General features: G+C 35.5%; 57 protein-coding genes, 2 tRNA genes, 1 rRNA gene and 1 other RNA gene (1 of these 61 only partly in view). 23 read left to right on the plus strand and 38 right to left on the minus strand.

The window, feature by feature from the left end; all coding sequences use genetic code 11:
- The 3 genes from NYG92_RS03125 to NYG92_RS03135 form a co-directional block, all read left to right on the plus strand.
- Positions 1 to 87: ribosomal RNA gene (locus NYG92_RS03125) — 16S ribosomal RNA — on the plus strand; the annotation flags it as partial.
- 113 nt (positions 88 to 200) lie between these two features.
- A tRNA-Ala gene (locus tag NYG92_RS03130) sits at positions 201 to 276 on the plus strand.
- 10 nt (positions 277 to 286) lie between these two features.
- Positions 287 to 363: transfer RNA gene (locus NYG92_RS03135), tRNA-Ile, on the plus strand.
- Between the two features lie 203 nt (positions 364 to 566).
- Here NYG92_RS03135 and NYG92_RS03140 read toward each other — a convergent pair.
- From NYG92_RS03140 to NYG92_RS03160, 5 genes are read right to left on the minus strand one after another with little or no spacing between them, the layout of a single operon-like run.
- The gene (locus tag NYG92_RS03140; RefSeq protein WP_270977110.1) at positions 567 to 1,004 is read right to left on the minus strand and encodes a YqaA family protein; all 438 of its coding nucleotides are present in this window, start codon (positions 1,002 to 1,004) and stop codon (positions 567 to 569) included.
- Positions 997 to 1,521, minus strand: coding sequence for a PIN domain-containing protein (locus tag NYG92_RS03145; RefSeq protein WP_289233512.1), 525 nt, complete (start codon positions 1,519 to 1,521; stop codon positions 997 to 999). The genes NYG92_RS03140 and NYG92_RS03145 overlap by 8 nt, the downstream gene beginning before the upstream one ends.
- Complete coding sequence (gene uvrA / locus NYG92_RS03150) at positions 1,518 to 4,322, minus strand: excinuclease ABC subunit UvrA (RefSeq protein WP_270977108.1); 2,805 nt, start codon at positions 4,320 to 4,322, stop codon at positions 1,518 to 1,520. The genes NYG92_RS03145 and uvrA overlap by 4 nt, the downstream gene beginning before the upstream one ends.
- Positions 4,322 to 4,891: an elongation factor P gene (gene efp, locus NYG92_RS03155; protein ID WP_270977107.1), complete on the minus strand. Its 570-nt coding sequence runs from the start codon at positions 4,889 to 4,891 to the stop codon at positions 4,322 to 4,324. Before efp ends, uvrA begins: the two co-directional genes overlap by 1 nt.
- Before the next feature lie 54 nt (positions 4,892 to 4,945).
- The gene (locus NYG92_RS03160) at positions 4,946 to 5,920 is read right to left on the minus strand and encodes a polysaccharide pyruvyl transferase family protein (RefSeq protein ID WP_289233513.1); all 975 of its coding nucleotides are present in this window, start codon (positions 5,918 to 5,920) and stop codon (positions 4,946 to 4,948) included.
- Positions 5,921 to 6,139: 219 nt separating this feature from the next.
- Here NYG92_RS03160 and rnpB point away from each other — a divergent pair.
- Positions 6,140 to 6,458: RNase P RNA component class A (gene rnpB, locus NYG92_RS03165), an RNA gene on the plus strand.
- On the opposite strand, the gene NYG92_RS03170 is transcribed toward rnpB, so the two are convergent.
- From NYG92_RS03170 to hemC, 6 genes are all read right to left on the minus strand, one after another.
- Positions 6,446 to 6,709, minus strand: a complete 264-nt coding sequence (locus NYG92_RS03170; RefSeq protein ID WP_323818908.1) for a hypothetical protein — start codon at positions 6,707 to 6,709, stop codon at positions 6,446 to 6,448. The genes rnpB and NYG92_RS03170 overlap by 13 nt on opposite strands.
- Positions 6,702 to 7,082: a flagellar export chaperone FliS gene (fliS, locus tag NYG92_RS03175; protein ID WP_289233583.1), complete on the minus strand. Its 381-nt coding sequence runs from the start codon at positions 7,080 to 7,082 to the stop codon at positions 6,702 to 6,704. The genes NYG92_RS03170 and fliS overlap by 8 nt, the downstream gene beginning before the upstream one ends.
- Before the next feature lie 9 nt (positions 7,083 to 7,091).
- A complete protein-coding gene (gene fliD, locus NYG92_RS03180) occupies positions 7,092 to 9,029 on the minus strand; it encodes a flagellar filament capping protein FliD (protein WP_289233514.1) in 1,938 nt (645 codons plus the stop codon).
- Between the two features lies 1 nt (position 9,030).
- A complete protein-coding gene (gene flaG, locus NYG92_RS03185) occupies positions 9,031 to 9,390 on the minus strand; it encodes a flagella length regulator FlaG (RefSeq protein WP_004276925.1) in 360 nt (119 codons plus the stop codon).
- A 150-nt stretch (positions 9,391 to 9,540) separates the two neighbouring features.
- Positions 9,541 to 11,340 carry a menaquinone biosynthesis decarboxylase gene (locus NYG92_RS03190; RefSeq protein WP_289233515.1) on the minus strand — a complete coding sequence of 600 codons (1,800 nt, stop codon included), beginning with the start codon at positions 11,338 to 11,340 and terminating at the stop codon, positions 9,541 to 9,543.
- The gene (gene hemC, locus NYG92_RS03195; protein WP_289233516.1) at positions 11,337 to 12,263 is read right to left on the minus strand and encodes a hydroxymethylbilane synthase; all 927 of its coding nucleotides are present in this window, start codon (positions 12,261 to 12,263) and stop codon (positions 11,337 to 11,339) included. The genes NYG92_RS03190 and hemC overlap by 4 nt, the downstream gene beginning before the upstream one ends.
- A gap of 119 nt (positions 12,264 to 12,382) precedes the next feature.
- Between hemC and yedE the strand changes: the two genes are divergently transcribed.
- On the plus strand, positions 12,383 to 13,573 hold the full coding sequence (yedE, locus tag NYG92_RS03200) for a selenium metabolism membrane protein YedE/FdhT (protein ID WP_270965973.1): 1,191 nt from the start codon (positions 12,383 to 12,385) through the stop codon (positions 13,571 to 13,573).
- Complete coding sequence (yedF, locus tag NYG92_RS03205; RefSeq protein WP_199360801.1) at positions 13,573 to 13,800, plus strand: sulfurtransferase-like selenium metabolism protein YedF; 228 nt, start codon at positions 13,573 to 13,575, stop codon at positions 13,798 to 13,800. Before yedE ends, yedF begins: the two co-directional genes overlap by 1 nt.
- Here the strand turns inward: yedF and recR are convergent.
- From recR to ruvB, 18 genes are all read right to left on the minus strand, one after another.
- A complete protein-coding gene (gene recR, locus NYG92_RS03210; RefSeq protein ID WP_115635585.1) occupies positions 13,797 to 14,375 on the minus strand; it encodes a recombination mediator RecR in 579 nt (192 codons plus the stop codon). The two genes, yedF and recR, sit on opposite strands and share 4 nt — an antisense overlap.
- A complete protein-coding gene (locus NYG92_RS03215; RefSeq protein ID WP_289233517.1) occupies positions 14,365 to 15,609 on the minus strand; it encodes an ArsS family sensor histidine kinase in 1,245 nt (414 codons plus the stop codon). The genes recR and NYG92_RS03215 overlap by 11 nt, the downstream gene beginning before the upstream one ends.
- Positions 15,606 to 16,277, minus strand: a complete 672-nt coding sequence (locus NYG92_RS03220) for a response regulator transcription factor (RefSeq protein WP_004276932.1) — start codon at positions 16,275 to 16,277, stop codon at positions 15,606 to 15,608. The genes NYG92_RS03215 and NYG92_RS03220 overlap by 4 nt, the downstream gene beginning before the upstream one ends.
- A 135-nt stretch (positions 16,278 to 16,412) precedes the next feature.
- Positions 16,413 to 18,878 carry a DNA methyltransferase gene (locus NYG92_RS03225; protein ID WP_289233518.1) on the minus strand — a complete coding sequence of 822 codons (2,466 nt, stop codon included), beginning with the start codon at positions 18,876 to 18,878 and terminating at the stop codon, positions 16,413 to 16,415.
- On the minus strand, positions 18,875 to 19,258 hold the full coding sequence (locus NYG92_RS03230) for an FxsA family protein (RefSeq protein WP_270977117.1): 384 nt from the start codon (positions 19,256 to 19,258) through the stop codon (positions 18,875 to 18,877). The genes NYG92_RS03225 and NYG92_RS03230 overlap by 4 nt, the downstream gene beginning before the upstream one ends.
- Entirely contained in the window at positions 19,249 to 20,955 is a 1,707-nt protein-coding gene (locus NYG92_RS03235) for a proline--tRNA ligase (protein ID WP_270977089.1), read from the minus strand. Before NYG92_RS03235 ends, NYG92_RS03230 begins: the two co-directional genes overlap by 10 nt.
- Entirely contained in the window at positions 20,945 to 22,192 is a 1,248-nt protein-coding gene (gene hemA / locus NYG92_RS03240) for a glutamyl-tRNA reductase (protein WP_289233519.1), read from the minus strand. Before hemA ends, NYG92_RS03235 begins: the two co-directional genes overlap by 11 nt.
- Positions 22,192 to 23,085, minus strand: a complete 894-nt coding sequence (locus NYG92_RS03245) for a polyprenyl synthetase family protein (RefSeq protein WP_270977085.1) — start codon at positions 23,083 to 23,085, stop codon at positions 22,192 to 22,194. The genes hemA and NYG92_RS03245 overlap by 1 nt, the downstream gene beginning before the upstream one ends.
- Before the next feature lies 1 nt (position 23,086).
- Positions 23,087 to 23,593, minus strand: a complete 507-nt coding sequence (locus NYG92_RS03250; RefSeq protein WP_270977083.1) for an exporting protein — start codon at positions 23,591 to 23,593, stop codon at positions 23,087 to 23,089.
- The gene (locus NYG92_RS03255; RefSeq protein ID WP_004274923.1) at positions 23,594 to 23,857 is read right to left on the minus strand and encodes a DUF2018 family protein; all 264 of its coding nucleotides are present in this window, start codon (positions 23,855 to 23,857) and stop codon (positions 23,594 to 23,596) included. It abuts the gene before it with no gap.
- A gap of 61 nt (positions 23,858 to 23,918) precedes the next feature.
- Positions 23,919 to 25,352, minus strand: coding sequence for a Mur ligase family protein (locus NYG92_RS03260; RefSeq protein ID WP_270977082.1), 1,434 nt, complete (start codon positions 25,350 to 25,352; stop codon positions 23,919 to 23,921).
- Entirely contained in the window at positions 25,342 to 26,079 is a 738-nt protein-coding gene (gene estV, locus NYG92_RS03265; RefSeq protein ID WP_270977081.1) for an EstV family lipase, read from the minus strand. Before estV ends, NYG92_RS03260 begins: the two co-directional genes overlap by 11 nt.
- A gap of 1 nt (position 26,080) precedes the next feature.
- Positions 26,081 to 26,296 carry a type II toxin-antitoxin system Phd/YefM family antitoxin gene (locus NYG92_RS03270; RefSeq protein ID WP_270977114.1) on the minus strand — a complete coding sequence of 72 codons (216 nt, stop codon included), beginning with the start codon at positions 26,294 to 26,296 and terminating at the stop codon, positions 26,081 to 26,083.
- Entirely contained in the window at positions 26,293 to 27,333 is a 1,041-nt protein-coding gene (locus NYG92_RS03275) for a D-alanine--D-alanine ligase (RefSeq protein ID WP_289233520.1), read from the minus strand. Before NYG92_RS03275 ends, NYG92_RS03270 begins: the two co-directional genes overlap by 4 nt.
- Positions 27,334 to 27,343: 10 nt before the next feature.
- A complete protein-coding gene (gene ruvA, locus NYG92_RS03280; protein ID WP_082200371.1) occupies positions 27,344 to 27,895 on the minus strand; it encodes a Holliday junction branch migration protein RuvA in 552 nt (183 codons plus the stop codon).
- The gene (locus NYG92_RS03285) at positions 27,871 to 29,730 is read right to left on the minus strand and encodes a flagellar assembly protein A (RefSeq protein ID WP_289233521.1); all 1,860 of its coding nucleotides are present in this window, start codon (positions 29,728 to 29,730) and stop codon (positions 27,871 to 27,873) included. Before NYG92_RS03285 ends, ruvA begins: the two co-directional genes overlap by 25 nt.
- A 41-nt stretch (positions 29,731 to 29,771) precedes the next feature.
- Positions 29,772 to 30,815, minus strand: a complete 1,044-nt coding sequence (locus NYG92_RS03290; RefSeq protein WP_289233522.1) for an AI-2E family transporter — start codon at positions 30,813 to 30,815, stop codon at positions 29,772 to 29,774.
- A gap of 2 nt (positions 30,816 to 30,817) precedes the next feature.
- The gene (ruvB, locus tag NYG92_RS03295; protein ID WP_289233523.1) at positions 30,818 to 31,825 is read right to left on the minus strand and encodes a Holliday junction branch migration DNA helicase RuvB; all 1,008 of its coding nucleotides are present in this window, start codon (positions 31,823 to 31,825) and stop codon (positions 30,818 to 30,820) included.
- A gap of 132 nt (positions 31,826 to 31,957) precedes the next feature.
- On the opposite strand from ruvB, the gene NYG92_RS03300 reads away from it, so the two are divergent.
- From NYG92_RS03300 to NYG92_RS03360, 13 genes are read left to right on the plus strand one after another with little or no spacing between them, the layout of a single operon-like run.
- On the plus strand, positions 31,958 to 33,253 hold the full coding sequence (locus NYG92_RS03300) for a sigma-54-dependent transcriptional regulator (protein ID WP_289233584.1): 1,296 nt from the start codon (positions 31,958 to 31,960) through the stop codon (positions 33,251 to 33,253).
- Between the two features lie 5 nt (positions 33,254 to 33,258).
- Positions 33,259 to 34,287: an aspartate-semialdehyde dehydrogenase gene (locus NYG92_RS03305; protein WP_027304081.1), complete on the plus strand. Its 1,029-nt coding sequence runs from the start codon at positions 33,259 to 33,261 to the stop codon at positions 34,285 to 34,287.
- Positions 34,287 to 34,793 carry a YqhA family protein gene (locus NYG92_RS03310; RefSeq protein WP_139021944.1) on the plus strand — a complete coding sequence of 169 codons (507 nt, stop codon included), beginning with the start codon at positions 34,287 to 34,289 and terminating at the stop codon, positions 34,791 to 34,793. Before NYG92_RS03305 ends, NYG92_RS03310 begins: the two co-directional genes overlap by 1 nt.
- A gap of 53 nt (positions 34,794 to 34,846) precedes the next feature.
- Entirely contained in the window at positions 34,847 to 35,044 is a 198-nt protein-coding gene (locus NYG92_RS03315; RefSeq protein WP_214141573.1) for a mini-MOMP protein, read from the plus strand.
- Between the two features lie 11 nt (positions 35,045 to 35,055).
- Positions 35,056 to 35,475, plus strand: coding sequence for a c-type cytochrome (locus NYG92_RS03320; RefSeq protein ID WP_270977072.1), 420 nt, complete (start codon positions 35,056 to 35,058; stop codon positions 35,473 to 35,475).
- Between the two features lie 22 nt (positions 35,476 to 35,497).
- Complete coding sequence (locus NYG92_RS03325; protein ID WP_289233524.1) at positions 35,498 to 36,613, plus strand: ABC transporter substrate-binding protein; 1,116 nt, start codon at positions 35,498 to 35,500, stop codon at positions 36,611 to 36,613.
- A 10-nt stretch (positions 36,614 to 36,623) separates the two neighbouring features.
- Complete coding sequence (locus NYG92_RS03330; RefSeq protein ID WP_289233525.1) at positions 36,624 to 37,733, plus strand: ABC transporter substrate-binding protein; 1,110 nt, start codon at positions 36,624 to 36,626, stop codon at positions 37,731 to 37,733.
- Positions 37,734 to 37,749: 16 nt separating this feature from the next.
- Positions 37,750 to 38,646, plus strand: coding sequence for a branched-chain amino acid ABC transporter permease (locus NYG92_RS03335; protein ID WP_270977066.1), 897 nt, complete (start codon positions 37,750 to 37,752; stop codon positions 38,644 to 38,646).
- A complete protein-coding gene (locus NYG92_RS03340; RefSeq protein WP_270977064.1) occupies positions 38,646 to 39,698 on the plus strand; it encodes a branched-chain amino acid ABC transporter permease in 1,053 nt (350 codons plus the stop codon). Before NYG92_RS03335 ends, NYG92_RS03340 begins: the two co-directional genes overlap by 1 nt.
- A complete protein-coding gene (locus tag NYG92_RS03345) occupies positions 39,695 to 40,465 on the plus strand; it encodes an ABC transporter ATP-binding protein (RefSeq protein WP_027304089.1) in 771 nt (256 codons plus the stop codon). The genes NYG92_RS03340 and NYG92_RS03345 overlap by 4 nt, the downstream gene beginning before the upstream one ends.
- Entirely contained in the window at positions 40,452 to 41,147 is a 696-nt protein-coding gene (locus tag NYG92_RS03350; protein WP_004274904.1) for an ABC transporter ATP-binding protein, read from the plus strand. The genes NYG92_RS03345 and NYG92_RS03350 overlap by 14 nt, the downstream gene beginning before the upstream one ends.
- Positions 41,148 to 44,378, plus strand: coding sequence for a cytochrome c biogenesis protein (locus tag NYG92_RS03355; RefSeq protein ID WP_289233526.1), 3,231 nt, complete (start codon positions 41,148 to 41,150; stop codon positions 44,376 to 44,378).
- Entirely contained in the window at positions 44,378 to 44,824 is a 447-nt protein-coding gene (locus NYG92_RS03360) for a hypothetical protein (RefSeq protein WP_115632602.1), read from the plus strand. Before NYG92_RS03355 ends, NYG92_RS03360 begins: the two co-directional genes overlap by 1 nt.
- Here NYG92_RS03360 and murG read toward each other — a convergent pair.
- Together murG and ftsW are read right to left on the minus strand one after the other, a co-directional pair.
- Positions 44,811 to 45,827, minus strand: a complete 1,017-nt coding sequence (murG, locus tag NYG92_RS03365) for an undecaprenyldiphospho-muramoylpentapeptide beta-N-acetylglucosaminyltransferase (RefSeq protein ID WP_257421580.1) — start codon at positions 45,825 to 45,827, stop codon at positions 44,811 to 44,813. The two genes, NYG92_RS03360 and murG, sit on opposite strands and share 14 nt — an antisense overlap.
- Positions 45,821 to 46,984 carry a putative lipid II flippase FtsW gene (ftsW, locus tag NYG92_RS03370; RefSeq protein ID WP_270977060.1) on the minus strand — a complete coding sequence of 388 codons (1,164 nt, stop codon included), beginning with the start codon at positions 46,982 to 46,984 and terminating at the stop codon, positions 45,821 to 45,823. Before ftsW ends, murG begins: the two co-directional genes overlap by 7 nt.
- Positions 46,985 to 47,074: 90 nt before the next feature.
- Between ftsW and NYG92_RS03375 the strand changes: the two genes are divergently transcribed.
- From NYG92_RS03375 to NYG92_RS03390, 4 genes are read left to right on the plus strand one after another with little or no spacing between them, the layout of a single operon-like run.
- The gene (locus NYG92_RS03375; RefSeq protein WP_289233527.1) at positions 47,075 to 48,520 is read left to right on the plus strand and encodes an acetyl-CoA carboxylase subunit A; all 1,446 of its coding nucleotides are present in this window, start codon (positions 47,075 to 47,077) and stop codon (positions 48,518 to 48,520) included.
- Complete coding sequence (locus tag NYG92_RS03380; RefSeq protein ID WP_027304095.1) at positions 48,520 to 48,747, plus strand: hypothetical protein; 228 nt, start codon at positions 48,520 to 48,522, stop codon at positions 48,745 to 48,747. The genes NYG92_RS03375 and NYG92_RS03380 overlap by 1 nt, the downstream gene beginning before the upstream one ends.
- A complete protein-coding gene (locus NYG92_RS03385) occupies positions 48,747 to 49,499 on the plus strand; it encodes an arginyltransferase (RefSeq protein WP_270965989.1) in 753 nt (250 codons plus the stop codon). Before NYG92_RS03380 ends, NYG92_RS03385 begins: the two co-directional genes overlap by 1 nt.
- A complete protein-coding gene (locus NYG92_RS03390) occupies positions 49,468 to 50,271 on the plus strand; it encodes an adenylosuccinate lyase (RefSeq protein WP_214145119.1) in 804 nt (267 codons plus the stop codon). Before NYG92_RS03385 ends, NYG92_RS03390 begins: the two co-directional genes overlap by 32 nt.
- A gap of 23 nt (positions 50,272 to 50,294) precedes the next feature.
- On the opposite strand, the gene ftsZ is transcribed toward NYG92_RS03390, so the two are convergent.
- The 7 genes from ftsZ to NYG92_RS03425 form a co-directional block, all read right to left on the minus strand.
- Positions 50,295 to 51,404 carry a cell division protein FtsZ gene (ftsZ, locus tag NYG92_RS03395; protein ID WP_289233528.1) on the minus strand — a complete coding sequence of 370 codons (1,110 nt, stop codon included), beginning with the start codon at positions 51,402 to 51,404 and terminating at the stop codon, positions 50,295 to 50,297.
- 165 nt (positions 51,405 to 51,569) lie between these two features.
- Positions 51,570 to 52,289: a 3-deoxy-manno-octulosonate cytidylyltransferase gene (gene kdsB / locus NYG92_RS03400; RefSeq protein WP_289233529.1), complete on the minus strand. Its 720-nt coding sequence runs from the start codon at positions 52,287 to 52,289 to the stop codon at positions 51,570 to 51,572.
- The gene (gene thrC, locus NYG92_RS03405) at positions 52,286 to 53,680 is read right to left on the minus strand and encodes a threonine synthase (RefSeq protein ID WP_289233530.1); all 1,395 of its coding nucleotides are present in this window, start codon (positions 53,678 to 53,680) and stop codon (positions 52,286 to 52,288) included. The genes kdsB and thrC overlap by 4 nt, the downstream gene beginning before the upstream one ends.
- Positions 53,667 to 54,578, minus strand: coding sequence for a tetraacyldisaccharide 4'-kinase (locus NYG92_RS03410; RefSeq protein WP_270977055.1), 912 nt, complete (start codon positions 54,576 to 54,578; stop codon positions 53,667 to 53,669). The genes thrC and NYG92_RS03410 overlap by 14 nt, the downstream gene beginning before the upstream one ends.
- Positions 54,578 to 55,327 carry an NAD+ synthase gene (locus tag NYG92_RS03415; RefSeq protein ID WP_270977054.1) on the minus strand — a complete coding sequence of 250 codons (750 nt, stop codon included), beginning with the start codon at positions 55,325 to 55,327 and terminating at the stop codon, positions 54,578 to 54,580. The genes NYG92_RS03410 and NYG92_RS03415 overlap by 1 nt, the downstream gene beginning before the upstream one ends.
- A 1-nt stretch (position 55,328) precedes the next feature.
- Entirely contained in the window at positions 55,329 to 56,258 is a 930-nt protein-coding gene (locus NYG92_RS03420) for a ribose-phosphate pyrophosphokinase (protein WP_289233531.1), read from the minus strand.
- Between the two features lie 76 nt (positions 56,259 to 56,334).
- Positions 56,335 to 56,844 carry the 3' portion of an amino acid ABC transporter permease gene (locus tag NYG92_RS03425; RefSeq protein ID WP_004274889.1) on the minus strand. 150 nt of this gene lie beyond the right edge of the window, so only the last 510 of its 660 coding nucleotides appear in the window; its start codon lies off the right edge, out of view; its stop codon occupies positions 56,335 to 56,337.

The raw sequence follows: 56,844 nt of genomic DNA on the forward strand, positions 1-56,844 counted from the left end.
AAGCTATCCCCCACAGTGGAATCAGCGACTGGGGTGAAGTCGTAACAAGGTAACCGTAGGAGAACCTGCGGTTGGATTACCTCCTTTCTAGAGTACAACTTTATCCTTTCGTTAGGATAGAGTATAAAAGTCAAGTTTCTCACAAACTTGCCTTTCAATCGTCCTTGTTTGGATTTTAAAGATTGATGATAAAGCTAATTGGGGAATTAGCTCAGCTGGGAGAGCGCCTGCTTTGCACGCAGGAGGTCAGCGGTTCGATCCCGCTATTCTCCACCATTCTTCTTAAGGGCCTATAGCTCAGCTGGTTAGAGTGCACCCCTGATAAGGGTGAGGTCACAAGTTCAAGTCTTGTTAGGCCCACCATGAGGTTTGGATAAAGATGTTAGGAATTTAAGATTAACTGCTTTATGAAAAACAAACTAAAACATATATTTTAAAGTTATAATGTTTTTATGACAATTTTTAATCTTTTTCTTTGTTTTATTATTTGCTTTATACTTTATTTTTTTCTATCAGTGTTTTTTATAAATTTGAGATAAATGTAAGCCTTTGAGAGCTTTCATCATTTAAGAGCTAAGAGAAATTAATAAAAAATAACGACTCAATTTACCCAAAGCGATAAAAAAGGCTGTTTTTATAAAAGGATATTTAGCAAAGCCAAGTCCTAAAGCAAAAAGATCTCCTACTAAGGGTAAAAAACTTAAAAAAGCAAAAAGCCATCCTAATTTATAAAAATTTAGAGTGTAGTTTTCTAGTTTTTTTAAAGATGAGGCAAAGTATTTTTGTAGGATTTTTTCTTTACCAAAATAGGCTAAGGCGTAAGTGCTAAGACTTCCTAGTGTATTAGCTAAAGTCGCTGTTAAAAGCACTAAAGTGGGGTCAAAATCAAATTTAACAAAAGCCACCACAAAGGCTTCGCTTGCTAAGGGTAAAAGTGTGGAAGAGAGAAAAGATACAATGAAAAGCCCAATATAGCTTAGATTACTATAAAAAAAATCAAACATTTTCTAATGTTTTTAAAAGTTCTGGGCGATTTGTTTTGATAAAACGATAAATGTTTGTAGCGGTTTTTTGGTATGTTTTTTGCAAAAGAGTGTGAAATTCACTTTTTGAATTTACTTTTTCTAAGAGCTTAATGATGTCTTTTTCGTGTTTGAGAAAAAAGGGTTCTTCTCTTTGAATATGAATAAGGTGAATTTCTTTGCCAAAAAATTCATACATATACTCAAGATTTTCAAAAATTTTATCATTGCTAATGATGTAAATATCCGTAATTTTCTTTTTTGTAGCCAAAATTCCAAGTAGGGTAAGAATAATTTTATCCGCATAATCTTTGCTAGGATGGTCGAAAGTAAAAATTTCATATTTTGTTTTGCTAAGGATTTTTAAACAACGCGTATTAAAGTGTAGATGTGAATTTCCTACGATATAAAAAATATTTTTTTCCTCTTTTTTGAATTTGTAGTTTTTGAAAAAATTATGCGGACTGACATTTTCTGCGTCTATTAAATAAGCTTTCATCTGCAATTCTTTAATTCTAAATTAAGATAATGTCCCGTATAGCTTTTTTTATGGGCTTTGGCTAGGGTAGAGACATTACCCTCTGCTATGATTTTACCGCCTTTTACGCCACCCTCAGGTCCCATATCAATGATATAATCAGCGTTTTTAATCACATCTAAATTATGCTCGATGACTAAGACGGAATTTTTAAGCTCGACTAAGTGCTGCAAAACACTAATTAATTTACTCACATCATCAAAATGAAGTCCTGTTGTCGGCTCATCGAGTATGTAAAGCGTTTTGCCCGTATCGCTGCGGCTTAATTCTTTGGCAAGTTTAATTCTTTGGGCTTCGCCTCCACTTAAAGTTGTAGCATTTTGTCCAAGGGTAAGATAGTCAAGTCCTACTTTGACAAGGGTGTCTAGTTTTTGTTTAATCTTAGGCACAGAAGCAAAAAATTCATTTGCCTCCAAAATACTCATATTTAAAATTTCACTGATATTTTTGCCCTTATATTTTATCTCTAAGGTAGCATCATTATATCTTTTTCCCTTGCAAGTATCACAAACGACCATTACATCGGGCAAAAAGTGCATTTCTACCTTAATCTCACCATCGCCGCTACATTTTTCACAACGCCCTCCCTTGACATTAAAGGAAAAACGCCCCGCTTTATAGCCTCTCATCTTTGCTTCTTTTGTGGCAGCAAAAAGATTTCTTATCTCATCCATTGCACCTGTATAAGTAGCAGGATTTGAGCGAGGAGTGCGACCTATGGGACTTTGGTCTAGATAAATCACCTTATCTAAAAGCTCAAGCCCCTCAATCTCAACGCCTCCAAGTTTTTTAACTTTTTTAGCGTGATTAAGGGCTTCTTGTGCGAAAGGTAAAAGAGTTTGAAGGATTAAAGAGCTTTTGCCAGAGCCTGAAACGCCAGTAATGGCGACTAAATTTTGTAAAGGAAAGTTGGCATTTAAATTTTTAATATTATTAATACTGACATTTTTGAGTTTTATCCATTTTTTTTGAGGGCGGTTTAAAGAATGTGAAATTTGCTTTTTTCCACTCATATAAAGGGCGGTTTCACTTTTGCTTTTTAGCAGTTCTTTGTAAGTGCCAGCGAAAACGACCTCACCACCGAACTTCCCTGCTCTAGGACCTATATCTACGATGAAATCTGCCTCCTCAATCGTCATCTTATCGTGCTCAACTACGATGAGAGTATTACCCTTTTCTTGTAAATTTCTTAGTGTTTTGATGAGTTTTTGCGTATCTCTTTCGTGAAGTCCTATACTAGGCTCATCAAGCACATACATCACACCACTTAAGCCACTGCCTATTTGAGAAGCGATGCGAATTCTTTGTGCTTCACCTCCGCTAATGCTCCTTGCATCACGCCCCAAGCTAAGATAGCCAAGCCCCACATCATAAAGGAAAAATAATCTTTCATTAATCTCCTTTAAAATCGGCTTTGCGATGAGTTTTTCCTGTGCGTTTAAATAGCTAAAATTCGCTTCTTTAGAAAAAAATGCGGTGCAGTCCTCCACACTCATATCTAAAATTTCACCCAAGCCCTTATCTGCTACATTTACGGCTAAACTTTGAGGTTTTAATCTATGCCCACCGCAGTCCTTACAAATTTTCTCACTCATATAGTCATTTAAATCTTTTTCATCTTTAAGCATATCGTAAGCGATTTTCACTACGCCCTCAAAAGTGCGTTTGAGGCGATTTCTTTTCCAAAAAAACTCAATCTGCTTCGCATTGCCATAGTAAATAAGCCTTTTTTGCTCTTCACTAAGCTCACTAAAAGGGATTTTGATAGGGATTTGATTTTGCTCACAAAAAGCGATGAGAAATTTATAATAATAGCTTTTATTAAAACCATACATCGTTTTAATTGCCCCATTTTCAAGGCTTAAAGTCTCATCAATAATTTTTTTCATATCTAAGGTGTAGTGGATTCCAAGCCCATCACAAGCCTCACAAGCCCCCTTTGGAGAATTAAAAGAAAAGCTTAAAGGCTCAAGCGGAGTGAAAGAAATTTTACAAGCAAAACACGCACAATGCTCACTATAATGATAATGCTTTGAAATTCCAAGCTCTTCCGCGTTTATAATCTCAAGCTCTAATTCTCCAAAGCTCTCTTCTAAGCCTTTTTCTATATCACTTGCAAGGCGAGCGAGAAGATTTTCCTGCACTTCAATTCTATCAATAACAAGTTTTATAGTGTGCTTTTTAGTTTTTGCTAGTTCAATGTCCTCATCAAGCCGCACCAAAACGCCGTCAATTTGCGCCCTTATATAGCCTTTATTGCGTAAATTTTCAAGTAAATCCGTATAAGTTCCCTTTTTATCACGCACAAGCGGAGCGTAGATGATGATTTTAGCACCTTTTGGAAGTTTTAAAATTTCGCTGACAATGTCCGCTGCACTCATCGAAGAAATTTTTTCTCCACATTGATGACAATGCTGCACCCCAACCCTCGCATAAAGTAAGCGTAAATAATCATAAATTTCTGTTATCGTTCCCACCGTGGAGCGTGGATTTTTAGAAGTTGTTTTTTGGTCAATCGCTATGGCTGGGGTTAAGCCCTCGATTTTATCGACTTCTGGTTTGCCTACCTTATCTAAAAACTGCCTTGCATAAGCACTTAAGCTTTCAATGTAGCGGCGTTGCCCCTCGGCATAAAGTGTGCCAAAGGCAAGGGTAGATTTACCGCTACCGCTTAAGCCTGTGAAAACGATGAGTTTATTTTTAGGTAGGTTAAGATTGATATTTTTGAGATTATTTTCTCTTGCACCGATGATTTTTATCATTATTTATTTGCTTTTTCTATATACTCGCCTCTTGAAGTATCCACGCGTATTACTTCGCCCTCTAAAACATGAAAAGGGATTTGCACCACAGCACCTGTTTCAAGCGTGGCGGGTTTTTTATTTGAGCCTTGTGTATCGCCTTTGAAATTTGGAGCGGTTTCGATGATTTTAAGCTCAACTACTTGAGGCACTTCCACGCCTATGGCTTTGCCATTGTGAAAAAGCACTTCGACCATCATACCATCAAGCATCCATTTTTTAGCCTCGCCCACATCATCATCGCTGATAGCCACTTGCTCGTAACTTTGCGTATCCATAAATTGACAATTTTCTCCATCATCATAGAGATACTGCATAGTTTTTTGTTCTAAATTTGGAGCTTCGCATTTATCTCCTGCGTGGATAGTTTTTTCCAAAACCTTGCCGTCTATAAAAGACTTGATTTTCACGCGGACAAAAGCCGGTCCCTTGCCCGGTTTTACATGTTGATACTCTACTATCTTAAACGGAACGCCGTCAATTTCTATCTTAAGTCCCTTTTTTAAATCACCCATTGCATAAGTTGCCATAATTTTTCCTTTTGTTAAATTAAAAGCGTATTCTAGCCAAAATTCTTTTAAAACTTAATGAAAGCGATTTGCTTTATAAGTTGCTATAAATTCGCGTAATTTTTTGAGCTTTTGCGTGTCTATCTCTTTGCCTCGTTCTTTGTCAATGCTAAGTTTTACATTTTCTAGCATAGCCTCTTTTAAATCTTCGATATTTGGCACTTTAGGGGAAAAATCGACCGCATTTTGCTCTAAATCTTTTTTAGTATAAATGGGGATAATGCCCTTTAGGGCTGAAAAGCGGTTAAGTTGTTCTTCATTTTGTGCGATTAAAATGACAGGAATTCCCATAGCCGTGCAAGGGGATGCGATGTGAAGTCCTGTGGTGATGATGAGTTTTGCTTCGTTTTTATAGCGTCTAAGTAAATTTTGCGTTTTGTTAAAAAAATGCTCTTGACTAAAGCTTGGCTCATCTTCTATTTTGATGGATTTTTGATTGATAAATTCAGCATTTTCGCGTAAATTTTGAGGGATAAAAGGCATTAAATCTTCATCGACATTGACTAGAAAAATCACACTTTGCGTTTCGCTTTTTTCTCTTTTATCTAAAGTTAAGGTTAAACATCTTGAAAGATAGGCATTAAAGCCCATTTTTTGACAAAATTCCAAAGTAAAATTATCTCTGCATCCTAAGTCTTTATTTTTGAAATAATGCGGAAAATGTGCGTTAAAAAATTGTATAAAATTCATCGCGCTAGGGTTAAAATGCGTGCCGATGAAAACGCATAAAAGGCTAGGTGGCGGGAGAAAATTATTGCTAAGAGAAAAATAGCCTTGCATAATAACTATGCCTCCACCTTGCTTAAACATCAGGCTTTCACTGCTAGAGTATTCAAATTCTACTTTAGAAAAATTCTTTTTAATGGCGGCTTTTGTGGCGATAGTTTGGATAAAATCACCTAAATTATGATAACCTAAATGCGTATGATGAGAGTAGTCAAACAGCACAAAATGATTTGCCTTAAAATCTTTTTTAGTGGCATTTTGCATACTTTGCGTAAAAAGATGTAAAAATTGCTTTCTTTCTATAAGCTCTAAATTTCTTTGAATTTTATCAAGCTCAAGTGCATCACGAAGTTTTTTAAAAAAACACTTTTTTTATTTTTTAATTTTCTTAGCATTAAAACTCCTTTAAAAAGTTAAAAATTATAAAATAAAAAAAGTAAATTTGTTTTTGTATTAAGATTAATTGATTAAAATTTGCACTTCAAAGCATAGTAAATGCTCGCTTCGCAAGAAGAGGAAAGTCCGAGCTGCAAAAGACAAGCATTCCATCTAACCGATGGCTAGGGCGACCTAAGGGAAAGTGCAACAGAAAGCAAACTACCGCGAAAGCGGGAAAGGTGAAACGGCGGGGTAAGAGCCCACCAGCGATTTTGGCAACAAAGTCGGCTATGTAAACCCAATGTGCAGCAAGAAGGGGTGGTTATCGTCTTTATTTTAACCCTTCGCTTGATTTTGTTTGCAAAAACAAAACTAGATAAATGAGCATTCACGACAGAACTCGGCTTATCGCTATGCTTTGATGTAATGAAGAGCCTTTTGAAATTTTTGTAATTCTGTGGCTTGATAGTCTTTTTTAGCTCCAATGAGCTTAGTTGCTTCTTTTAAGAGGGCTTCTAGTTGAGAAAGTAGGGCATTTAAATTTTCTTTTAAGCTTTCATCATCGTCTAAATTCTCAACCATAGCTTTTAAATCAAGCGTAGAAGATAAAATCTCTATCTTGTCGGTATCTTCCTCTATAAGGGCGAGTTTAAATTCTTTAATCCACTCATTGATTTTCATTGCTATGCACTTCTCTCCAAGCCTCTAAGAGTCCTTTAGTTACATTAATGACTTCATCGATTTTTTCTTCACTATTTTTTAAATTTGCTAAGGATAAAAGCTGAATTTCCCTTGTGTAAAGTCCTGCTAGGTAAAAGGCGACCTCGCCTCCTTTTTCATAGTCTAAATTATTTGTCAGCTCTATAAAAATCGCCGTTACGCGTTTGATAAAATACACCCTTTGTTCGATGTCCTCATTTCTTATAGCGTGTTTTGCCCTCGCACAAAAGCGTAAAATTCCCTCATAAAGCATTTCAACAAGTCTTTGTGGGGATTCTATCCCCACTTGCGACTGCGAATAAACGCTATAAGCTAGATTATTTTCCATCATCTATCCTTAGCTATTAGACTGATTCGCAGCGTTAATCATATTAGTTATGGTTTTAAGCTGCGTATCGAGTCTATTTAAGATGACCTCATACTGCAAAAACTGATTTTGCATTGTTTCATATCTCTTGTTTATCATATCTTGGGTTGATTCTTTAGACTCGTTGAGTTTTTTAGTATCCTTGGTAAGTCCCTCATCGTATTTAGTTAGTGAGCCGTTTTTGCCCGTCATATTTTTAAGCGTATTTTTAAGCTTAGCAAAAATTCCTTTCCCCTCGATAGGCTGAGCAGCGATATTCGTCCTAGAAAGGCCAAATTTCTTAAGCACTTCTTCTTTTCCCTCTATGCCAAAGTCCGAGCCATTTTCGCTGTGGAATTTGATTTTATAGCCTTTTTTACCACCTTCATTAGCTTCTTCAAGCTTCACGGTTAAGCCGTCTATGTTGAAAGAATTAATATGGCTTACCAAATTTTGCATTCTTTCTTGCTCATCTTTATCTGTTAGCTTGAAAGGCTTTCCGTCTTTACCCTTAGATAAATCATAAGTTTCGTGATTAAAGATGATTTTAAAATCGCCTTTTTTAAATTCCATATCTTGATTAGGACCTTTTCCATTTTCTACAAAATTGCTTGAGTGGTTGATATCTTTATATTTAGTTACCCCTGCGAAAAAGCTTTCGGCAAAAGAAATATCCTCTTTCATCTTTTTCTCAAAATCACTCTTTACAAAGCTTAAATTCCCATCTTTGCTTACCTTAAGCCCAAAGTCTTGCATAGAAAGCATTACTGTGGTTTTCACATCATTTCCATTTGCATCTTTTACCACGCCCTCCACAGGCACAGAGTCAAAAAGCACTGAAGTGATGCTTGAGCGTATGCTTGTTACCTCACTGATACCATTTAGCACCCCTGCGGCTTTTGTTTCTTTATTATAGTCGGTTGCGACATTGAGATTAGCCACGAGGTCATTGTAGGCATTGACTAAGTCCTCCATAGCCTTACTTACTGCTTCGGTATCCTGCTGCACTTCAAAATTTACCTCGCCTACTTTATTAAGCGTGAGCTTAAGCCCCACGCCTATATCGGTGATGGTATTGCTAGGGCGTATCATCTTTACCCCATCAAGGGTAAATTCCGCATCGCCGGCGGTTTTAAGGTGATTTGTCTGGTCTTTTACACCGTAACCCTTTTTATTTTTCTCCACATCTTCAGGCTTTAAAGGAGTGCTAGTATTAAGCTCCCAGCCTAGATTTTTGAAAATATCCTCAGCTTCATTGCTTTCTTGATACTTCCATTCTTTTTTTCCTGTTTGTGGGTCAGTTACCTCCACCTTAGCACCCGGATAAAAGCTTATGGCATTGTCCTCGCCTGTTTCTTTACTCGTAAGAGTAAGGCGGTAGCCATCGGGCTTTTCGCCTGTGTTGATGATTTTAGCGACTATGTTACCATCGCTTGCGGTGTTAATCTTCTCCGCTAAATCCTTATAAGTCGTGTTTTTATCAATGGTTACTGTGTAGGCTTTTTCATTTTGGAAAAAGGTGATTTTTGTTTCTTTTGTTAAGCTTGCATTGATAAAGCCTGTGTCGTTACTTAAAGCATTACTTTGATACACATCTTTTTCGGCTAACTTTTTGACATCAACCTTCATACTTTGTAAAGCCACACCCGCATCCGCAGTAAGCTCGGCTGCTGGGTTATCCTTGATGCTAGAGCTAACCTTCCTCGCCGCAAAAGCTGTGGCATCTCCTAGCGAAGACACAGCCGTTTGAAAGCTCAAAAGCTTGGTTTTTATCTCGGTTAAGTCTTTTTGCTTAGCCGTATTTTCCTCTATATCCTTAGTGTAAGGGTCTATTCGTGCTTTTTCTTCTGCTTTTTTTAATTTGTCAATGGTCTCTTGGGTTAAAACCCCAGAAGCAAAGCCTAAGCTTGATAAAGTTCCTAATGCCATTTTAACTCTCCTTATCGAATATCATTCCTATCACTTCTCTAAAGTGCTCACTCAGTCGCATCGCCTCTTCGCTTGGAATTTGGCGTATCTCTTTGCCCGTGCTTTTTTCCGTCACGCTAAGATACATCGAATTTATCTTATCGTTATAGCCAAAACGCACATTTGTGTTTAAAGACTCCGCTTGGTCGTTAAGCTTTTGTGCGACTTCTTTTAACTGCTCTGCAAAGCTTTGCTTTCCTTGCGTAGCCTCTGCGTTTGTCTTGCTTGTCTCTACTATTTTAGAGTTATCAGCAGTGTTTAGACTTTGACTTTTTGCGGTTAAGTCCATTTGCTGCCTAGTTATTGCCTTCGATATTTCCATTTTAAAGTCCTTTTTAAAATTTCTACTTCTTATATCGACTAAATGAAAATTTTCTAAATAGCTAAAAATGCAAAAATTTAAAAATTTTCTCTACAAAGTCATAAGCAAAAAATGTGCCAAATTGAATTTAAGAGGAGGGTTTGGCTAAATTTAGTCAAAAATTTCAAATTGTTTAAAAAGCTTTGTGTCTTCTTCAATAATATTACGCAAGATGAGATTTTCCACTACTTTTTTGGAGCAGTCTGTCTGCTTTGGCCACTCTCTTTGATAATTTTCAAATTCATTTTTCGCTGTGGCGTTTAAGGCTATGCAATCATTTTTGATAAAAATGTCTCTTTGTGCGTCTAGATTATTAACCACACGCCACACTAGCATATAGGGGTTTTCTAGGTGATTTTCTCTATCTAAAAAGATGAGAATTCTAAAATGCTTTTTGTATTTTAAAAGCTTTTCAAAGCTTGCTTTAACGCTTTCTTTTTTATCGTATAAAATACACACAATAGGGCTTTTACACTCTGTATAAAACTGCTTTAAGGCGTGAATTTCAAGCTCTTTTTCAAAAAGACTTTTAAGCATTTCATCGCTTAAAATTTCAAGCTCTTTAGCATTAAAATTACAAGTTGCATCAAGGGCTGCCTTACCGCCAAAACAAGCATTGGGTGAGGCGTGGTCAAGCTGGTCGCAAATGCCTTGAGAGATATAAATTTTCTCCACATCAAAGCGGTTTAAAATATAGGGGATTAAGCTTTCATAATCCTCTAAATTCGGCGCATCTTTATCCACAAAAAGGGCGTGTTTAACAAAACTCATCTGCCCCACGCCCCAAAGCGCGTGAGCAATTTGCTGCGCGTGGGCGGGATAATGTGTGTTAATTTTTGCCAAGATAAGATTATGAAAAACGCCATTTTCAGGCATTTTATAATCAAGCAAATCAGGCACGGTTGTTTGTAAAAGGGGTAAAAATATCCTCTCCGTCCCCAAAGCCATCACCCTATCCTCAAGCGGGGGCTTTCCCACCACCGTGGCTTGATAGACGGCGTCTTTTTTTGCATAAATTTTCTCCACCCTCATCACAGGAAAAAGCTCAGGCGGGGTATAAAAGCCCGTGTGGTCACCAAAAGGACCCTCAAGCTTAAAATTTTCTAAATCCACCCAGCCCTCAATCACAAAATCGCTATCATAAGGCACGAAAATCCCATTTTCACACGGCGTAAGCCTTGCGTTTTGCCTTTTGATAAAGCCATAAAGTAAAAGCTCAAATATGCCCTTAGGAAGCGGCGCCTGCGCGCACCAAATGTAAAGCGGATCGCCGCCTATCGCCACGCTCACAGGCATCCTAGAGCGCCCAGCCCTTTTATACTCGTGGTAAAAATGCGCCCCGTCCTTGTGAATTTGCCAGTGCATCAAAAGCTCATTTTCCCCGCTCACCTGCAAACGATACATACCAAGATTATTCTGCGTCCCATCAAGGCTTTTTGTATAAACCTGCCCCATCGTGATGAAGGGCGCCGCGTCCTGCTCCCAAGTCTTTAAAATAGGAAGTTCCTTGAGGCTTTTGAGAATCTTGTGCGCATAAAGTGCCTTTGTTTTAGCAAGGCGGCGCGGCGGGGCAAAACGCAGCCTTGAAATTTGGCTGAAAAAGTCCAATTTCGCCCTCAAAGTCGTGGGGATGTGAAGCTTGGTAAGCTTTGAAATTTCGTTTGCTACTTCTTCATAATCACGCGTTAGAGCTAAATTTAAAGCCTTTTGATTACAAAAAGTATTCATTAAAACAGGGTATTTATAAGCCTTTTTCTCCCTTATGGGCTGGGTGAAAAGCAACGCCTTTCCCTCTTCAAATTTTTTCGCCTCGATATAAGCGATATGGGGGATTTCAAGCTCTACATCTAAAGGTTCATCGATGATTTTTAAAAGCTCATTTTGCTTTAAAAGTTCTATAAAGCGTCTCATAGCATAGCCTCCGCTCTTTTTAAAAGCTCCCGCGCGCCCTGCTCTAAAAATTCATCGGCTAATTTCGCCCCAAAGCCCACCACCTCGCTTTTTGATAGCACTTTTTTCTCGCGTAAAATTTCGCTCCCATCGGGCAGTCCAAGTACGGCTCGCACGGTGATTTGCCCTCCTGAAAATTCGGCATTGATGCCGATGGGCGCCTGACACCCCCCCTCTAAAACACGCACAAATTCCCGCTCTATCATACTCTCAATCATAGCTTCTTCATCATTAAGACACTCAAGCAGGGCTAGAATTTCGCCCTCGTCCCTAGCCTCAATGCCCAAAATCCCCTGCGCCGCGGCTGGGACTAGCTCATCTTTGCTAAAGCGGTAAATGAATTTGACCTCGCTCTCAAGCCCTAGTCTTTTGACCCCTGCACTTGCCAAAATAATAGCGTCAAATTCGCCGTCTTTAAGTCTTTTAAGCCTAGAATTGACATTGCCCCTTAAATTGATAATGCGTAAATCAGGACGCAAGGATAAAAGCTGCATTTTACGCCTTAAGCTTGTTGTGCCGACTTTAGCGTTTTGTGGTAGGGCGTTTAAGTCTTTATAAAGCTCACTTAAAAGCGCGTCTGTGTCATCTTCTCTTACGCTAAGTGCGGCTAAAACTAAGCCTTGCGGTAAAAAGCTAGGCACATCTTTTAAGCTATGCACGGCTAAATGAGCCTTATTTTCTAGCATAGCATTTTCAAGCTCTTTTGTGAAAAGTCCTTTACCGCCTATTTTAGCTAGAGGGCTATCAAGTAAAATATCTCCTTTAGTGCTAAAGCCCTCTAAATGCACTTCTATGCCGTGTGTTTTGCGTAAAATATCCGCTACAAATTCACTTTGCCATAAAGCCAGTGGGCTTTTTCTCGTGGCTATGATGAGCTTTTTCATTGTATCCCTTTGGATTGATTTAAATTTTGCATTATAGCATTTTGCGTATCAAATAAGCCTTTTATTGGCTAAAAATTATTATAATTCATCATCAAGTTTTGATAATACAAAGGATTTTTATGCACTCTTTCAAACAAAAATATCTCGTTAATTTTTGGGACAATTATAAAGCCTTAGTCGCACTTGGAATTTTGAGTGCTGTTTATTTTGGCATTTTTGGTAGTGTGTGGGCTGTAACAGGAGAGATGACTCGCTGGGGCGGGGAATTTTTGGAGCTTTTTGGGGTGGATTTAAGCTCTTATTCTTACTATCAAAAGCAAAATTTAAGTGGCACTCCTCTCACAAGAACGGACGGCTTAATACTTATAGGTATGTTTGTGGGCTGTTTTATCGCTGCGCTTTGGGCTAATAAAGTCAAATGGCGACTTCCAGCTAGTAAAATAAGAATTTTCCAAGCCCTTGTAGGCGGTGCTTTGGCTGGTTTTGGAGCAAGGCTTGCTTTTGGCTGTAATTTGGCGAATTTTTTTACTGGACTTCCTTATTTTTCTTTGCATACTTGGATTTTTACACTTTTTATGGTCGGGGGAATTTATGTAGGCGTAAAGCTTTGCAATATGCCTTTTTTCAAACCTAAGGCAAAATTAATGAAAGTGGATAAGGCAAATTGCACTTTAAAGCCTGACAAAACTAGAGCGAGGGTGCATTTTGCATTAGGCAGTGTGCTTTTTATACTTTTTGTGCTTACTTTGGGTTATTTGAGTGCGGGTGAGCTTAATGTCAAGGATAAATCAAGTCTTTTAAGTCTCGCACTTTTGTTTGGCTTTGGTTTTGGCTTTGTGATAGCAAGGGCACAAATTTGCTTTACTTCTTGTTTTAGAGACTTATTTTTATTTGGCAGGGATAAGGCTGTAAAAGGTGCTTTAATGGGTATGATTATCGCTTCTTTAATCGCCTTTGCCTTTATTTTACAAGGACACGGCACGAAGCTTATAGAACTTTCTCCTGCTCTTGCTTTGGGGGCGTTTTTATTTGGCTTTGGGATAGTGTTTGCTGGGGGTTGTGAGTGTGGCTGGACTTATAGGGCTTTTGAGGGACAGACGCATTTTATGCTTGTGGGCGTGGCAAATATAGCTGGGACTATGATTTTGGCTTTGAGTTATGATTTGATCCCTAGTGCTTTAAAAGACGGAGTGAAGATTAATTTATTAAGTTTGGGAAATTTGACGGGTTTTGGGCTTAATTTCACACTTTTTATTTTTGTATTTGTTTTGATTTTATGCTATAAGAAAAATTTTTTTAAGGGGATATGATGAAGATAGCTTATAGTTTAAATTTAGAGGGTGAGGCTTGTCCTTACCCTGCCATTGCGACCTTAGATGCTTTAGATGAGCTTAAAAGTGGGGAAATTTTAGAGGTGCTTTGTGATTGTCCGCAAAGCATACACTCTATCCCAAATGATGTGAAAAATAGAGGCTCTAAGGTGCTTGAAATCGATCAAGATGGACCAACTTTGCGTTTTTTAATCCAAAAAATTTAGTGGATTTTAGTGCGGAAATTCATAGCGCGGTGAAGAGAAATGAAATCGACATTTTCTAAATTCACTCCGCTTGGAATTCCTTGCGCTATCTTACTTAATTTTAATTCTAAATTTTTCAAATTTTCTTCTATGAAGAAGATTGTTGCGTCAGAATGAACGCTGTGAGTTAGTGCAAAAATAAGCTCTTTGCTTTTTAATTTTTCTATCATTGCTTTTAGTTTGCTTAATTTTTCTTCGTTTAATTCATCAAGGACGAAGTAAAAGCCATTATATCCACCACTTTCCTCTAGGATTAAAATATCCTTAGCGTTTTCCACAAGGCAAATGAGGTTTTCATCTCTTTGAGTATCTGTGCAAATTTCGCAAAGTTCATTTTCACTTAAAGCCCCACATTGCTTACAGCTTTTGATAAATCTTAGGGCGTTTTCTATATTATGAGAGAGCTTCATACCCTCCAAAGGATTTTGCATACAAATATATAAAGCTAGGCGAATTGCCGTTTTTTTGCCTATGGTGGGAAGATTGGCAAAGCTTTCAACTAATTCGTTAAATTTTTCTAAGCCCTTATAAGCCATTATTTTCTCCAAAAAAAATCTCAAAATGATGTGTTTGTTCTTTAAATTCATACTTTAATTCAAAATTGTGTAATTTACATACTTCATAAATAATATAAAGCCCAAGTCCCATACCTTCTTTATCTTTTGTGTTTTTATCGCGCGTAAAGGCTTTAGTGTAAAATTCTAAAGGATATTCTAGGGCTTGTCCTTGGTTTTTAATCACAAAATAATGCTCAAAACACTCCAGCTCACAAGTGCCGTTTGTGGAGTATTTAAGGGCATTATCCAAAAGATTTTTAATAATGAGAGAAAAAATTTCTCTATCAGCGTTAATAATAGGGTCATTATGTAAATTAATTTTAATTACTTTGTCAAAATCATCTCTTAAAAGAGAATTTTTCGCTTCATTTAAAAAGGTGCTAAAATGGTGATTTTCAAGAATAAGATTGTAATTTTTTGAAAAAAGATTTTCTATTTTGGCAAATTCGTTGATGAGGTTATTCATTCTTTCAAAAATTTCTATAAGGCGAATTTTTTGCTTTTCATCTTTGATCATTTCAGCGATAATTCTGCCCTTACCAATAGGCGTTTTAAGCTCGTGCATAATGGTCCTTAAGAAAAGCTGCCTTGAGTGGATAAGATCTTGATTTTTGCGATAAGCCTTGTCAAATTCTAAGGCGATCATACCTATTTCATCTTTGGAGTAGCCTTTAAAGTTGGGCGTTTCGTTGCTATTAATTTTAATAATTTCATTTTTAAGTTTTTTGAAAGGTTTTAGGGAATTTAATACAGAAAAATACATAAAAATAAACAAAAAGGCAAAAAAGAAAAAGCTAGCAAACAAAAGTCCATAAATTCTATCATTGTCTTTTTGCTTGAAAATTCCATTAAAATGTTCGCAGTTAATGCTAAGATAAATATTATGATGATAAAGTAAGGAGGAAAAAGAGCAGTCGCGTTCCTTAGCTTCGAAAAGCTTTTCGGCTTTTTTATGTATGGTTTGCGTGAGAGAATTTGGCTCTAGCTCTTTAAAGCCCATATTTTCAAGGTCTTTTTTAAGATCATTGTTTAAATAACTTCTTTTTTTGCTAGCGACTAGAAATTTGATAAGATCTGCTTGTTTGACATTGACCTTTTCATTATAAGCATTTCCTTCTATCTGCAAAAGCACGACAAAAAGAACGCAAACGATAGCGAAAGTAAGAGTGAAGAGGATTATAAGCTTAGAGCGTATCGTGTAAGTTTGTATCATCCTACGAGTTTATATCCTATACCTCTAACAGAAAAGATATATTTAGGCGCTCTTGAATTATCACCTATTTTAGTTCTTAAACGACCTATAATCACATCAAGGCTTTTGGAGTCCCTATCTCTTAAGCTTTTGCAGTGGCTTACTAACTGCTCTCTTGAAATAGAAAGTCCGTGTTGAGAGATGAGGTATTCTAAAATTTCATACTCGGCTGGAGTGAGGGTAAGTGGGCGACCATTACAAGAAATTTCGTGGCGTCTTTTATCGACTTTAAAGTCCGAATTAACGCTTTCTTTGGTGTTTTCTTCTATCCTTTTGCTGCGGCGAACTAGGCTTATGATTCTCGCATACATCTCTTTAGGATCATAAGGTTTTGGCAAATAATCATCAGCACCGATTTGAAGCCCCATAACCTTATCACTTAAATCGCCTCTAGCAGAAGAAATGATAATGGGGATATGGCTTTTTGCTCTTATCTCTTTACACACCTCAAGCCCATCAATGCCCGGTAAAGTGAGGTCCAAAATAAGACAATCATACCCATCAAGTCCATCATTTAGGGCGTTTTTAGGAGATTCGTAATTTGTGATGTTAATATTAAATTGCACTAAATATTCAGAAAGCAGTTGCGCAAAATCTGCATCATCTTCTATCATTAAAACTTTCATCATCTTTGCCTTTCTTTAATAAAGGTTTATTTTTTCTTTCATTATAATGCAAATTTGTTACTAAGATATAAATATTTTATTAATTTTTAGTTAAGACATTTATTTATGAAACAAAACGCCTTTAATAAGGTCTTATGGTTAAAATAAAGTGGCGTTTTCATCTCCTAATACCCATTTATCATCATCATACTTGATGGCTATTTTTTCTAAAATATCTCTTATCTTATCTTTACTTGGCGTTACACCATTTTGCATAAGCGGTATGCACTCAAGGCATATATCATCAAAGCTCACGCTTTTATTTTGCCTTTTAGCAGCTCTTAGATAAGAAAGTATAAAATAATATCCCCTTTTTTCTGGTTTTATGCTATGATTTTTTAGTTTTTGATTTTTTTTAATGTGATATTTTCCACTTTTTTCGTCATAATCGAAATTTTCATTGATGATAGGAGTTAAATCAGCATATTCTTTAGCGAGTTGATGCAAAAAGCCTTTTTCTAAAGCCTCAATATTAATCTCCCCATAAATCATCTCCAAATCCGCCCCGTGATGCTCAATAATCGTCTTTTCAATATGCTTTAAAATCGCAATTAAAATATCCTCGTCTAGGGCTTCTTGTGCTGCACTTTTAGGATTTTTGACCTTTCTAAAATACATTATAAGTTGTCCGCTTAATACGGTGAAAGAATATTGCCTTTTTTTAAAGCTCGTTTGGCCGTTACTCTGCCTCACGCTTCCCACATACTCAAAGCCTAGCTTTTGTGCTTCTTCGACTAAAATTTGCCAAAGCTGCAAGTCTTGATGCTGAAAGACAAAGGCTAGCCATCTATTAAATTTTAGCACCCTATACATTTCTTTAAGACTTGCTATCATAAGGTTTTTATACTCTTCTCTACCCTTATCTAAGCTTCCCTTCTCTATACACTCTTTTTTTCTCGTGCTTAAATCGACCTCTAAATCAAGCCACGCATTCCACATCACACTAAGGTCTAAATAGGGAATTTTCGCCCCATAAGGAGGATCTGTGTAGATGAAATCCACACTTTTATTTTCTAGCTCTTTCAAATTTGTCGCGTCAGCTTGGAAGATTTTATCTCCATTGAAGTGTTCTAAGAGGGAATTTGTTTGATTTAAATCCTCATTTCTTTTTTTTAAAAGCGGACTTTTAAAATCCTTTATCACTCCACTTAGAGGACTTAGATACGCCTCATAAAATGGAGAGTTTTCAAGCTCCCTTTTGCCCTTTTCTACCCTTTTTACTTTATTTTTAAAAATTTCGGCGACATTTAAAAAGGTCGGTTGAGGAGCTAAGCGGTAACGATAGTAAAAAGCAAAATAATTACCTGCCGCTCCCTTGCGTGATTTAGTTTCGTGATAAGTCAAATTAATCAAGCTTAAAGTATTGTAAAAAGCCAACATTAAAGCAAGTCTTAAATTTTTCCTTTTTTCCCAAAATTGCTTATCTTTTGTTTTGCTTGTGTGTTTAAAGATGAGCTTTCTAAGTAGGGCAAGCTCAGCTAATTGCAAAGGGCTAAAAAGCTTTAAAACGCTCTCTACATCACTACCCTTAGCTAAAAGCTCATCTTTAGGTATCCATAAGGTTTTTTGTAAAGCCGCACTTGCCACCTCGCCAAAGTCCTCGCTTATAGCATTTGGGTAGTATTTAGCTTTCTTCAAAAATTCTTCTGTCTCTTTTTTATTTTTAGGACGAAGTAGCTCGAATTCTTCTAAAATTTCTTTAACGAGCATAGAAAATTCAGCCAAGCTAATCTTAGCACACAAGGCTTTTGTCATAAAGATAGAAAGAGGATTTAAGTCTGTGTGAATTCCTTGTCTGCCACTCATCAAAGCTTCAATAGCACTCACCCCACTACCTCCAAAGGGGTCTAAAACCACATCGCCTTTAAAGGTAAAATGCTCAATATTATTTTTCACCACATCCCAGCTTTGCCTTGTGAAATACGCCACACAGCCAAAATACCGCGCCTTTGCTTGCTTTTGTGGTTTGTTTATAGGATTAGGCAGGGTTTTATTTAGATACCAGTTATCATCTTTTTGTTCGATTTGCGAAGAGATTTTGAAGTCTTTTAAGCTCGTGCTTAGATAGTATTTTAAAGTCTTAAAATGATTTTCTGCCTCGTCAAAAAGAAGTTCCAAGCTACAATCCATAATGGATTTTTTATGTCCAACTTGAAAAAGCTTAAAATCCAAGCCATTACAAAGGGCGTAAAAAGGCGCCCTGAGCGCGTCATTGATCGCGTAGTAAAAAACCTGTGCTTCGTTTTTGCTCCCTTTTTCTATATTTTGATTGGGTGCTTTAGCGTCTAAAACGCAGTGAATTTCGCCGTTAAGATACAGGGTGTAATCGGGTGTGATATAAGTTTTCGTTTTAGAATTTGAGCCTGTGATTGTGGGCTTTTGTAGAGTTTGACTTCTTAAAACTTCGAGGCTTACCCCCCCCCCCCCACTTAAGCCCATATTTACAAAGCCTAGCTTGTCTAATAGGGGTTTAAGAAGTTCTTCACGCACGGAGTCTTCTTTAAAAGCACTTCTAAATTTTTCATCATTTTTCAGCTTTTCAAAAATTTCTTTTAAATCTTTCATTTTCTATCCTCTATAATTTCCACATCGATGATTTCTTCATTATGCTTTTGTTCTTTTTTGTAAAAATTTGTTTGTGCTTTTACCCCAAAAATAAGTCCAAAAATAAGCACTAAAATTCCAAAAACAGAGCTTAAAACACCCGGGATTAAAAACAAAAACCCCGCAATCACAAAGGCAAATTGCTTAAGCGTATCTTTCAAGCCTCCCATTTGAAAATTTAGCATATTTTTCCAAAATAAAGCCAAAAGCACCACACCAGCTATCATACTCAAAAGCATAAAAATCAAAAAATTCCCAAAACCAAAAGCGATGATAAACACCGCACAAGCGATAAGCTCTATGATGAGAAAGGGCGCACCTAAAGAAAGTTTCATAATAATACCTTTTTAAGCTCTATCAAAGCTGTATCTGCTTTAAGCTTAATTTTATTTAAATCTTTTCTTTTGACAAGCTCAAGCTCATTATTTTCTAAGCCTTTGCCTATGATAAGAGCATAATTAAAGCCCATTAATTCAAAATCGTTCATTTTCACACCATATCTTTCATTTCTATCATCTAAAAGCACATTAATGCCTAATTTTCGCAAGTCTTCATATAAAGAAATGCCTAAATTTAAAGCTTTTTCGTCCTTAATGTTTGAAAGAATAATGACAAGCTTAAAAGGACTTAAAGCTTCTTGCCAAATTATACCCCTTTCATCAAAACTAGCTTCCACCGCCACAGCGACTAAGCGACTCACTCCCATACCATAGCAGCCCATAACAAAGGGCTTTGCCTTACCATTTTCATCTAAAAAAGTTGCTTGCATCGCGGCGGAGTATTTTGTGCCGAGTTTAAAAATATGTCCTACTTCTATACCCTTGCTTTTTGTAAGTTTTGCACCACATTTAGCACAACAATCCCCCTCCTTAACCTCCACTAAGTCTTTAAATCTCTCCTCATTTAAATTCACCACATCAATGCCTACAAAATGATAATCTATCTCATTTGCTCCCATAATCATTTGTTTTTCGTCTTTTAGCTCATTATCAATATAAAAATCCACATTTTTAAGATTGATAAAGCCTATAAATCCGGGCTTAAGTCCAGCTTCTTTAAGCTCTTCTTCGTCTGCATCGACTAGCTCTAAAGCCTTGCAGGCATTTTGTGCTTTAGTTTCTTGTAAATCATCACAGCCTCTTACAAAAAAGGCGACAAGCCTAGTCTCATCTTCATAAAGGGCTTTTTTAATCACCGCCTTAATGGTATAAAAGGAGTCAATTTTAAAAAATTCTGCCAAGCCCTTAATGGTCTTAACATCTGGCGTATGAAATTTACTTGCAAAATTTGCCTCGGGGCGTTCTTTCTCGCAAGTTTTTTTCGCTCTTTTTGCCGCCTCTATATTTGCAGCGTAATCGCAATGAGAACAGAGCAAAATATCATCTTCGCCATTTTGTGCTAGCACCATAAATTCCTTACTGCCACTTCCTCCTATGGCTCCACTATCTGCCTCAACGACTCTAAAATCAAGCTCAAGTCTTTTTAAAATTTTGCTATAAGTTCCTTGCATATTTTCAAATTCACGCGTTAAGTCCTCTTCGTCTTTATGGAAACTATACGCATCTTTCATAACAAATTCGCGGCATCTTAAAAGTCCAAATCTAGGTCTAGCTTCATCACGGAATTTAAGCCCTACTTGATACAAATTAAGCGGAAGTTGCTTGTAACTTGTGATTTTATTTTTAACGACATTAAGCATAGCTTCTTCGTGCGTAGGTCCTAAAACAAAATCATTTTCTTTTCTATCTTTAAAGCGTAAAAGTTCTTTTCCAAAGACATTGTAACGCCCACTTTCTCGCCAAAAAGAAGCTGGTGTAGTGAAGCTAAGACTCGTTTCTAACGCTCCTGCTTTATCCATCTCTTCCTTGATAATGCTTTCTATTTTATCATAAACCATTTTACCAAGCGGTAAGAAATTATAAAGCCCACTGCCATTTTGCTCGATAAAACCTGCTCTTGTTAAAAAAATATGACTAGGTAAAGTCGCATCTTTTGGAGCTTCCTTAAAGGTCGGGGCATAAAATTGACTAAATTTCATTGTGTTCTCCTAAATTGAAAAGATAGTTTAAAGACTGGATAAGAACTTCACTTTTTTTACCTTGCAAATGCCTTAAATTTAGCGTTGGCTCGTGCAAAAAGGCTTTGAAAACTTGGTGGATTAATTTTCTTGCTTCTTCTTCATCTGATTTTTTTAAATAGCCTTTTGAAAGGGCGATTTGAAGTTGTTGATTGGCACAAGCTTTAGCTTTTAATCTTAAGGCTTTTATGGTGGGCGTTAGTGCCAAATCACTTAGAATTTTAAAAAATTCACTCGTCATCGCTCCTATAATGCCATAAGCTATGCTAGCTTCACACTCTCTTAAGGCTAAATTTTTTCGCACCACTTCCTCTAAGTCATCGACTGCAAAAACTTTGATTTTATCATTTTCGCTTAATTCAATATCTCTTGGCACGGCAATGTCGAAAAAATAGCGTTTAAACTCCACGCTTTTAAGCATATTATTTGTAATAAGAGCGTTTTTAGCATTGGTTGCGGAGAAAAAAAGTGAGTAAGCGTTAAGATAATTTTCTAAATTTTCAAGTCTATCAAATTCGCAATCTAATTCTTCGCTTAATTTTTGAGCTTTGCTTAAATCGCGATTTAAGATGATGATCTTTGCTCCTGCTTGCAGAAGGTGTTTGCAAGTTAGTTGTGCCATTTCTCCAGCACCGATGACAACGGCTTTTGCTTGACTTAAATCAAGTAATTCTTTAGCCTTAGCCACAGCAACTGAGGCGATTGAAATGGGATTTTTAGAAATTTGAGTTTGATTTCTTACCTTAGCGGCACATTTAAAAGCGTGATATAGGGCAAATTCTAAATGTTCTGCACAAAAATTTAAATTTTTAGCAAAATGAAAAGCTTCTTTAATTTGTCCTGTGATTTGCGTTTCGCCTATGACAAGGCTATCAAGTGAGCTAGCGACTGAAAAAAGATGATGAATTGCCCCACTATCTTCGAAAAAATCTGCCCTTTTTTCCAAATCATTTTTATCCACTTCGCAAAGTAGGGCAAGGCTTGTGATGATGTGTTTGCCCACTTCTTTTAAGTCCTTCACAAAGGCTAGAATTTCAACGCGGTTGCAAGTGCTTATCACAAGGCTTTCTACAATGTCTTCTTTAGAAAGAACGAGTTTTAAGAATTCCTTTTTTTTCTTTTCATCATTAAGTGAAAGTCTTTCCCTTAAGCTTAAGTCCGTGTTTTTATGCGTAAAACTAATGCAAAAATAGTGCATTAAAAATCCCTATTTATCAAGGTTTTAATGATAGCTTCTAGCTTTTCATTTTTATCATTTTCTATGGCTTTAAGACTTAAATTTCCATATTCTTTAGCCTTTTTAATGCTTTGCTCTATGATGTTTTTTTCTTTAAATTTTTGCTTTAGCCATAATCTTTCTTCTTTATTTAAATCTTTTTTAAACAAATTTTTTAATATTTCTTTATCATTTTCATTTAAGCTTTCATATAAATATATATAAGCTAGTGTCGTTTTACCTTCTTTAAAGTCGCTTAGTGCCGGCTTTCCAAGTGTGGCTTCATCACCTGTGATGTCAAGGATATCATCAACAATTTGAAAGGCAAGTCCTAAATTTTTACCATACTTGGCAAAGGCATTTTCATCAAGTTTTGCAAGTAAAGCCCCACATCTTGCACTTGCTTCGATTAAAACAGCTGTTTTATGATAAATCATCGTTAAATACGCTTCCTTGTCTGGATTAAATTTCTTGCTTAAATTGACATCCATAAGCTCACCTATGGCAAGTTTGCAAACGGCATTTGAGAGAATTTGGGAGATTTTTGCTTCTTGTTTGGAAAGCTCATAAAAGGCTTTAGAATATAAAATGTCGCCAAGCATTAGGGCATTTTTAGCCCCAAATTCGGCATTGATAGACCTTGCTCCACGCCTTAATTCGCTCTCATCGATAATATCATCGTGAAGAAGACTAGCTAAGTGGATAAGCTCTATAATAGCACATAAAATATAAGCTTTTTGACTCTCTCCTGCTATGCTTAAAAGAAGTTTTGAGCGAAGTTTCTTGCCCGTGTTTGTTTTGGCAAGCATTGTTAAAATAGGCTCGTAAGCAAGTTCTAAAAGATAGTTTTGTATGATTTTGTCTATTTCTTGCACTTTAGTTCCTTGTTGGTGGCGTAGTTTGCGGTTGATTTAGGTCTATCATTGGCACGATTTGATTATTTTGCGGTGGGTTTTTTAGGGGTATTTTTCGCGGGTCTAAAAACTCTACCATAAGCCTAGAGTCCTTATCTTCGATATAAATTGTAAAAGTAGCAATGCCCTTTTTATAATCACTAAATTCTAAAATAAGCCTTGCCCTGTCAATGTGAGGATTTTGATAATCAGGGATTAAGGTTTGCGAAGCCCAGTCTAAATTCCTACGCAAAGAAAGCACAAATTGACGCGGAAATTTTCTAAATTTAGAATGCACGATAATGTTGGTATTATCAAAAAGAGTCCAGTAAAAATCGAAATTTTGCACCTCATCTTCATAGCCTAGTTCTTTAATTTGCACACTAGCTCTTTCATCTTTTTTAAGCTCAAATTTATAAATATGCTCAAAAATAGGTGCCGAAGCAAAGGTGCTTATTGTTAAAAAAACTAGCGTAAAAAAAACCTTCATTTAGCCCTCGTGTCCTAAAATTTTTGCTCCAAGCTCTATGAAGATATCATTTTGCCTTTGCTCTATTAATTCGTTATTTTCCAAGATGAAATTTTTAAGGTCGTTTTCATTTAAGCCCTGTTTTTCTAAAAGCTCAATCATAGCAATGTATTCTGCAAAAAAATTTTCAAAGGTTTTTTCTAAGGCGCCTAAATTTCCATTTTGAATAATTTCTAGGAATTTTTCTTTAGGGCTTTTATTTAACATAGCATCGAGTAAATCCATTTTTTCCCTTTAATTTTAAATTTTTGATTATAGAATTTTAAGTGTTAAAAAGAGTTTAAGGTTATAAATAACTCGGCGCATCATTTGAAAAGAGGATTAAGTCCCCATTTTTAGTATGTTTGGCTAGAATTTCCACAAGCTTTGCTTTTTCTTTTAAAATGATTTTGTTGATTTTAAGCTCTTTTTCAAAAAGTGCGGCATTAATGTGAGCGGAGATGATGACTAAATCAAAGCTTTCGTTAATGATTTTAGCAAGTTTTTTGTTATCTTCTTCACTTCCCTCGATAATGCCCGGAGTTACTAAAACCCTGCGTCCTTGATAACTTTTTGCTAAATGATAGCTTTCACTCATACCCTTAAAATTTCCATTAAAACCATCATCAATGATGAATTTTGGCTCTTTTGATATGATTTGTAAGCGATGTTCTACGGCTTTTAAATTGGCAATTTGCTTTTTAATTGTTTCCAGCTTTACGCCTAAATAATTCGCACAGCACACACAAGCACATAAATTTTCTGCATTAAAAGCACCCAAAATGGAGCTTTGAAAAAACTCTTCTTTGTCATTTAAACGCAACGAAAAATCAATTCCATTAAGATTTGCATTAAAATTAAGAAGTAAGTTATCATAAATTATCATATTACTTTCATCTTTTTTAAGAGTGCTTGAGTGTAAAAAGGCTTGTTTGAGGCGTTTTGATTGCAGGGCTTCAAGCTTTGTTTCTCTTGTATTTTCTATATTTTTAAAATATTCCAAATGCGCTCCACCTATCTCGCCTATAATGCAAATTTGTGGCTCTAAAAATGAGCTTAATTCTAAAATGTCCCCCTTAAGCCTAGCTCCCGCTTCAGCAATGTAAATTTGAGTATTTTCTTGTAGATTTTCATTAATATCTTTAACAATTCCCATTAGGGTATTAACACTTCTTGGGCTTTTATGCGTGATAAAATCGTCTTTTAAAAGCTCGTAAAGAAAATTTTTAATGCTAGTTTTTCCAAAACTTGCTGTGATGAGTATGATGGTCAAATGATTATTTTTTAAGATTTTATGTTTAGCTTTTTTGAGAAAATAGCGTGCTTGTAAAAGGTCTAAAATTTTAAGAGAGATTAAAGCGCAAGGTAGGCTTAAAAGATTAAAAAGAAAAGAAAAACGCAAGGAAAGTATGGAAAAAAGCACATTAAAGGCAAAAACAAAGCAAAAGAACCATTTTACTTTAGTGGTAAAAACGAGCTTTTTGTCAATGCCTTTATGCCAAAAATATAAAAGAGGCGTGTGGATTAGCGTAAAATACGCTAAAGAAAACCACGAAAAGCCTAAAGATGTGATAAAAATAACATGAGGTAGGGCTAGAAAATAAAGATGTAATAAGGGCTTATGATAATGAAAAACAAGGCGTTTAAGCTTATAAGAATACCACTGAAGTGCCAAAATAAGATAAAAAGCGACACAAAAATTAAATAAAAGAGTATTTAAAAAATAGATACTATGAAGCATTTTTAGCCTTTTTTATGGTGTCAGCGATGAATTTAGCATTTTGTAAAAAGAAAAAATGATCACCTTTTAAGGGGTAAAATGTGCTTTTTTTTATTAGAGTATTAATAAGCTCTCCGCTTTTAAGCGGTGTGGCTTGATCCTCTTCCCCCCAAAAAATAAGACTTTGATTTTCAAGGCTTTTAAAAATTGCACTAAAATCTTCATCAACTACTTTTTTGAAGGTTTCATACATTAAAGGGCTTAAATTTGCTCCGTCCTTACTTGCAAAAAAGCGGTAAAAAGAGCCAAAACCAAGCTTTTTGAGGAATTTAAAAAGAGCGATTTTAAAACGCACTTTAAAAGATTTGGGGGCGATAATGCCTGCACTTGAAAGTAAAATTAAGAAAGCGTTTGAAGTTTTTCTAGCAAGAAGGGCGCAAATTTTCCCTCCAAAAGAATGCCCCATAAAATAGGCGATTTCCCAGCCCTTCATCTTTAAAAATTCCCCCACAATCAAAGCATAATCCTCACTTTCAAGCACCTCTTCTACGCTTGAGCGACCAAAGCCCGGTAAATCTACATAAATTTGACAAAAGTCTTTTAAGTGATGTGAAAAGGCATTTATCATTAATTCTTTATTTGCTCCCCAGCCGTGTAAGATGAGAATTTTTTCTTCTTTTTCAAGTCCTATGACTTCATAGCTAAGGGCGTAATTTTGATGTTTATAAACGACTATACTTTGTGCCATTTTAGCCCTTTTGATTTTTATAGATATTTTCTAAAAGTTTCACCGCTTCTTCCAAACGCTCATATTCTTTAACGCTTAACATTACAGCCTCAAATTTGTTATTTTTAAGAATAACGATTTTACTGGAAGGATCTGCTTTAAGCTTTTCTAAAATGGGGCTAAAATTTCTAACCACTTCAGTCGCTGTGTAAATTTCATCTTGCTTGCAAAGCATTATAATTTACCCTTTTGTCCATTGATGCTATGTAAAAAGCTATAATTGATCTTAATTTTAGGCTCGTTTTTGACGCTATTGGCAAGATTTTTCAGCGTAGAATTGAAATCTTTAAAGAGATAATTTGCCAAAGAGCCAGGATTTGGGTTAATTTCATTTAAATACACTTCATTATCAAGGATGAAAAAATCACATCTTATCAAAGCACCCTTAAAAAGAGGATTGTAAATTTTACTAAAGGATTCTTTTAATTTTTCTTTTAATTCTTCGCTTAAATCTGCTTCTATCAATTCACTATGCCCTGAAAAGCTAAGGTATTTTTGCTCAAAGTCCAAAAATTCCTTTTTCTTAGGCTCTTCTATGATGGAGAAAATAAACTCATCTCCTATCATACAACCTGCTAGATTGTATTCTTTAATATCTTTTTTAAAATCTTCTACGAGCAAAGTGTCGTCAAATTCAAAACCAACATCTTTACCATAGTTTAACTCTTCTTCATTGTTAGCTATGCTAATGCCTATACTGCTTCCTAAACGCACAGGTTTTAAAATGCAAGGAAAATTCGGCTTAAAGCTAGTTTGAAGCCCTTTTTTAAGTGTGAAGTAATCAAGAGTTTTCACGCCTACGCTTTTAGCATAAAGCTTGGTAAGTTCTTTATTAAAAGACAGCACGCTAGCTTCTAAACGCGGTCCTATGAAATTGATTCCAAAGAATTCAAACAAAGCGGCGATTTTACCATCCTCTCCGTCTCTTCCGTGGATAAGATTTATCATGCATTTGGCTTCGAGCTTTTTCTCTCCCAAAAAGCCCTCAAGATAAAAGCCTCCTTGTTTTAAAATAAGCTTTTTCTCTTTTTTGTAGGCTTTTGAGCTGAAAGTTTTGGCATTCAAATTTGAAGCTTTAATGAGATAAAACTCCCTTTCTTCATCACAAAATATAAACAAAGCTTCTTCACTTAGCACTTTTTTAAGCACTACAGCACTGACTATACTAATCTCGTGTTCGTAAGAATTCCCTCCAAAAAGTATGGCAAATTTCATTTTTATCCTTTTATGCAAGTTTTTTTAAAGCTTCTTTGACTAGCTCACTTGTGTCTTTTGCTTCGCAAGTGGCTAAAACGCTTAGAATTTTATCTTGTTTAAAGCCAAGAGAAAGAAGAGCGGCTAGAGCTTCAGCCTTATTATCACTGACATTTGTGAGTGCGATTTTAGAATCGCTAAGCTCGACAATAATGCGCTTTGCACTTTTTGCACCAATGCCCGGCACTTTTTTAAATACACTTTCATCATTTAAGGTCAAGGCTTTATAAAAGGCGTTACTATCGAGGCTTGAGCATATAGCCATAGCCGTTGTTGCACCGATGCCATTGACTTTTAAAAGCATTTCAAAAATTTTTTGCTCATCTTTTTCTAAAAAGCCATAAAGCTTGTGTGAATCTTCTTTTATAATTTGCGTGATTAAAAGCTCACATTTGGCGTGAAGTTCTAATTTAGCTGCACAAAAAAGGGAGATGTAAATTCCATAACTCACGCCATTTTGAGTTTTTAATACTGCGAAAGTGGGTTCTTTTTTAGTAATTATCCCTTCGATGGCGACAACCATTGCGTATCCTTTTCATCATAATCAATTTTCTTTTCAAGCTCTACAAGTTCTTTATTATTTTGTATGCTTTTTTTTAGCCCTATATATCTTACCGCCTCATCAGCACTAGAAGCGAAAAAAAGTTCATTTTTAGGTGCGATAAGGAAAAACCTCACCTCATTCATATCGCTCCATTTTCCGCCTCTATTAATCAACTTAGCGTTTAAAAGTGCATCTTGTAGTCTCAATAATTCTTCATTCAAATTTGCCTTTTTTTCTAAAAGCTCTTTTTGCATTTGAGTCAATTTTTGCAATTCTTCGTTTAATTTTGCATAATCCTCAAGCATTTTTAAAAATTTATCTGGGATTTTTTGCTTATTTTCTCTTAACTTTTGTATTTGCATTTCTAGTGTCGCTACGGCACTTTTTCCTACTAGTATGCTTTGCTTTAAATTTTGCATTTTATTTTGGAGATTAAAAAGCTCATCATCTATATTTTTAAATTCTTCATCGTAATTTTTATCTAGGGTTTTAACTTTGGCAAAAAATTTGTTATTATCACCCTCAAAACGCTCTACTACAATATTTTCAAAAAAAGTGCAAGTATTATTTGTCACAAGAGCTTCTATGTAAATTTTATCAGCCTCAATAATCCCTCCCAAGCTTTTTTTAACTCGCACTTCCTTAGCCTTAATGCTTCCTCCCTCAAGTAAATCTACGCTAATGTTCTCTCCACTTGCCACACCTCTGTGCGTTTTAATATAGCCATTTTTAGCATAAATTTTTGCCTTGCTGTGCGTTGCACCTTCTATTTTAAGTCTAGTGGCTTTAAGATTTGTATTTCCTGCTACACTGCCGATGATATTAAGCTCTTCGCACTCTATCCCTACGCCAGAATTTACAGCATCTTGCATATCAGATGCAAATTTGATGTTAATCTTGACATTTTTATCTAAGCTTGCATTGATATTACCAATGCTTTTAAAATCAACCGCTCCAAATTCAAGCTCATTTGCGATGTCATAATTATTAGCATTTTCTACAACAAAGCCTTTTTTAAGAGCGATATACTCGACTATATTTTCCTTTTCTTCGCTTTTAAAGGCATTAGAGCAAGAAAAGTTAATCTTATTTTCTTTAGGTTCTAAAACTTCTAAATTGTGTAAATTTAAATCTTTGCCCTCTGCACCGACCTTAGCCTTTATGTGCTTTAACACGATTTCATTTTCATCAACCACGATGATATTAGCCCTTTGCTCGTCTAAGGTGTAGTTTTTAGCCTTTTCTTTATAGCATAAAATTAACTCTTCATCTTGACTAAGGGTCGGCTCTACGCCTTTTGCTATGGTAATGGAAACGACTTGTTTTATAGCTGAGGCTTTATGTTTGACTAAAAGATTTAATAAATCTTTTTTAAAGTCAAAAATGCGAATTCCTATGAGAAATTTGAGTTTTAACATTTTTTTATAGATATTTTGCAGAATTTTAATGGCGATTTTATCTTCATAAGCTAGAGCTTTAAGGTCGATTTGTGCGATGATTTTGGTAAGATTTTTATTTGCGACTAATTTAATGGCATTTGCATAAATATCATTTTCTATATTTTGGTAAATTTCGATTTTATATTCTTGCTTAATTTGTAAATCTTTTTTTAAAAAAATTTGATCATCATCAAATTTAACGAGATCTTTTTCGGCGATTTTCTCCCATTGCCCCTCTCCAAAGCAAAATTGAGTCGAAAAGGCTAAAAGTTTAAAGTCGAGTTCTTGCACACTAAGACCCGTCCTTGAGGCAACACTTAGCATTTCTTTGTAAGGATTCTCTGTATAGGTAACGACATTATCAAAATTCGCCAAAACAAACTCCTTAATTAAAAATATAATTGTAACGCATAACCTTAAATCAAATTCTTATCTTTTAAAATATTATAAAGCCTTAGTGTGGAAATGAAAAAGGTTAAAATGGCAGGTCCTAAAATAATCCCCCAAAAGCCAAAGCTTGAAATTCCAGCTATCATCGCAAGAAAGATAAGAAGCTCATTGATATTTGTCGGGGTTTTAACGAGCTTTTCATTAATCCATTTTATAATAAGTGGTTTAATGAGTGTATCAGCAACAAAAGAAATCATTATGAAAGAATAAACAAGTATCACAATCGCACTATTTAAATTCCCAGAAGCAAAGGTATAAAGGCTCACAGGCACATAAACCAAAGCCCCACCCACAGCAGGGATTAAAGAGCTAACCGCAAAAATCACACCCATTAAAAGTCCATCATAGCCATAAAAAAACATTATGATTCCAAAAAGTGCGCCTTGGAAAATCGCCACGATAATCATAGAGTAAAGCACCACAGCCATAACATTACCCACTTCGCCTAAAATTTCATCAAGTTCGGTTTTGTTAATGGGAACTATGGACTTTAAGTAGATGACAAGTTCTGTGCCGTAAAGATTTGCAAAGAAATAAAACACGCAAATTAAAGCCATATCCATAAGAAATTTGGCTCCTGATTTTGTAAAGCTTGAAGCGTAAGTAAGAGCTTGTCTATAAAGCGAATTTAAATCAAGTTCAGCGATAAATTCTTTAATCTTAGGCTCTAAAAACTCCAAAGAAGAGGGCAGAGAAAATTCGTAATGTTTAATGTAATCAAGAGTTTGGGTGATGAGGTTAATATCGAAATTTTTCAAAGCCTTTGCAAGCTCTATGCTTGTATAGATAAAAGGTGCGAAAAAAAGTAAAATCATAAAGGAGGTTGTAAGTGTGGAGGCTAAAAGCTTTCTTTGCTTGGTAAGGCTTAAGAATTTAGCGTGTAAATTTGAAGTTGCCACAGCCATAAGAGCGGCTATTGCCATCACAAGCAAAAAGCTTTTAAAAAGATAAAGCAAAAGACTTAAAATAACCAAAATAAAACAAATTAAAAATATTTTCCCACTTTTCAAATTTAGTCCTCAAATAAAGTTTTTTCATAATTTAGCTTAAGCGTAGCATAGCTTTTTGCACTAGCGATGCGTCCCTTAGCGGTGCGTTCGATGTAGCCATTTGCAAGTAAATAAGGCTCAATCACATCTTCAACCGTATTTTCATCTTCGCTTAAAGCCGCCGCTATACTTGCAAGCCCCATAGCTTTACCTTTAGCGGAGGTTAAAAGCTCTAAATATCTCAAATCCATACTATCAAAGCCCAGCTCATTAACCCCTAGCGAATTTAAGGCTTCATAGGCTCTTACGAGGCTAATATTTTCCTCATCATTGACATCGGCAAAATCACGCACTCTCTTTAAAAGTCTTAGAGCGATTCTAGGAGTGGAACGCGAACGCTTGGCAATCTCTAGTGCTGCTTCTTTTTCGCAGTTTTTATTAAGTTTAAGGGCGGCTTTTTGCAAGATGAGAGCAAGTTCTTCATTTTTGTAAAATTCAAGGCGAAATTGCATACCAAAGCGGTCTCTTAGAGGGTTGCTAAGCATTCCAGCTCTTGTGGTCGCACCGATGAGTGTGAATTTGGGAAGGTCGATTTTAATCGTTTGAGCCGCAGGTCCGCTTCCTATGATAATATCAAGCCTAAAATCCTCCATAGCAGGATAAAGCACTTCTTCAATCGCAGGGCTAAGACGATGAATCTCATCGATAAAAAGCACATCACCTTCGCTTAAATTCGTTAAAATAGCCGCTAAATCTCCACTTTTTTCTATCATTGGAGCGGCTGTGGTTTTGATATTTGCTCCCATTTCTGTGGCGATAATGTTGGCTAAGGTCGTTTTGCCAAGTCCAGCAGGTCCGCTAAAAAGGATATGATCTAGGCATTCGCCCCGTTTTTTGGCTGCGTTGATGAAAATATGAAGATTTTTTTTAATATTATCTTGTCCTATATAACCATCGAAATTTGAAGGTCGCAAAGAACTTTCATAAGTTTCATCGGGGGAGAATTTTTCAATTTCTACTATCCTATCCATAATCGCTTTCTTTAAAATGTGATAAAAATTGCGAATTCTAGCAAAAGGCTTTTTAAAAAAAGATGAAATGAGCTTAATTTGTTTAAAAGCTTGTTTTTGCTAAAGTATGGGCTTTAAATTTAAAGGGAAATGATGAATTTGGTTATAGTTGAAGATGATATTAATATGCGAAAATCTTTAGAAATCGCTTTAGCAGAATATGAAGAATTTAAAATCAAGTCTTACAAATCTGCCACTGAAGCTTTAAAAAAACTTAGCGATGATACGGATTTAATTATTACAGATATTAATATGCCCGGACTTGACGGACTTGAATTTGTAAAAGCCTGTGAGAATAAGTATGATTTTATCATCATCACGGGTAATGCCACGCTTAACCGTGCCATTGAAGCAGTGCGTTTGGGTGTAAAAGACTTTTTAACCAAGCCTTTTGATGTGAATACCTTAGTTCAGGCGATTAAAAGAGCGAAAATCATACGCGAAAAAACAAGCGATAAAAAGGGCGTTAAAAAGGATCATTTAACACAAAATGACTTTTTTGCAACTTCAGCCAAATTAGAAGCGACTTTAAAATTGAGCGAAAAGGCAGCAAAAACAGATGCTGCGGTGATGTTTTTTGGTGAAAGTGGGGTGGGAAAGGAGCTTTTTTCAAGGCATATCCACAAAAATAGCAAAAGAGCCTCAAAACCTTTTGTGGCTATCAATATGGCGGCTATTCCTACAAATTTGATTGAAAGTGAGCTTTTTGGCTTTGAAAAAGGAGCTTTTACAGATGCAAATGCGACAAAAATAGGACTTTTTGAAATGGCAAATGAAGGCACACTTTTCTTAGATGAAATTGGCGAAATGCCCTATGAAATTCAAGCAAAATTATTAAGAGCCTTGCAGGAGAAAGAAATCACGCGTCTTGGAAGCACAAAAGCTATCAAAATCGATGTGAGAATCATCAGTGCGACAAATGCAAATTTAGAGCAAAAGATTAAAAATGGAGAATTTAGAGCCGATCTTTACTACCGCTTAAATACTCTACCTATACAAATTCCTCCTTTAAGGGAGCGTAGGGAAGAAATTTTAGACATTGCTAAAAAAGTTTTAGAGGACACTTGCAAAGAATATAAACTTGAGAGTAAAGAGCTAGGCAAAGAAGCGCAAAATGCCCTGCTAGATTATGAATTTCCGGGCAATATAAGAGAGCTTATCTCCATAGTGCAAAGAGCTTGCATTTTAAGTGAGCAAGATGTAATTTCTAAAGAAGATTTATTTTTAGAAGCAAGAAGCACAAAAAAAGAGCTAAAAAATTTAGAAAAAGAGCTTTTAGAAGAAGGTCTTAAAAATATGAACTATGATGTAGAGAAAACGGCGGAATTTTTAGGTATGGAACTTAAAATTTTAAAAGAAAAAATGAAAAAATATCACATCAAAGGATAAAGAAAATGAAAAAACAAAAAATAGCCATAGTGGGTGCAACAGGTGCTGTTGGTGAGGAGCTTTTAAATGTCTTAGATGAGCTTGATTTTCCTGTTGAAAGCATTTTGCCTTTAGCAAGTGCGAAGAGTGCAGGAAGCGAAGTGGAATTTAGGGGGAAATTTTATAAGGTCAAGGAGCTAACTGAAGAGGTTTTTAAGCAAAATCCTGTCGATATAGCCTTTTTTAGTGCGGGAGGAAGTATCTCTGCAAAATATGCTAAATTTGCTGTGGAGGCTGGTGCTGTCGTGATTGATAATACAAGTCATTTTAGAATGAATCAAGATGTGCCTTTAGTTGTCCCTGAGTGTAATGCTGAAGATATAAAGCTTTGGGAAAAAACAGGTATCATTGCAAATCCTAATTGCTCAACCATACAAATGGTGCATATTTTAAAGCCTTTAGATGAAGTTTTTAAGCTTAAAAGAGTCGATGTGGCGACTTATCAGGCGGCAAGTGGGGCTGGCAAAGAGGGTATGGCGGAGCTTGTGGAAGGACTTCAAAGCTTTTTTGCCTTTAAGCTTGATGAATTTAAGGCTAATACCTTTCCTTACACTTTAGCGCTTAATTTAATCCCGCAAATCGATGAATTTAGCGATAATGGCTACACAAAAGAAGAGCTTAAAATGGTCAATGAAACGCAAAAAATCTTACATAAAAACCTAGAAATTTCGGCTACTTGTGTGCGTGTGGGAGTGCTTAGAAGTCATAGTGAGGCTTTGAGTTTGCATTTTGAAAAAGAAGTTGATGTGAAAAAGGCTAGAGAAATTCTTAAAAAAGCTCCAAGTGTCGTAGTTATTGATGATGTGGCTAATAAAAAATATCCTATGCCACTTTTTACTAGTGATACAAATGAAACCTATGTGGGGAGAATTCGTAAAGATATTAGTCGTGATAATGTTTTACACTTATGGTGTGTGGCGGATCAAATTCGCGTAGGAGCAGCGACAAATGCTGTAAGAATCGCACAAAAATGGCTTGAGTTAAGGGGAAAATGATGTTGGAAAAGATGTTTGAAGGCTTATTGATAAAAAGTCGCTTTGTTACAATTTTACCTGTTATTTTTGGACTTGTTGGGGCTTTTGTGTTGTTTTTCATTGCGAGTTATGATGTATTAAAAGTGATTTTTTTCACTTATCAATATTTCTTTGCTTCGGGCGTTGAGATTGACTTGCACGAAGATGTTGTAGGGCTGATTATTGGGGCTGTGGATTTATATTTGATGGCTTTGGTTTTATTTATTTTTTCTTTTGGAGTATATGAGCTTTTTATCAGCGAGATAGAGGAATTTAAGCAAACTAAGCAAAGTAAAGTCTTGGAGGTGCATAGCTTAGACCAGCTTAAGGACAAGCTTGCAAAAGTGATTATTATGGTTTTGGTGGTGAATTTTTTTCAGCGTGTTTTACAGATGAAATTTGCGACTCCTGTAGATATGGCTTATTTGGCTGGGTCCATTTTGGCACTTTGTGTAGGGCTTTATTTTTTACATAAGGGTGGGCATTGAGTTAACTTTTTTTTGCTATAATCTTTCATTTTATCAAACTTTAAGGAGAAACAATGAGGAAATTTGCTATTATTTGTGTATTTTTAAGCTCAAATATTTTAGTTTCTAGTGCAGCTCCTCTTGATGAAGTCTTTAAAGATGTGGAAGTTTCAGGCACGGTGCGTTATAGATATGAAAGCTCAAGCGCAAAGCTAAAGAGTAAAAATTCAAAGTCTAGCACCAAAACACGCACAGATATTACGATTCAATAAGGTTTTTTTATATGGCGAAATTTGTATTTTTAATTTCTATTTTTATTGTCGGTCTTTTTGGGGTTAATTTAAAATCTTTTCTTACCTATACCTTTGATGCGGGTAAAACTTATGATATGCAAAAAGCTAAAGATTTATATTTTCAAAAGAAATGTCAAACTTGCCACGGTGATGCTGGCGAAAGAAAAATTTCAGGGAAGGCTTTAAAAGATATGAAGCCAGAAGATATCAAATCTTCTTTAATTAACTTCACCTTAGAGGGAGGAAATTCTGTCAATATGGCTGTGCATTCTAGAAATCTAAGCCATGCTGAAATTGATGAAATTATTGCTTATATCAAAGGCGAAGATTTTGCGGTGGAATTGCAAGTGAAAGATTTACTTGAGGAAGAGCCGCCTCAAAAAACTAAGCACGGAATTTTTATTAAGTAAATTTATTTTAAAAGGAGAAAAAATGAAAAAAAGTATTGTAGCTTTGACGAGTTTAGCTCTAACGAGCTTTTTGTATGCAAAAGATGTTAATGTTGGGGTTGTTTTACCTTTAACAGGCACAATTGCAGCTTATGGTCAGGATGTTTTTGCTGGAGTAGAATTGGCAAATAAATTAAATCCAACTCTTTCAAATGGCGATAAAGTAAATCTTATTGTGATTGATAATAAGGGCGATAAGCTAGAAACTTCAAGTGGGGTTAATCGTCTCATTTCTCAAAATGGTGTTTTGGGGATTATAGGAGCGGCTACAACGCCTAATACAATTCAAGCTATCTCCATAGCAGAAGATAAAAAAGTCCCACTTATTGCACCTGTAGCGTCTGCAGATAGACTTTTAGATAGGAAAAAATATGCTAGTAGGGTTTGCTTTAAAGATAGTTTTCAAGGCGATAAATTTGCCAATTATGTAGCGAAAGATTTAAAGCTTTCAAATGCTGTTCTTATCGTGGATCAAGGTAATGTTTATTCTTTAGGTCTTGCTAAGGCTTTTGAGGAAAGCTTTACAGCAAATGGCGGTAAGGTGCTTAAAAAATTGATGATAAATTCTGGCGATAAAGATTTTAGAGCTGTTATTTCTCAGCTTAAGGCTTTAAATGCGGATTTTGTCTATATGCCAATCTATCATCCAGAAGCTGCCCTTATAGCAAGACAAGCTAGACAAATGGGCTTTGATAAGCTTTTAGCAGCAGGAGATGGGGTAAATAATCAAGCCTTTATCGAGCTTGGCGGTAATGCTGTGGAGGGTGTGATTTTCACAGATAGTTTTGATTCTAATAATCCTAGCACAAAATTGGGTAAAGACTTCATTGTTAGTTACGAAAAGGCTAAGGGCGTAAAGGAGCTTCCAGCTTTTTCTGCTATGGGTGCAGACGCATATTATGTAATGCTTAATGCAATGAATGCTTGCGTTAATAATCTAAATGCTGAATGTGTCAATGATAAAATTCATCAAACGACTAATTTTGAGGGCGTTGGAGGATTAATTACCATAGATGCTAGTGGCAATACTACGCGTTCTGTGGTAATAAAAGAAATTAAAAACCAAAAACAAGTTTATAAAACAGTAATTAATCCATAAGGGTAAAGTGATGAAGAAAAGTTTAGTTTTAATAACTTGCTTAGTAGCAACTTTAAGCGCTAAGGAAATTCGAATAGGTGTTGTTTTGCCATTAACGGGCGCAACGGCAGCTTATGGGCAAAGTGCTTTAGAGGGGATTAGATTGGCTAATTCTTTACAAACAACCTTACAAAATGGCGATAAGGTTAATCTTGTTGTAGTTGATACTAAGGGCGATAAATTAGAATCTTCAAGTGCAACCAATCGTCTTGTTTCGCAAGATAAAGTTTTTGGTTTAATAGGCGAAATGACAACGGCAAATACCTTGCAAGTGATGCGTGTAGCCGAGGATAACAAAATTCCTCTCATTGCTCCAGCAGCCACAGGAGATAGACTTTTGGATAAAAAAAGTTATTCTTCTAGAGTATGTTTTATGGATAGTTTTCAAGGTGCTTCTTTGGCAAAATATGCTTTTGAAAATTTAAATTATAAAAATGCCGTGTTAGTTTTAGATCAAAGCACAGATTATTCTTTGGGTTTGGCTAGGGCTTTTGAAAAAGAATTTAGTGCTAAGGGCGGTAAGGTTTTAAAAAGCTTGAGAGTTAATTCGGGCGATAAGGATTTTAAAGCTATCATTGCACAAATAAAAGGCTTAAAGCCAGAATTTATCTTTTTGCCACTTTATTATAGTGAAGCGTCTTTATTTGTGCGTCAGGCAAGAAATGCCGGCTTATCAACACCTATGGCTTCGGCTGATGGAGTGGCTGATCAAAGCTTTATAGAATTGGCAGGTGGTGCAAGTGAGGGTTATATCTTTACTGATAGTTTTGACTCTCATAATCCTACAACAAAGCTTAGCAAAGATTTCATTGCCAATTATGAAAAAACAAAAGGCACTAAAGAAGTGTCGAATTTCACGGCTATGGGTGCAGATGCTTATTTTGTGATGTTTAATGCCCTTAATGCTTGCGTGGATAATCTAACTCCAATTTGCGTTAATGAAAAAATTCATCAAACGACTAATTTTGAAGGAGTTTCTGGAATAATTAGTATTGATGAAACAGGAAATGCTACGCGTTCGGTTGTGCTTAAAGAGATTAAAAATCAAAAGCAAGTTTTTAAAGATATTATTAACCCTTAAGGGAAATTTGTAGATTATGGATTCGACTTTATTTTTGCAGCAGCTGGTTAATGGCTTTAGCCTCGGCAGTATGTATGCGCTCATTGCTGTGGGTTATACTATGGTCTATGGAGTTTTAAGACTGATTAATTTTGCCCATGGAGACATTATGATGGTGAGCGCGTATGCTGCACTTTTTTGCATTACTAGTCTTAATGTGCCTTTTTTGGGCGCACTTTCTTTGGCTATGATTTTTGCTATGGTTGTGGGGATAGCTACGGATAAGATAGCTTATAAACCTTTGCGAAAAGCTCCTAGAATTTCTTTGCTTATTACAGCTATAGGCATTAGCTTTTTCTTGCAAAATCTTTTCAATATGCTTTTTACCTCCACTCCAAAGGCTTTTTTACCGCCGGCTTATTTTGAAGAATTGATTAATATGGGTGGAGTAAGCGTTATTTTTGGTAGTTTGCTTGTGCCTTTGATTACTTTTATTATCGTTGTGATTGTGCTTTTGATTTTATATAAAAGCAAATATGGTATCGCAATTCGTGCTTTAGCTTTTGATGTGCAAACTGTGAATTTAATGGGAATTGACGCAAATCGTATCATTGCTATGGTTTTTGCATTAGGTTCTGCTTTGGCGGCTGTGGGAGGAGTGTTTTGGGCAAGTATGTATTATTCTATTACCCCGACTATGGGCACACTCATAGGACTTAAAGCCTTTGCAGCAGCTGTTTTGGGAGGTATAGGCTCTGTGGTTGGGGCTGTGATAGGGGGATTGATTATAGGATTAACAGAAGTTATTGCTGTGGCATTTTTCCCTGAGCTTTCTGGCTTTAAAGATGCCTTTGCTTTTATATTTTTAGTTTTTATTTTATTATTTAAGCCTACTGGAATTTTAGGCATTAATTTTGAAAAAAGTAGGTTTTGATGATGAGTAGAGTAAAAATTTCGCATTTGATATTTTTATTTTTAGCACTTGCTTTCATCTTTATTTCGCCTAAGATTTTTAGCGATTATGGTATGAGCATAGTTAATCAAATCGCCATTTTTATCATCTTAGCTGTAAGTTATAATTTAATTAATGGCGTTACGGGACAATTTTCTTTAGAGCCAAATGGCTTTGTGGCTGTGGGTGCTTATGTCGCAGCTTTGGTGCTTTTAAGCACGGAGGCGAAGGAGGAGCAATTTTTTTATGATGGGATCAATCCTTTCATTTTAGCCCTACACTCTCCAAGCTTTATTGTGGCTTTACTTGCGGCTGGTTTGTGTGCTTGTTTGCTTTCTTTTATCCTTTCTTTTGCGGTTTTTCGTGTGAGAGGAGATTATTTAGCTATTGTAACGCTAGGATTTGGCATTATTATCAAGCTTTTAGCCCTTAGTTTTCCTACTTTTACAAATGGCTCAAGAGGAATTAATGAAATTCCAGCTTATTCTAATATTTATTGGACAGGTGGCATAGCCATTATCGCTGTTATGTTAATTTTAAACATAGTCTATTCCAAATATGGACGCGCGATGAAAGCCATAAGAGATGATGAGGACGCGGCAAGTGCTATGGGGATTAATACCTTTTGGATTAAGACTCTTGCTTTTGGCACTTCGGCATTTTTAGAGGGCGTTGGAGGAGGGCTTTTGGCTTGTCTTTTAACGACAGTTTCGCCAGAGCAATTTGACTTTTTATTAACCTTTCAACTTCTCATCATTATCGTTTTGGGAGGACTTGGTTCGACTACTGGGGCGATTTTAGGCTCTGTTTTGATTATAGGCGGAGCAGAATGGCTAAGATTTTTAGATGAATTTAAAATTCAAATGAATCTTTTTGGAGCAGAAATTCAAACCGGACATGGACTTAGAATGGTCGTTTTTTCTCTTATACTTATACTTGTTATGCTTTTTGCTAGAAGGGGCATTATGGGCGATAAGGAATTGGTAGAAATTTTCAAAGCCTTTCAAAAGCGTTTTAGGGGGAGTGAAAAATGATTTTGGAATTAAAAAAAATTTCTAAAAGTTTTGGCGGAGTAAAGGCGATTAATGAAACCTCTTTTAGTGTGAGTGAGGGTGAAATTTTCGCTCTCATTGGTCCAAATGGTGCGGGTAAGACGACGCTTTTTAATATTATTACAGGAAATTATAAGCCAACAAGCGGAGAGGTTTTATTTAAAGGGCAAAGAATTGATACGCTTAAGCCTCATAAAATTGTGCATTGTGGTATAGCTAGAACTTTTCAAAACATTAGACTTTTTTCTAGTATGAATGTGCTTGAAAATGTATTGATAGGTTTTAATAATCAAATGAAATATAGCATTTTAGAAGCTTTTTTGCATTTAGGGCGTTTTTCTAGAGTGGAGAGCGAATTTAAAGATAGAGCCTATACGCTTTTAAAAGAGCTTGAGCTTGACAATGTGGCTTATCATAAGGCGACAAGTTTGAGTTATGGACAGCAAAGAAAGGTCGAGATTGCAAGAGCTATGGCGACAAATCCTAGCCTTCTTTTGCTCGATGAGCCAGCTGCTGGAATGAATGGTGCAGAAAGTGGGGCTTTAGCAGATCTTATTTTTAAATTAAGAAAAGATTATAAAATGGGTATTTTGCTGATAGAGCATGATATGAAATTTGTCAATAAACTTTGTGATAGGGTTTTGGTTTTAGATTATGGAAAAACGATATTTGAAGGTAAATTAAGCGATGCGATTAATCATAAAGAGGTTATAGCGGCTTATTTGGGGGATTTTGATGCTGATTGTTAAAAATTTACATGTTTATTATGGTTTGATTGAGGCTTTAAAGGGGATTAGTTTTGAAGTTAAGACAGGGCAAATTGTCTCACTCATAGGTTCAAATGGAGCGGGTAAAACTTCGACTTTAAATGCCTTATTAAATTCTGTCAAAAGAACAGGAGAAATTAATTTTTTAGGTTATGAAACAAAGAGACATTTAACGCATACTTTAGTGCAAAAAGGCATAGCTTTAGTTCCTGAGGGGCGTAGAGTTTTTATCAATTTAACCGTTGAAGAAAATCTAAAAATAGGTGCTTATAATAATAGTGAAAATTACGAGCATTTAAGAGAGCAAATGTATAAACTCTTCCCACGCCTTGTAAGTAAAAAGCACACTTTGGCTGGGAATTTAAGCGGAGGCGAGGCACAGATGTTAGCCATTTCTAGGGCTTTAATGAGTGAGCCTAAGCTTTTAATGCTTGATGAGCCATCTTTGGGGCTTGCACCAAAGATTGTGGGCGAGGTTTTTGATATTATTGTGCGTTTAAAGGAGGAGGGCATTACCATACTTTTGGTCGAGCAAAATGCCTTTTCAGCTCTTAAGATAAGCGACTATGCTTATGTTTTAGAAAATGGACATATAGTAATGCAAGATGAGGCACAAAATTTGATTCATAATGATGATATTAAAAAGAAATATTTGGGATTATAAATGAAGAATTTCTTAAAAAGCGTGGGAGATTTGCGAATTTCCATTGCTTTATTTTTGCTTTTTGCACTTTTTTGCGCTTTGGCAACCTTTATCGAAAGTGCTTATGGGACGCCTACTGCTTGGGCTATGATTTATGGCACTGCTTGGTTTGGTTATATTCAACTTTTACTTGGCATTAATTTGCTTTGTGCAATGTTTGCCTATAAGATGTTTAGACTTAAAAAACTACCATTAATGATTTTTCATTTTTCTTTTTTATTCATTCTTTTGGGTAGTGCGATGACGCGATATGGTGGCTTTGAAGGTATGCTCCATATAAGAGAAAAGGATGAAAATTCTATTATGCAAAGTGCAAAAAGCATTATACGCTTTTCAGCAGTGGAAAATGGTGCGATTTATAGTAGTGTCAATACCGAACACATAGGCGTTTTACCCTTTGTAAATTCTTTTAATATGCAGCTTAATATGAGTGAAAAGGCGAATTTGATTTATAAAGATCTGCTTTTAGATGCCAATTATGTCTTTGAGGAAAATAATGCTTCTTCTCCCTTACTTGTCCTAATGCTTTCTTCGCAGGGTATGCAAGGAAGTGAGATTGTTTTTAAAAAGGGAGAGATTAAAAATTTAGGTGGAGTTCATTTTGCTTTCTTAAATGATGCAGTTCAAGCACCTTTTGTCAAAATTGATGAAAATTTAGAGCTTAGTTCTAGTGAAGATTTGAAATTTTTGAATATGGGCGATGGCACAAGTGCTATTTTAAAAGCAAAAACTAAGGAAAGTGTGAAAGAAAGAAGACTCTATGAATTAAATGATGTTAATTTTGTAGTTAAATTTGCTTCTTTGAGTGCAAAGGAGAGCATTGGGGGAGTTAATAGGGAGCAAGATTCTAGCTTTTGGGCGTGGTTTAAGAGTGCTTGGCTAGAAGTGGGACGCACCTTTTTAGTCTCTTCTTTTGGTGAGCCACAAACTTGGAAGACTTCTTGGCTTTTGGGATTGAAAGATTTTGCGATGAGTAAGGACTATCAGGCGCTTAAATTAACGGGACGCAATGCTTTAAAACTTGAGCTAAATTATAAGGGACAAAATAAAGAAGTTGTAGTGTTTGAGTATGATAATCCCATATCCGTAGAACTTGCTGGGCGTAAATTTTTTATCTCTTGGACTTATAGTTATGAAGAGCTTCCCTTTACGCTTTATCTTAAAGACTTCGTAATGGATCGCTATCCAGGGTCAAATTCTCCAGCATCTTATGCGAGTGAAGTGATTGTGAAAGATAAAGATAGGGAATTTGATTATAGGATTTTTATGAATAATGTTTTAGATTATAAAGGCTACCGCTTTTATCAAAGCTCATATGATCAAGATGAGCTAGGCACTATCCTTTCAGTCAATCAGGACCCAGGCAAAATTCCTACTTATATAGGTTATTTTTTGCTTTCTTTTGGTATGTTTTTAAATTTGCTTAATCCACATTCAAGATTTAGAACTCTAGCCAAGCTCATTAACAAAGAAGCTATGAAAAATTCTGCCGCCTTTCTTTTGGTTTTCTTTTTTTGTTTTGGAGCGAGTAAGGCTCTAGCACAAAATAATTTGCCTGTCATAGATAAGGAGCATGCTAAAACGCTTAATTTTTTAGTGGTGCAAAAATTTGATGGAAGAATGAGTCCTTTTGATACTTTAGCAAAAGAGGTTTTAGAAAAAATTCGAAAAAGTGATCGCTATCAAAATCAAGAAGCAAGTGCCGTTGTGCTTTCTATGATGATGAATCCTAACGAGTGGCAAAAAGAACCCTTTATCATTATGCCTAAAAATGAAGCTGTAAGAGATGAAATCGCTAAAATTTTAGATATAAAAAGTGCTAAATATATAGCTTATAAGGATTTTTTCACTAAGGATGGACTTTATAAGCTTCAACGCTATGTTGAAAATGCTAATCGCAAAAATCCAAATGCTAGAGGTGTTTTTGATAAAGAAATCATCGCTTTAGATGAAAGGGCAAATGTTGTTAATTATGTTTTTGGTGGAGTTTTGTTTAAGATTATCCCTAAGCAAAATGATGAAAATAATCTTTGGCTTCCGCCTTTTTCTGCCTTAAAAGACTTGCAGGGTAGGGAGCAAGAGCTTGTTTGGGCTTTGATTAAGAATTATTTTAGCTCTGTTGATGAGGCTTTGGTAAGTGGCGATTGGTCTAAGGCAAATGAGGGGTTAAATTTAATTAAGCAATATCAGCTTAAATTTGGCTCTAGCGTTATGCCAAATGAAAGAAAAATCGCTACGGAAATTTTCATTAATGAGGTGCAAATTTTTGTCAAGCTTATCCCCGTATATCTTTTGGCTGGCTTCTTACTTTTACTTTTAGTTTTAGCTAAAATGATTAATCATAAGCTTAAAATTAATTTTATTTTTAAACTTGTGTATTATTTAAATATTTTTGTTTTTGCGATACACACGGCAGGGCTTGGCATTAGAGCTTATTTAGCTGAGAGAGCTCCTTGGAGTAATGCTTATGAAAGTATGGTTTATATCGCTTGGGCTTTGGCACTTTCTGGCATATTTTTCTCAAAAAGAAGCCCCATTTCTCTTTCTTTGACATCTATTTTAGCGGGTATCGTATTGGCTGTGGCTCACTTAAATGAAATGAATCCGCAAATTACACCTCTAATGCCCGTTTTACACTCTTACTGGCTTAGTATCCATGTGTCCGTGATTACGGCGAGTTACGGATTTTTTGGCTTAAGTGCTTTGCTTGGAATTTTCACCTTAATTTTGATGTGTTTTCTTAAAAAAGATGGAAATTTACAAAGCGGACTTTTGCGAAATATCACAGAAGCGACTAGAATCAATGAAATGGCGATGATTTTGGGACTTTGTTTGCTTACGGTGGGAAATTTTTTGGGTGCTATTTGGGCTAATGAAAGTTGGGGGAGATATTGGAGCTGGGATAGTAAAGAAACTTGGTCGCTTGTAAGCATACTTGTTTATGCGGCAATTTTGCACCTTAGAATGATTCCTAAATATGCGAATCAGTTTATTTTTGCACTTTGGAGTATGTTTGCTTATTGGGTGATTATTATGACTTATTTCGGAGTCAATTATTTCTTGGTCGGTATGCACTCTTACGCTGCTGGTGAGGCAACGCAAATTCCAAATTATGTTTATTGGGGTTTTTGCTTAATGGTCATTTTGGGAATTTTAGCTTATAGAAAGCGAAAATTTATCAGTAGGCTTTAATGTCTCACATTACACTTATTGTTCTTTGTGCGGCTGGAGTGCTGCTTCTTATTTTTGCCTTGATAACCTTTTTGATTCTTGGTGGTAGAGAAAAAACTCCTAAAAAGATAGAAAAGGCGGTTGTTTTTAAGAAAAAATTTAGCACAGATTTAGAAGCGATGATTGTTAAGGCGGCGGATACTAGTCTAAGCGATAGCGAATTAAAGGAGCTTGCCACTCTTTTTATCGCTACACATAAATTGGGCTCTAAGACTTCTAAGGATTTAGACGAGGCGACTAAGAAAAAGCTTGAATTTGTTTCAAGCTTTGCTTCAAATGCTAATGCAAGTGCTACAAATGTAAGTTTTTTAAATAGAGAATTAAAAAAGCTCTCTAACTCCTATAAAAAGGAAATTGACGCCTATGAGCAAATGGGACTTGCTAAACGCAAGATTAAAGAGAGTTAAGCACCCTTTCTAGCATTAAATCTGCTCCATTTTTTTGCGTAACGCCTTGTAATTTTTGACTGATGTATTTTAAATTCATTGTAAAAATTGAATTTAAAAAAGTCATTTCGTTTTGGCATTGTTCTTGGGTAAAAATTTGACATAAAGCCCTATCTTGTAGAAATTTAGCATTAAAAAATTGATGATTTTTAGCGGCATAAGGATAAGGGATAAAAATAGTTGGTAAAGTATTTGCACAAAGCTCAAATAAGGTGCTAGCTCCAGCCCTTGAAATAGCCAAATCCGCCTCCTTCATTTTCGAGGCTAAATCATTATGAAAGGCAAATAAATCGACATTTATATTAAGCTCTTTATAAGCTTTTTCACAAAGCTCATAATCTTCCCTTCCGCATTGATGAATTATTTTTACTCCCTTTTCTTTAAGCATTGGTGCTAGTTTTATGGCAAGATTGTTGATAAATTTAGCACCTTGAGAGCCTCCTAGAAAAATGATTGTTTTTAATTCTTTTCTTTCTCTTGCAAGAGTGAAAAAATCTTCTCCCACAGGGTAGGGGATAACTTCTTTCTCAAAAGCACTAAAAAAGCTTTTAGAAAAAGGTTTAAGAAAGGAATTTAAACTTCCGCTTTTTGAATTTTGCTCGTGGATAAAAAGTGGAATTCTTGCAAAAATCGCTCCAAAAGAAGCAGGTGCAGCACTATATCCACCCACGCTAATGACAGCTTTTATACTATGTTCTTTAAAAATTTTTTGGCACTTAAAGGAAAGCTTTAAGATATGTTTTAAGGCTTTTAATTTTTTCGATTTGCTTTGATTAACCACTCCTGTTGAGCTTAGAAAATACTTAGTCTTAAAACGCTCTTCATTTGCAAACCACGCTTTATCTTGCCCATTTTCACTTCCTATATAAATGCAGTCTAAATTTTTTTTTACCGCACTTTCAAGTAGGCATTTAACGATATTTAAATGCCCTCCTGTGCCTCCACCTGTTAAAACTATCATAATTTAACCTTTTTTGAAATCATTAAAACATAGCCAAGCCCCACGCAAATCGCCCACATTGAGCTTCCGCCATAACTTAAAAGAGGCACGGCGACACCTTTTAGTGGGGTAAGTGAGATGATACCAAAAGCATTCATAAAAAATGAAAAAAGTAAAAGTAAAGCTATGCCAGAGCAAAAGATAAAATGCTCCTTTTTATCACATCGTCCAGCGATTCTAAAAATTCTTAGTATCATCCAAAGATAAAGAAAACAAATAAAAGCTAATCCTAAAAGCCCTATTTCTTCCGTAATGCCTGAAAGAACGAAGTCTGTATGCACTTCACTCAAAAAGCCTAGCTTAAAAATTCCAAGTCCCAAACCCTCTCCAAAAAAGCCTCCGTGTGCTATGGCATTAAGTGAGTGTGAAATTTGATAAGGTTCGCTATTTTCACTCACACGAATAGCTGAAGCAATCCACTCGGGAAGTAGAGGCAAAAAGGCGTCTTGTATATTACCCCACCAATTTGCAATGCGTTGAATTCTTCTTTGATTACTAAAAATGACGGCTATGCCTATCATCATCACAATTAAAATTCCAAAAGCAAAAAGCCTTTTGCTAGCACCAGCAAAAAAGGCAAGAGCAAGGATAAGAAAAAAGCTAATAACACTTTGACCTAAATCATTTTGCGTGATATAAATATAGCCTATGACTAGAGTCGCTACAATACAATAAGGCAAAAGTATAAGAATTTCGTGCTTAATCGCCTTTTTTTCATCATTAATACGCCTTGTGTAAGACCAAGCTAAAAAATAAATTAAACCGATTTTAAAAAATTCAACAGGGGAGATAGAAACAGGACCAAGCCTAATCCACCTTTTTGCACCTCCACTTTCAGTCGCCAAATTTGTCGGCAAAAAAGGCAAGATGATAATGGCAAAAAAGGAAAAGATAAGGATAGCAAGTATGATTTTATAGGAATTTGGATTATCTGGATTAAGTTTTGAGAGAAAAAACATCATTAAAATTCCACTAACGCCAAAAAAAAATTGGCGTATAAAAAAATGGAATTCATTATAATCAAAATATAAAATGGTAAAAGTGGTTAAAGAATAGGAAAAAATGATACCTATGGTGATTAAAACACAGCTTAAATAAAATAATTTTTTGTCCGCGACCATTACTTCCCTTATAAAATAACAAAGCTCCATTATAACACGAATTTTTAAACTTATTTTGCTAGAATTAGTAAATTTATTTGAGGGGTTTTGATGATTAAGATAAGAAAAATTCTCATTGCAAATCGTGCAGAAATAGCGGTGCGTGTGATTCGTGCTTGTAGAGATTTGTATATTAAAAGTGTGGCTGTTTTTACAGAGCCTGATAGAGAATGTTTACATGTGAAAATCGCTGATGAGGCTTATAGGATAGGCACGGATGCGATACGGGGGTATTTAGACATTGCTAGAATTATTGAAATTGCTAAGGCTTGTGGGGCGGATGCGATTCACCCAGGCTATGGCTTTTTGAGTGAAAATTATGAATTTGCTAAGGCTTGTGAAGAGGCTAATATCATTTTCATAGGTCCAAAATCTGAAGTGATTTATAAAATGGGTAATAAAAATATCGCTAGAAATTTAATGGCGAAAAATGGCATTCCTGTCGTGCCGGGGACAGAAAAATTAAATAATCTTTCTTTAGAAGAGCTTAAAGAACAGACTGAGAGGATAGGCTATCCCGTTATTTTAAAGGCTTCAGGAGGTGGCGGAGGTAGGGGAATTCGCGTGGTGCATCAAGAAGAAGAGCTTAAAAACGCTTTTGAATCTTGCAAAAGAGAAGCTTTGGCGTATTTTAATAATGATGAAGTTTTTATGGAAAAGTATATTGTCAATCCGCGTCATATTGAATTCCAAGTTTTGGGCGATAATTATGGCAATATTATCCACCTTTGCGAAAGAGACTGCTCGATACAAAGAAGACATCAAAAGGTTGTGGAGATTGCACCTTGTCCGGGGATATCTGAAAATTTGCGTAAAACTATGGGAGTTACTGCTGTGGCGGCGGCTAAGGCTGTGGGTTATACAAATGCTGGGACGATTGAGTTTTTGCTAGATGATTATAATCAGTTCTATTTTATGGAGATGAATACAAGAATTCAGGTTGAGCATCCTGTAACGGAAGAAGTTACGGGCGTGGATTTAATCGTGCGTCAAATTCGCATTGCCGATGGGGAAATTTTGGATTTGGAGCAAAGCGATATTAAGCCAAGAGGTTTTGCCATAGAGGTGAGAATCACAGCTGAAAATGTGTGGAAAAATTTTATCCCAAGTCCGGGTAAAATAGGCGAGTATTACCCAGCCTTAGGACCATCTGTGAGGGTGGATAGTCATATTTATAAAGATTATGTTGTGCCGCCTTTTTATGATTCTATGCTTGCAAAGTTGATTATTAAAGCGACCAGCTATGATTTGGCTGTAAATAAGCTTGAGCGTGCTTTGAAGGAATTTGTGATTGATGGGATAAGAACGACCATACCTTTTTTAATCGCCATTACCAAAACGCGTGAATTTAGAAGAGGGTATTTTGATACTTCTTTTATAGAAACGCATTTAGATGAACTTTTGGCAAATACTGAGGATAGACAGCAAGAAAACAAAGAAGAGGTTGTGGCTGCCATAGCGGCGACTTTAAAGAAGATTAGAGAAAGTAGGAAATGATGGATTTTTTAGAAAGTCTTAAAGATATCAAAAAGCAAATGCAAGAGCAAAAAAGCGTGAAAAATAAAATGCAAAAAGGTGGAGTTAGTCTTAAAAATAGCGAATTAGAAAGTATGGCTAAAGAAAAAAGCGAAGAAGAGGAATTAAGGGCTATTTTTCTAAAAGAAGAAAAGCTTTGCGATGAGTTTGATAAGTGGTTTAAAAACGCCGATATTAAGAAAATTTAATGCGAGAAATAGGCTTTTGCACTTTAGAGGAAACTTGCCCCTATCTTAAAGATAGAAAGATAAAAACGGAGTATAAATTTATAGAGCATTGTCCAAAGTCCTTAAATGAAGAGCTTGTTTATAGGGGGTGGAGGCGTTTTGGTTGCTATTTTTCGCGTCCTATTTGCGAGGGGTGTGAAGAATGCTTGAGTGTAAGAATTTTGGTAAATGATTTTAAATTTAGCAAGAGTCAAAGAAGAGTCATTCGTAAAAATCAAAATACAAAAATCGTTTTAAAAGCTCCGCAAATTAGCAATGAACACCTTTTTTTATATGATAAATACCACCGCTTTATGGAGAAAAAAAGGGCTTGGAAAAGATATGATTTAAATTTTCATAAATATTTTAATTTGTATGTTGATGGAGCTATGGACTTTGGTTATGAGCTTGATTTTTATATTGACGAAAAATTAGTTTGTGTGGATTTAATTGACATTTTTGACGGAGGAATTTCTAGCATTTATTGCTTTTATGATCCTAATTATAAGGAATTTTCTTTGGGAAAATTTTCTTTATTAAGTGAAATAAAACTTGCAAAAAAAAGAAATTTAAAATACATTTATTTAGGATATTTTGTAAAAAAGTGTCAATCTTTATCTTACAAAGCCGATTATACACCTAGAGAAATTTTAAGAGGCACGAGTATGCCTTGTGAAAAATTGCCTTTATGGGAGTATGATGATGCAAGTGGTGCAGACTTTAGAGACGATTAATGTAAATACGGACGATATTTCCATTTTTTATTATTTTAAAGATTTGATTACAAAAAATTTTACTAAGGTTATAGGAAGGAAAAATAAAATTTTTTCTTTTTTTGAGGAAAATGAAATTCCTCAAAGACGCTATTTTTTAAAGCTTCTTGATCAAAAATATCGCAAAAGTCATAATGAGAGCATAGATTTAAAAGATGCACATTTTAAGACTTTTAGGTTAAATTTCGAGCAGAGAAATACTTTAAGACCTATGCTTCATATAAAAGTTAGTTTTTGTGGGAAAAGCATTTTAATGCAATTTAACTCTAAGGAAAAACTTTTTATCACTTATATGAAAAATTATTTTAAACAATATTTTAAAGAATATGATGAATCCCTACACATTGTGAGTTTAGAATATCAAAATGAAAACACTTTGGAGCTTTTTGAAGCTTTTGCTGATGAGAGTGAGCATTTAAAATATTGTGTTGATTTTAACATCGACAAAGAAGAATATAAAAATTTTCGTCAAAATATCCACAAGGCTGAAAATATGAAGTGGAAATTTAACGCCTTAGCTAAACTTTTTAATAATTATTTTTCCACATTAGAATGCACCCCACAAAACGATTTAAGTGAAATTCGTCAAAAATATCTTGTGTTGGTGAAGCTTTATCATCCTGACTTTCAGCAAAATAAAAGTGCGATAGAAAGGGCGTATTGTAGAGAGCAGTTTGAAAAAATTCAAATTGCTTATGATAATCTTAAGGCTTTATATAAAAATAATACTTGATAAGAGATTGATGAGTTAGTTCATCAATCCATTTGCCTACGATACCAAGTAGGAGTTTCCAACTGATTCATTATTTCCTCATCGTAACCACCGCTGACTTTTTTAAGATTTAGATAAGGATTCTTTTTAGGAGCGTTTTTGTTGTGTGTTTTTTCATTTTCTTGAGTTTTATCTTCAAAGCCTGTTGCGATAATGGTAACTTCCACTCTATCTTCCATAGTATCATCAGTCGTTGTACCAAAGATGATTTTAGCATTTTCATCAACCACTTCTTGTATGCTGTTTGCAGCAGCTGAAATTTCAAATAAAGAGCAATTTGAGCTTGTTTTAAAATGCAAAATAACACCTTTAGCACCCTTAATATCCATACCATCAAGTAACGGAGACTCCATAGCATTACTAAGAGCTTCTTCTATGGCATTTTCACCACTTGCACTTCCCACGCCCATTAATGCCAAGCCTCTATGCCCCATAATGGTTCTTACATCGGCAAAATCCACATTAATATCGCCATTATCTAAAAGTATAGATGTCATACCCTTGACAGCACGCGCTAAAATGTCATCGACAAGTTTAAAAGCGTCTTTAATGCCTGCTTTTTTATCAATAATGCTAAGGAGTTTTTCATTTTGAATAACAAGGATAGAATCGCTTTCTTTTTTGAGTTCCAAGAGTCCTGCCTCGGCTAGTTTTTTTCTTTGCTTACCCTCGAAAGTGAAAGGCATAGTTACAACAGAAACCGTCAAAGCGCCTATTTCCTTGGCTGCTTGTGCGATGACAGGAGTTGCACCCGTGCCTGTACCTCCGCCAAAACCTGAAGCGATGAAAACGATATCGCTTTGACTTAAAGAAGCTTTGACCTCCTCAAAGCTTTCTCTGGCACTTTCTGCACCTACTTCGGGTAACATTCCAGCACCTAAACCTTTCGTTTTTTTCTCGCCTAATTGAATTTTTGTTTTAGCTAAAGAATTAGAAATCGCTTGTGCGTCAGTGTTGGCTACGATAAGATCTAAATCATTAAGTCCCATTTTTACCATATGATTAATCATATTACCGCCACCGCCACCACAGCCTATGACTTTGATTTTTGCACCTTTATTGTGCTGTGCTTCTTCGACAGAAAATTCGCTCATATCCACTCCTACTTAGATTTTCAAAACCCTTTTTATATCGCAAAATGCAATTTTTACATCACTTATAAAACAAGGATTATACTCAATAAACTTTAAAAAGATTTTAACAAATATTTGTTTCTTATCGTTAAATTTAAAGGCAAAAAATGAATTTTTTTTCCACTCCTAATTGTTTGCATAAAATTGAAGTGCTTTTTCGTAATCTTCTTTTGTATCTATGCCCATACTTTGCGTTGAAATTTCAAGCATTTTGATTTTTTTGCCATTTTCTAAAGCTCTTAGTTGTTCTAACTTTTCAGCTTTTTCTAAGTTTGAATTTTCAAAGGTGCAAAATTCCCTTAAAGCCTTTACGCTATAAGCATAAATTCCTAAATGCCCCTTAAAATCCTCTTTATAACTTTCCCTCTCAAAAGGAATTTTTGCTCTTGAAAAATAGAGTGCAAAGCCAAATTTATCACATAAAACTTTCACTAAATTGGGGTCTTTTGCTTGTTCTTGGCTAATTTTCTTAAAGCAACTTGTCATAAAAGCTTCTTTGTCTAAATAAGTTTCGCTAAATTCTTTAAATTGTTTTAAATTTTCTATCTCAATGAAAGGTTCATCTGCTTGGACATTGATGATAATTGCTTCATCTTTGAGCTTTAAAATTTGACAAGCTTCATTGATTCTATCTGTTCCACTTTCGTGATTTTGGTTTGTTAAAACTGCTTTAAAGCCGTGATTTTGAGCGATTTTAAGCACTTTTTCATCATCGAGCGCTATGCAAACTTCATCGACCAAAGAAGCCCTTTTTGCCGTAGCGATAAACATAGGCACACCGCCTATATTGCAAAGAATTTTTTCCTTAAAACGCGTTGATTTTAATCTCGCTGGTATTATAATCATTGTTTTATCCACCTTAAAATTTCTTGTTCGATTTCTTGACTTTCTATGCCTTGCACTTTTTCTTCTCGGTGCTTAAAAAGTTCTAAAATTTCCGGTTTTATTTCCACTTTAAATTCTTTAGCAATATATTTCATATCTTCTTTTTCATCACTGCATTGTCTTTTGTAAAGCGCCTTTATCATACTTGGGGTAAATTTGCTCCACTCAGCCGTTGAGACAATGATTTGCGTTTTATTTTGATTTAAGAGTTTAAAACAAGTTGCCGTGTGAGGGTCGATGAGAGTTTTTGAATTTTTGATAAATTTCATACACTCTTCATCTGTGCAAAAATCCGCCTCAAAATCTTCTCTCAAGCTTTCAAATTCATTTTGCTTTAATTTAAAATAATGTTGATTTTTAAGTGAAGTTATCAATTCTTTTGTTCTTTTATCTTTAAATTTGTCAAAAAGTAGGCGTTCTATATTTGAAGAGATTAAAATATCCATAGCGGGAGAAATGGTTTTTATAAGCTTTTTGCCCCTTAAGTCATAAATTCCTTCATTAAAAAATTCGCTCAAAATTTTGTTTTCATTAGAGGCGATTTTGATTTTATCAATTTTTGCACCCATTTTTTTGGCAAAATATGCTCCTAAAGCATTACCGAAATTTCCACTAGGCACGATGATGTCAAGCTCTTTATTAATTTGAACGGCAGCATAGTAATGATAAATGATTTGAAATAAAATGCGTCCAAAATTAACAGAATTTGCAGCACAAAGCTGATAGTCTTTTAAATTCTTTTTAAAATCTTGCTTTACAAGTAAATTTTTAAGTGTTTTTTGTGCTTCGTCAAAATCTCCATTGAGGGCAAAAACCTTCAAGTTTTTAGCCTTCATCGTTCTCATTTGTAAAGCTTGAACTAGGCTCGTTCCATCTTTTGGATACATACAAGCGACCTTAATGTTTGGGGCATTTTCGAAGCTTTTTAGAGTCGCTGGACCCGTATCGCCACTTGTCGCACATAAAATTAAAATTTTTTCATCTTTGCAAAATTCACTAAGAAGCACTCCAAAAGGTTGTAAAGCCATATCCTTAAAAGCGCGTGTAGGTCCGTGGTAAAGCTCGTTAATATAGAGTTTTTCGTTTATTTTTCGCAGAGTAATAGGGCAGTTTTTATCGTCAAATTTATCATAGCTTTTTAAGGCTTTTTTAAAAATTTCTTCGTAGCCAAATTCAAAGCTTTTAATAAGCTCTAAGGCAAAATCTTTATAGGATAAATTTTTATAAGCATAGCCATTAAAATTTGGCAAAGAAGCAGGAGTATAAAGCCCACCTTGCGGGGTGCTTGGGTGTATTAAAGCCTCTTTAAAATCCATGCTAAAATTTGCATTTTGACTTTCAATTAATTGCATTAAAACTCCTCACATAAGCTTTTAAATGTTCTTTAAAATTTTGGCTTAATTCTACATTTAATTCTATAATTTCACACTTAAAGCCAAAATCTTTAACTTTAACATAATCTTTAAGAGTTAGCATTAATGTGTGGCAATGATGTTTTTTAAGTAAATTTTCAAGCTCCTCTTTTGTAAAATGATGATGATCGTTAAAAAAATAGCAAGCTCTAGCCTTATCAAAATGCTCATTGAGTCTATAAGGCTTGGCAATCGCTGTAACCAAAATGGCTTTAACATTTTCTTTTACAAAAGAATAGCGGTAAAATTCCTCTCCCTCTCTCGCTATAAAATCTGCCTTTTTTTTAAAATAAAGAGGCAGTCTATAAGCTCCACTTGGTAAGGTAAAATTAAAATAAGGCAGAGGCTTACCTTCGACTAAAATGTCAAATTTTTTAATGTGAAATTTAGAAAAAGCATCATCAAGTAAAATAACTTTCGCACCAAGTTTTAAAGCTTCTTTAATGCCCTTAATTCTATCTTTGCTAACAATCACCCCCTCAATACTCTCACAAAAGGCATATTCCATAGCTTCATCTCCGCTTTGAGCGACTTCGCAAAAGATGTTATTTTGATGTTTGACAAGCATTAAGCCTTTGCTTTTTCTCTTATAGCCTCTAAGCACGATGAAAACGCCTTTAAATTCTCTCGAAATAGCTTTACAAAGTGGGGTTTTGCCATTGCCCCCAAAGCTTAAATTTCCTACGCTAATAATAGGTATGTTAAAGTCGATTTTAGAGCGGAATTTTGAATTTAAAGTGGCTATAAAAGCATAGAGAAAACTTAAAGGTAAAAGTGCAAAAGCAAGGCATTTTTGAAATAAAGAGGGGCTGAAAAAATAACGCTCAAGCCAATTCATCAAAACTCATCTAAGCATAAAATAGGAGGCATCACTCTTTTAAAGGCATTTTGCTTAGTGCGTTTTTGCAGCATAGAAATTAAGCGAGGGTTTAGTTTGGAAATTTGCAAGGTGTCATTTTTTTCTAAAGCTCTTAATCCCTCATCAATTAAAGCGTAAGAAAAGCCCAAATCCTCTTCATCGCTTTGATTTTCCCACAAGTCAGCTGAAGGGGCTTTTTGTAAAAAATTTGTATCTAAGTTAAGATATTTTGCAAGAGTATAAATTTCGCTTTTATAAAGCCCACCTATGGGATTAAACGCACAGGCTAAATCTCCATAAATGGTGCCATATCCAAGCATTAATTCGCTTTTGTTTGAAGTGCCAACGACAAGATAATTTTTAAGAGCAGAATAATCATAAAGCAAACTCATTCTTATCCTTGCGGCGTAGTTTCCTGTGCGAATTTGATTTGTCATTTCGCTTTCTTTTAAAAAGGCTTGTAGAATTGTTTCTATATTAATGATTTTGTATCTTAAATTTAAGTCTTCACAAAGCTTTAAGGCGTCTTTTAAATTTGCCTTGTTTGAGTGTTGTGTTGGCATTAAAAGGGCGAAAACTTCATCTTTTAATGCTTTTTTGCATAGGGTCGCTACTAAGGCAGAGTCTATACCTCCACTAAGCCCCAAAATAACGCCTTTTGCTTTTGCATTTGCGACTCTTTCTTGGATAAAATGCTGGATTTTAGTTAAAATTTTTTCGCAATCCATCTTAAATAAATAGAGAATTTACGCTTTCATTATGATAAACGCGGCGTATTACTTCTGCGAAAATGGGTGCTACGCTTAAGACTTTAATTTTTTCGTGTTCTTTTTTTAAGGGAATGGTATCTGTGATGACAAGCTCATCTAGGTCGCCTTTGGCGATTCTCTCATAAGCTTCACCGCTTAAAACAGCGTGAGTGCAACAAGCCATAACAGAATTTGCTCCTTTTTCTTTTAAGGCTTTTGCAGCTTTGACTATGGTGCCAGCCGTGTCGATAATATCATCAACCAAAACAACATCTTTGCCATTAACATCACCTATGATATTCATCACTTCGCTTTCATTTGCCTTTTCGCGTCTTTTATCTACGATGATGATGTCAAGCCCTAGTTTTTTAGCCACACTTCTGGCTCTTGCGATACCGCCTATATCAGGGCTTCCTACTACGGTATTTTTAAAATGCTTAGATTTAATATAATCGTTAAAAACTATGCTTCCATAAAGATTATCTACGGGGATATTGAAAAAGCCTTGAATTTGTCCAGCGTGTAGGTCGATAGTAGCAACTCTATCAATCCCTGCAGTTTCGATTAAATCCGCCACAAGTTTAGCACTTATAGGCACTCTAGGATTTGCTTTTCTATCTTGTCTTGCATAGCCAAAATAAGGAATAATCGCCGTAATAGAATTTGCACTTGAGCGACGCAAGGCGTCTGTTAAAATGAGAAGTTCCATTAAATTATCATTTGCTGGAGCACAGGTGCTTTGTATGATAAAAACATCTTTTCCACGCACACTTTCATCGATTTGAACGCTAATTTCTCCATCGCTAAAACGCTTTACGCCCGCATCGCTTAAAGGTAGGGATAAATACTTAGAAATTTGCTTGGCAAATTCCAAATTTGCTGAACCTGAAAAAATTTTATAACCACGCATAATTAACCTTATTGGAATATTTAGGGCTTAATTTTATATTAATAAGTTTAAAATTTAGCTAAAAAGCCCATAAAATTTAATGGGCGTAAGCAGTTTTCTTTGCATAATAACGCACAAGCATAGAGAGAGAAAAGCAAATGACAAAATAAATTCCCGCCACAAAGCCTATGATGGCTAAAATTTCTTCAAAGCTTTTAAGATTAGCTAAGATGGTTTTAGATTTATAGGTAAGCTCTGCTATGCCAAGCCCTGCTAGATAAGCTGTATCTTTTATGGTTGTGATGATTTGGGAGAGCATTGAGGGGACGACGCGTCTAAAGGTTTGAGGTAAAATAATGTAAAAAAGCGTAAAAAATTTACCAAATCCTTGAGAATATGCCGCCTCAAACTGCCCTTTTGGTATAGAATTTAAGCCCCCACGTATAATCTCAGCCATAACCGAGCTAGTATAGAGTGAAAAACCTATAGTTCCCCAAAAAGCTTGAGGAAATTGCCCAAAAAATACAGGCAAAACAAAACAAGCCGCCAACATCCAAAGCAAAAGAGGGGTATTTCTAAAAATGTCAATATAGGCACTTGCCAAAAA

Source organism: Campylobacter felis, assembly GCF_030250085.1.
Classification (GTDB): Bacteria; Campylobacterota; Campylobacteria; order Campylobacterales; family Campylobacteraceae; genus Campylobacter_D; species Campylobacter_D upsaliensis.

Excerpts from the sequence above, each read along its gene's own strand:
- NYG92_RS03140 (WP_270977110.1), bottom strand. The coding sequence starts at position 1,004 with ATGTTTGATTTTTTTTATAGTAATCTAAGCTATATTGGGCTTTTCATT.
- NYG92_RS03145 (WP_289233512.1), bottom strand. The coding sequence starts at position 1,521 with ATGAAAGCTTATTTAATAGACGCAGAAAATGTCAGTCCGCATAATTTT.
- uvrA (WP_270977108.1), bottom strand. The coding sequence starts at position 4,322 with ATGATAAAAATCATCGGTGCAAGAGAAAATAATCTCAAAAATATCAAT.
- efp (WP_270977107.1), bottom strand. The coding sequence starts at position 4,891 with ATGGCAACTTATGCAATGGGTGATTTAAAAAAGGGACTTAAGATAGAA.
- NYG92_RS03160 (WP_289233513.1), bottom strand. The coding sequence starts at position 5,920 with ATGCAAAATGCCACTAAAAAAGATTTTAAGGCAAATCATTTTGTGCTG.
- fliS (WP_289233583.1), bottom strand. The coding sequence starts at position 7,082 with ATGGAAAATAATCTAGCTTATAGCGTTTATTCGCAGTCGCAAGTGGGG.
- fliD (WP_289233514.1), bottom strand. The coding sequence starts at position 9,029 with ATGGCATTAGGAACTTTATCAAGCTTAGGCTTTGCTTCTGGGGTTTTA.
- flaG (WP_004276925.1), bottom strand. The coding sequence starts at position 9,390 with ATGGAAATATCGAAGGCAATAACTAGGCAGCAAATGGACTTAACCGCA.
- NYG92_RS03190 (WP_289233515.1), bottom strand. The coding sequence starts at position 11,340 with ATGAGACGCTTTATAGAACTTTTAAAGCAAAATGAGCTTTTAAAAATC.
- hemC (WP_289233516.1), bottom strand. The coding sequence starts at position 12,263 with ATGAAAAAGCTCATCATAGCCACGAGAAAAAGCCCACTGGCTTTATGG.
- yedE (WP_270965973.1), top strand. The coding sequence starts at position 12,383 with ATGCACTCTTTCAAACAAAAATATCTCGTTAATTTTTGGGACAATTAT.
- yedF (WP_199360801.1), top strand. The coding sequence starts at position 13,573 with ATGAAGATAGCTTATAGTTTAAATTTAGAGGGTGAGGCTTGTCCTTAC.
- recR (WP_115635585.1), bottom strand. The coding sequence starts at position 14,375 with ATGGCTTATAAGGGCTTAGAAAAATTTAACGAATTAGTTGAAAGCTTT.
- NYG92_RS03215 (WP_289233517.1), bottom strand. The coding sequence starts at position 15,609 with ATGATACAAACTTACACGATACGCTCTAAGCTTATAATCCTCTTCACT.
- NYG92_RS03220 (WP_004276932.1), bottom strand. The coding sequence starts at position 16,277 with ATGATGAAAGTTTTAATGATAGAAGATGATGCAGATTTTGCGCAACTG.
- NYG92_RS03225 (WP_289233518.1), bottom strand. The coding sequence starts at position 18,878 with ATGAAAGATTTAAAAGAAATTTTTGAAAAGCTGAAAAATGATGAAAAA.
- NYG92_RS03235 (WP_270977089.1), bottom strand. The coding sequence starts at position 20,955 with ATGAAATTTAGTCAATTTTATGCCCCGACCTTTAAGGAAGCTCCAAAA.
- hemA (WP_289233519.1), bottom strand. The coding sequence starts at position 22,192 with ATGCACTATTTTTGCATTAGTTTTACGCATAAAAACACGGACTTAAGC.
- NYG92_RS03250 (WP_270977083.1), bottom strand. The coding sequence starts at position 23,593 with ATGAAGGTTTTTTTTACGCTAGTTTTTTTAACAATAAGCACCTTTGCT.
- NYG92_RS03255 (WP_004274923.1), bottom strand. The coding sequence starts at position 23,857 with ATGGATTTACTCGATGCTATGTTAAATAAAAGCCCTAAAGAAAAATTC.
- NYG92_RS03260 (WP_270977082.1), bottom strand. The coding sequence starts at position 25,352 with ATGCTTCATAGTATCTATTTTTTAAATACTCTTTTATTTAATTTTTGT.
- estV (WP_270977081.1), bottom strand. The coding sequence starts at position 26,079 with ATGGCACAAAGTATAGTCGTTTATAAACATCAAAATTACGCCCTTAGC.
- NYG92_RS03275 (WP_289233520.1), bottom strand. The coding sequence starts at position 27,333 with ATGAAATTTGCCATACTTTTTGGAGGGAATTCTTACGAACACGAGATT.
- ruvA (WP_082200371.1), bottom strand. The coding sequence starts at position 27,895 with ATGGTTGTCGCCATCGAAGGGATAATTACTAAAAAAGAACCCACTTTC.
- ruvB (WP_289233523.1), bottom strand. The coding sequence starts at position 31,825 with ATGGATAGGATAGTAGAAATTGAAAAATTCTCCCCCGATGAAACTTAT.
- NYG92_RS03300 (WP_289233584.1), top strand. The coding sequence starts at position 31,958 with ATGAATTTGGTTATAGTTGAAGATGATATTAATATGCGAAAATCTTTA.
- NYG92_RS03305 (WP_027304081.1), top strand. The coding sequence starts at position 33,259 with ATGAAAAAACAAAAAATAGCCATAGTGGGTGCAACAGGTGCTGTTGGT.
- NYG92_RS03310 (WP_139021944.1), top strand. The coding sequence starts at position 34,287 with ATGTTGGAAAAGATGTTTGAAGGCTTATTGATAAAAAGTCGCTTTGTT.
- NYG92_RS03315 (WP_214141573.1), top strand. The coding sequence starts at position 34,847 with ATGAGGAAATTTGCTATTATTTGTGTATTTTTAAGCTCAAATATTTTA.
- NYG92_RS03320 (WP_270977072.1), top strand. The coding sequence starts at position 35,056 with ATGGCGAAATTTGTATTTTTAATTTCTATTTTTATTGTCGGTCTTTTT.
- NYG92_RS03325 (WP_289233524.1), top strand. The coding sequence starts at position 35,498 with ATGAAAAAAAGTATTGTAGCTTTGACGAGTTTAGCTCTAACGAGCTTT.
- NYG92_RS03330 (WP_289233525.1), top strand. The coding sequence starts at position 36,624 with ATGAAGAAAAGTTTAGTTTTAATAACTTGCTTAGTAGCAACTTTAAGC.
- NYG92_RS03335 (WP_270977066.1), top strand. The coding sequence starts at position 37,750 with ATGGATTCGACTTTATTTTTGCAGCAGCTGGTTAATGGCTTTAGCCTC.
- NYG92_RS03340 (WP_270977064.1), top strand. The coding sequence starts at position 38,646 with ATGATGAGTAGAGTAAAAATTTCGCATTTGATATTTTTATTTTTAGCA.
- NYG92_RS03345 (WP_027304089.1), top strand. The coding sequence starts at position 39,695 with ATGATTTTGGAATTAAAAAAAATTTCTAAAAGTTTTGGCGGAGTAAAG.
- NYG92_RS03350 (WP_004274904.1), top strand. The coding sequence starts at position 40,452 with ATGCTGATTGTTAAAAATTTACATGTTTATTATGGTTTGATTGAGGCT.
- NYG92_RS03355 (WP_289233526.1), top strand. The coding sequence starts at position 41,148 with ATGAAGAATTTCTTAAAAAGCGTGGGAGATTTGCGAATTTCCATTGCT.
- NYG92_RS03360 (WP_115632602.1), top strand. The coding sequence starts at position 44,378 with ATGTCTCACATTACACTTATTGTTCTTTGTGCGGCTGGAGTGCTGCTT.
- ftsW (WP_270977060.1), bottom strand. The coding sequence starts at position 46,984 with ATGGTCGCGGACAAAAAATTATTTTATTTAAGCTGTGTTTTAATCACC.
- NYG92_RS03375 (WP_289233527.1), top strand. The coding sequence starts at position 47,075 with ATGATTAAGATAAGAAAAATTCTCATTGCAAATCGTGCAGAAATAGCG.
- NYG92_RS03380 (WP_027304095.1), top strand. The coding sequence starts at position 48,520 with ATGGATTTTTTAGAAAGTCTTAAAGATATCAAAAAGCAAATGCAAGAG.
- NYG92_RS03385 (WP_270965989.1), top strand. The coding sequence starts at position 48,747 with ATGCGAGAAATAGGCTTTTGCACTTTAGAGGAAACTTGCCCCTATCTT.
- NYG92_RS03390 (WP_214145119.1), top strand. The coding sequence starts at position 49,468 with ATGCAAGTGGTGCAGACTTTAGAGACGATTAATGTAAATACGGACGAT.
- ftsZ (WP_289233528.1), bottom strand. The coding sequence starts at position 51,404 with ATGAGCGAATTTTCTGTCGAAGAAGCACAGCACAATAAAGGTGCAAAA.
- kdsB (WP_289233529.1), bottom strand. The coding sequence starts at position 52,289 with ATGATTATAATACCAGCGAGATTAAAATCAACGCGTTTTAAGGAAAAA.
- thrC (WP_289233530.1), bottom strand. The coding sequence starts at position 53,680 with ATGCAATTAATTGAAAGTCAAAATGCAAATTTTAGCATGGATTTTAAA.
- NYG92_RS03410 (WP_270977055.1), bottom strand. The coding sequence starts at position 54,578 with ATGAATTGGCTTGAGCGTTATTTTTTCAGCCCCTCTTTATTTCAAAAA.
- NYG92_RS03415 (WP_270977054.1), bottom strand. The coding sequence starts at position 55,327 with ATGGATTGCGAAAAAATTTTAACTAAAATCCAGCATTTTATCCAAGAA.
- NYG92_RS03420 (WP_289233531.1), bottom strand. The coding sequence starts at position 56,258 with ATGCGTGGTTATAAAATTTTTTCAGGTTCAGCAAATTTGGAATTTGCC.